The sequence below is a fragment of the Mycobacterium europaeum genome (assembly GCF_002102155.1).
GTDB lineage: Bacteria > Actinomycetota > Actinomycetes > Mycobacteriales > Mycobacteriaceae > Mycobacterium > Mycobacterium europaeum.
Genome location: NZ_LQOU01000048.1, coordinates 1 through 57,671, shown reverse-complemented (window position 1 = coordinate 57,671; position 57,671 = coordinate 1). Strand labels below are relative to the sequence as shown.

Sequence of the window (57,671 nt, the reverse complement as noted above, 5' to 3'; positions counted from 1 at the left end):
ACTTTCCCGGCCGCAAACTGCGGCAATCGCCGAAACGATTTCCCCTCGGCTGAGACCGCGGCGGTCGCACGCCCACTGCCATGTCGTTTTTCCGCCAGTTTTGTCGGTGGGTGGGTGTAAGTCTGGAAGCGTGCACGACGACTTCGAGCGTTGCTACCGCGCCGTCCAGTCCAAGGACCCCCGGTTCGACGGCTGGTTCGTCACGGCGGTCCTGACCACCCGCATCTATTGCCGCCCCAGCTGCCCGGTGCGGCCGCCGTTCGCCCGCAACGTGCGGTTCTACCCAACCGCCGCCGCTGCTCAGCGGGCCGGGTTCCGGGCGTGCAAACGGTGCCGCCCCGACGCGTCGCCGGGATCGCCGGAATGGAATGTGCGCGGCGACGCGGTCGCACGGACGATGCGCCTCATCGCCGACGGCACGGTGGACCGCGAGGGTGTCGGCGGCTTGGCGGCCCACCTCGGCTACACGACTCGCCAGCTGGAGCGGCTGCTGCAGGCAGAAGTGGGCGCCGGGCCACTCGCGCTGGCCCGGGCCCAGCGCGCGCAAACCGCCCGCCTGCTGATCGAGACCACAACCCTGCCGTTCGGCGATGTTGCGTTCGCGTCGGGGTTCTCCAGCATCCGCCAGTTCAACGACACCGTGCGCCTGGTCTTCGAGAACACGCCGACGGAACTGCGCCGGCTGGCGGCGGCCAGGTCCGGGTCGGGCGCCGCGTCGGCGGGAACGGTGTGCCTTCGCCTGCCGGTTCGCACCCCGTTCGCCTACCAAGGGGTCTTCGGCCACTTGGCCGCCAGCACGGTGCCCGGGTGCGAGGAAGTTCGCGATGGCACCTATCGACGCACCCTGCGCCTACCGATCGGCAGCGCCGTCGTCACCCTGACACCGGCCGTCGATCACGTCCGCTGCCTGCTCGCGCTCGACGACTTTCGCGACCTCACGACGGCGATCGCCCGCTGCCGGCGGCTGCTCGATCTCGACGCCGATCCCGAAGCGGTGGACGAGGCGCTCGCCGGTGACCCCGGACTGCGTCCCGCGGTCGTGAAGGCGCCCGGACAACGCGTTCCCCGCACCGTCGACGAGGCCGAGCTGGCCGTGCGCGCGGTTCTGGGCCAACAGGTCTCGACCAAAGCGGCGAGCACGCACGCCGGCCGCCTGGTCGCCGCCTACGGGCAGCCGATCGCGGACCCGGACGGCGGATTGACGCATACCTTCCCGTCGGTGGAGCAGCTCGCCGAGATCGACCCCGTCCACTTGGCGGTCCCCAAAGCCCGCCAACGGACCCTGAGCGCATTGGTCGCCGGCCTCGCCGACGGCCGTATCGTTCTCGACAGCGGAAGCGACTGGGAAGCCGCCCGCAGGCAATTGCTGGATCTGCCCGGGGTAGGCCCCTGGACCGCAGAGGTGATTGCCATGCGCGGCCTCGGCGACCCGGATGCCTTCCCCGCCACCGACCTTGGCCTTCGCTCGGCCGCCAGGCAGCTGGGCTTGCCGACTGGCGAAGGGGCGCTGGCCACCCACGCCGCCCGCTGGCGCCCCTGGCGCTCCTACGCCACCCAATACCTTTGGACCACCCTCGAGCATCCGGTTAACCAATGGCCACCACAGGAGGTCGCATGATCGAGTACCGCACCATCGAAAGCCCGATCGGGCCGCTGACCCTGGCGGGGCAGGACTCGGTCTTGACCATGCTTCGGATGGTCGACCAGACCTATGAACCGAGCCGCACCGGCTGGACACCGAACCCGGCCGCATTCCAAGAGGCCACCGAGCAACTCGACGCATATTTCGCCGGCAAACTGACCGAATTCGATTTCGAGTTCGAACTGCGCGGGTCCGAATTCCAGCGGCGAGTGTGGAAGGCGCTACAAACAATTCCGTACGGCGAAACGCGGTCGTACGGAAGGATTGCCGAACAGATCGGCGCTCCCGGGTCCGCACGGGCGGTGGGATTGGCCAACGGCCACAATCCCATTGCGATCGTCGTCCCCTGCCACCGCGTGATCGGCGCCAACGGCAGCCTCACCGGCTACGGTGGCGGCCTCGACCGGAAACAAACCCTGCTCGCGCTGGAAAGGAAGCGCGCATCGGCGGACGCGACTTTGACACTATTCGATTAGGGAAATTCGACTAGGAATCGCCGGTACCGCAAATGCAAAAACACCCCCGTCGCCGGGGGTGTTTTTGTGTATGTTCGGCGGTGTCCTACTTTTCCACCCGCAGGGGCAGTATCATCGGCGCTGACAGGCTTAGCTTCCGGGTTCGGAATGGGACCGGGCGTTTCCCTGTCGCTGTGGCCGCCGTAACTCTATTTAAATTTGGTTTCGGTGGGGGGTGTGGTGCCCAAGTTTCCCGCGGCTGATGCCGCTGGAAATGGAAAGTGGTTGCGATTGTGTGTTGGTAAGTTTTCGGCCGGTTAGTGCCAGTTCCCTGCACTCATTACTGAGCTTCCAGGTCTGGCCTATCGATCCCGTGGTCTGCGGGGGGCCTTATCCCTCTAAAAGGGTGAGAAACCTGATCTTGGAGAAGGTTTCCCGCTTAGATGCTTTCAGCGGTTATCCTGTCCGAACGTGGCTATCCAGCGGTGCCCCTGGTGGGACAACTGGTATACCAGAGGTTCGTCCGTCCCGGTCCTCTCGTACTAGGGACAGGTTTCCTCAAGTTTCTGACGCGCGCGGCGGATAGAGACCGAACTGTCTCACGACGTTCTAAACCCAGCTCGCGTGCCGCTTTAATGGGCGAACAGCCCAACCCTTGGGACCTGCTCCAGCCCCAGGATGCGACGAGCCGACATCGAGGTGCCAAACCATCCCGTCGATATGGACTCTTGGGGAAGATCAGCCTGTTATCCCCGGGGTACCTTTTATCCGTTGAGCGACACCCCTTCCACTCGGGGGTGCCGGATCACTAGTCCCGACTTTCGTCCCTGCTTGACTTGTAAGTCTCGCAGTCAAGCTCCCTTGTGCACTTACACTCAACACCTGATTGCCGTCCAGGTTGAGGGAACCTTTGGGCGCCTCCGTTACATTTTAGGAGGCAACCGCCCCAGTTAAACTACCCGCCAGGCACTGTCCGTGAACCCGATAAGGGTTCGACGTTAGGTGTCCAATACGATCAGAGTGGTATTTCAACAACGACTCCACCTCAACTGGCGTTGAGGTTTCACAGTCTCCCACCTATCCTACACAAACCGTACCGAACACCAATACCAAGTTGTAGTGAAGGTCCCGGGGTCTTTTCGTCCTGCCGCGCGTAACGAGCATCTTTACTCGTAGTGCAATTTCGCCGAGTCTATGGTTGAGACAGTTGGGAAGTCGTTACGCCATTCGTGCAGGTCGGAACTTACCCGACAAGGAATTTCGCTACCTTAGGATGGTTATAGTTACCACCGCCGTTTACTGGGGCTTAAATTCTCCGCTTCACCTTACGGTTAACGGGTCCTCTTAACCTTCCAGCACCGGGCAGGCGTCAGTCCGTATACATCGTCTTGCGACTTCGCACGGACCTGTGTTTTTAGTAAACAGTCGCTACCCACTGGTTTCTGCGGCCGAATCCCGCTCCCACCGCAAGGGTGTTCACGGTATTCCGGCCCCCCTTCTCCCGAAGTTACGGGGGCATTTTGCCGAGTTCCTTAACCATAGTTATCTCGTACGCCTTGGTATGCTCTACCTGACCACCTGTGTCGGTTTGGGGTACGGGCCGTGTGTGTGCTCGCTAGAGGCTTTTCTTGGCAGCTGAGGATCACCGAATTCGCCTCAATCGGCTATGCATCACCTCTCAGGATTCATGAGCGACGGATTTGCCTATCGCTCTCCCTACGGGCTTGCCCCAGTATTACCACTGACTGGTACGGCTACCTTCCTGCGTCACCCCATTGCTTGACTACTACCAGCGAAGATCCCACGCAGCCGGCGATCCTCGCACCCCGAAGGGATTGATAGACCACCATTTGGGTGGTTAGTACCGCTGATTCATCAGGGACGCCCACACACGGGTACGGGAATATCAACCCGTTGTCCATCGACTACGCCTGTCGGCCTCGCCTTAGGTCCCGACTCACCCTGGGCGGACTGGCCTGGCCCAGGAACCCTTGGTCTTACGGCGGGCAAGGTTCTCACTTGCCTTATCGCTACTCATGCCTGCATTCTCACTCCCCCAAACTCCACCACTCGGTTACCCGGTGGCTTCGTCGCATGGGGGACGCTCCCCTACCCAACCTTGCGGTTGCCGCGGCTTCGGCGGTGTGCTTGAGCCCCGCTACATTATCGGCGCACAATCACTTGACCAGTGAGCTATTACGCACTCTTTCAAGGGTGGCTGCTTCTAAGCCAACCTCCTGGTTGTCTCTGCGACTGCACATCCTTTTCCACTTAGCACACGCTTAGGGGCCTTAGCCGGCGATCTGGGCTGTTTCCCTCTCGACGTACGGAGCTTATCCCCCGCCGTCTCACTGCCACGCTATACACCACGGCATTCGGAGTTTGGCTGACGTCAGTAACCTAGTAGGGCCCATCGGCCATCCAGTAGCTCTACCTCCGTGGTGAAACACGTAACGCTGCACCTAAATGCATTTCGGGGAGAACCAGCTATCACGGAGTTTGATTGGCCTTTCACCCCTACCCACAGCTCATCCCCTCAGTCTTCAACCTAAGTGGGTTCGGGCCTCCACGCGGTCTTACCCGCGCTTCACCCTGGCCATGGGTAGATCACTCCGCTTCGGGTCCAGAACACGCCACTACACCCCAAAGGGGATGCGCCCTATTCAGACTCGCTTTCGCTGCGGCTACCCCGCACGGGTTAACCTCGCGACGTGTCCCTGACTCGCAGGCTCATTCTTCAAAAGGCACGCCATCACCCCACGAGGAGGCTCTGACGGATTGTAGGCACACGGTTTCAGGTACTCTTTCACTCCCCTCCCGGGGTACTTTTCACCATTCCCTCACGGTACTAATCCGCTATCGGTCATCGAGAAGTATTTAGGCTTACCGGGTGGTCCCGGCAGATTCACAGCAGATTCCACGGGCCCGCTGCTACTCGGGTGTTGATACAAGGTAGGTGCCGGGTTTTCGCGTACCGGGCTTTCACCGTCTGCGGCGGGCCGTCCCAGACCACTTCCGCTAACCACGACACTTTCTGACTACCCCTCAGCCAGGTAGAGCTGAGACATATCAATCCCACAACCCCGCACACACAACCCCTACCCGGTTATCCATGCATGCGGTTTAGCCTGTTCCGCGTTCGCTCGCCACTACTGACGGAATCACAATTGTTTTCTTCTCCTACGGGTACTGAGATGTTTCACTTCCCCGCGTTACCTCCCGCACCCTATATATTCAGATGCGGGTAACACGACATCACTCGTGCTGGGTTTCCCCATTCGGAAATCCTCGGATCAATGCTCGGTTGACAGCTCCCCGAGGCATATCGCAGCCTCCCACGTCCTTCATCGGCTCTCGATGCCAAGGCATCCACCATGCGCCCTTAAACACTTACTTACACACAAAAACCAAAGAAGAAATTACACATTTCGACGAACACGCGACCGTTGCCGGCAACGCATCCGTCTAGATGCTCGCAACCACTATCCAATACTCAAACACCACACCCCACCACCAAGATGGAGGGACACCACACGGACTGGCCGAGTGTTGTCTCAGGGCCCAATAGTGTGTCTGGCAATCATTTGCTGTTGCGCACCCAGCCCCCGCCCACTACAGGCGGGAACCCCTCACGGCTCGCACCCCACCAATTGGAGTGCTTTTCGTGGTGCTCCTTAGAAAGGAGGTGATCCAGCCGCACCTTCCGGTACGGCTACCTTGTTACGACTTCGTCCCAATCGCCGATCCCACCTTCGACAGCTCCCTCCCAAGGGTTAGGCCACTGGCTTCGGGTGTTACCGACTTTCATGACGTGACGGGCGGTGTGTACAAGGCCCGGGAACGTATTCACCGCAGCGTTGCTGATCTGCGATTACTAGCGACTCCGACTTCACGGGGTCGAGTTGCAGACCCCGATCCGAACTGAGACCGGCTTTAAAAGGATTCGCTTAACCTTGCGGCATCGCAGCCCTTTGTACCGGCCATTGTAGCATGTGTGAAGCCCTGGACATAAGGGGCATGATGACTTGACGTCATCCCCACCTTCCTCCGAGTTGACCCCGGCAGTCTCTCACGAGTCCCCGGCATTACCCGCTGGCAACATGAGACAAGGGTTGCGCTCGTTGCGGGACTTAACCCAACATCTCACGACACGAGCTGACGACAGCCATGCACCACCTGCACACAGGCCACAAGGGAACGCCTATCTCTAGACGCGTCCTGTGCATGTCAAACCCAGGTAAGGTTCTTCGCGTTGCATCGAATTAATCCACATGCTCCGCCGCTTGTGCGGGCCCCCGTCAATTCCTTTGAGTTTTAGCCTTGCGGCCGTACTCCCCAGGCGGGGTACTTAATGCGTTAGCTACGGCACGGATCCCAAGGAAGGAAACCCACACCTAGTACCCACCGTTTACGGCGTGGACTACCAGGGTATCTAATCCTGTTCGCTCCCCACGCTTTCGCTCCTCAGCGTCAGTTACTGCCCAGAGACCCGCCTTCGCCACCGGTGTTCCTCCTGATATCTGCGCATTCCACCGCTACACCAGGAATTCCAGTCTCCCCTGCAGTACTCTAGTCTGCCCGTATCGCCCGCACGCCGAGGGTTAAGCCCCCGGTTTTCACGAACAACGCGACAAACCACCTACGAGCTCTTTACGCCCAGTAATTCCGGACAACGCTCGCACCCTACGTATTACCGCGGCTGCTGGCACGTAGTTGGCCGGTGCTTCTTCTGCAGGTACCGTCACTTTCGCTTCGTCCCTGCTGAAAGAGGTTTACAACCCGAAGGCCGTCATCCCCCACGCGGCGTCGCTGCATCAGGCTTGCGCCCATTGTGCAATATTCCCCACTGCTGCCTCCCGTAGGAGTCTGGGCCGTATCTCAGTCCCAGTGTGGCCGGACACCCTCTCAGGCCGGCTACCCGTCGTCGCCTTGGTAGGCCATCACCCCACCAACAAGCTGATAGGCCGCGGGCCCATCCCACACCGCAAAAGCTTTCCACCACAAGGCATGCGCCAAGTGGTCCTATCCGGTATTAGACCCAGTTTCCCAGGCTTATCCCGAAGTGCAGGGCAGATTGCCCACGTGTTACTCACCCGTTCGCCACTCGAGTACCCCCGAAGGGGCCTTTCCGTTCGACTTGCATGTGTTAAGCACGCCGCCAGCGTTCGTCCTGAGCCAGGATCAAACTCTCCAAACAAAATCTCCTCGCAGAACGAGGTGAATTTCAAATCAGAGAAAATCTGACCTAACAAAAAGACACCAAATAACTGGCATCAAAAGTTGCCATACCCACACACGGGGAGTGCTAGGTATGGCCAAAAACAACAACAAATAATAAAGACCAAACACACTATTGAGTTCTCAAACAACACTTGTTTCGCCCGTTTTGGGGCAACCCTGCCAGCTTAATACAGATCCGGCAGTGGAGTCAACTCCCAGTTTTGGTCTTTGTGAGACCGTGTCGGGAGCAGCCGTGCCAGGCTAGTACCAATCCAGCGAGGGAGTCAAGGGCCCGGGTTGTCGGCCGCCTGGTGTGGCGACCGCCCCTGTGGGGCACTGACTTTGGTTACTCTACCCGCTCGATCTCCGCTCCCAAAATCGCCAGGTTTTCCACGAACAACGGGTAGCCGCGATCGATGTGGAAAACGTCGTGGACCTCGGTGTCACCGTCGGCGACGAGCCCCGCCAAAACCAGGCCTGCACCGGCCCGAATGTCCGAACACCACACCGGGGCGCTCGACAATTGCGGCAGGCCCCGAACGACCGCATGGTGGCCGTCGGTGCGGGCATCCGCGCCCAACCGGATCATCTCTTCGACGAAGCGGAAGCGGGCCTCGAAAACGTTTTCCGTGATCATCGAGGTGCCATCGGCGATGGAGGCCAGGGCGATCGCCATCGGCTGCAAATCCGTCGGGAACCCGGGGAACGGCAGCGTCGCCACGTTGACGGCCTTCGGGCGCTCGTACTGGGTGATCCGGAAGCTGTTGTCCGTTTGGGTGACCGTCGCGCCGGCGTCGTGCAACTTGTGCAGGACCACCTGGAGGTGGGCCGGGTCGACGCCCGTCACCGAAATGTCTCCCCGGGTCATCGCGGCGGCTATGCCCCAGGTGGCTGCGACGATGCGATCCCCGATCACCCGGTGCTCGGTGGGGTACAGCCGCGGGACCCCGGTGATGGTCATGGTCGACGAACCGGCACCTTCGACCTGCGCGCCCATCTGGTTCAACATGGTGCACAGGTCCACGACATCGGGCTCGCGCGCCGCGTTGTGGATGGTGGTGACGCCCTCGGCCACCACGGCGGCCATCAGGATGTTCTCGGTGGCCCCGACCGAGGGAAATTCCAGCTGGATCTCGGCGCCGCGCAAGGTGTCAGCGTGGGCGACCACGCAGCCGTGCTCGATGTTGCACTGGGCGCCCAGCTGGCGCAGGCCCGCCTGGTGCATGTCCAGCGGACGCGAACCGATCGCGTCCCCACCGGGGAGCGCGACCCGGGCCCGCTTGCATCGGCCGACCAGCGGCCCCAGCACGCAGACCGACGCCCGGAACTGCCGCACCGCGGCGAAGTCGGCATCGTATTTCGGCTCGTCGGGCGAGGTGATCCGGGCGACGTCGCCGTCGAGTTCGACGGTGGCGCCCAAGCCGCGCAAGACTTCTGCCATCAACGGCACATCGAGGATGTCGGGGCAGTTGGTGATGGTGCTGGTGCCCTCGGCCAGCAGCGTCGCGGCCATCAGCTTGAGCACGCTGTTCTTGGCGCCCCCCACTGCGACTTCGCCGGACAACCGGTTGCCGCCGGTCACCACGAATCGCTCAGCCACCCGCGTCAGTCTAGTGAAGCGGTATCGGGTTGTCAGTCAGCCCGCCTGACGACGATGCCTCCGCGGAGCCGGCGTCAGGAGTCAGCCGGGGGTCGGTCCTTCGGCGAGCCGCAGTACCGTTTTGCTCATGGCGATACACCTGACCCGCATCTATACGCGAACCGGTGACGACGGCACGACGGGACTGAGCGACTTTTCGCGGGTCTCCAAGAACGACCCCCGCCTGGTCGCCTACGCGGACTGCGACGAGGCCAACTCGGCGATCGGCGTCGCGATCGCGCTCGGTCAGCCCGACCAGGAAATCGCCGGAGTGCTGCGGCAGATCCAAAACGACCTGTTCGACGCCGGCGCGGACCTGTCGACCCCGGTGGTGGAGAACCCCGAATATCAACCGCTGCGGGTCACCCAGCCGTACGTCGACCGGCTCGAGGGCTGGTGTGACAAATATAACGAGAACCTGCCGGCGCTGAATTCCTTTGTGCTGCCGGGTGGTTCGCCTCTCTCGGCGTTGTTGCACGTCGCCCGCACCATCGTCCGTCGGGCGGAACGCTCGGCCTGGGCGGCGGTCGAGGCGGCGCCGCAGCAGATCAGTGTCCTCCCGGCGAAATACCTGAACCGCCTGTCGGATCTGCTCTTCATCCTGGCGCGCAGGGCCAACCCCGACGGCGACGTGCTCTGGAAACCAGGGGCGCAGCCCGGCGGCGGCGCCCCGGACGCGGGGTAACCTGCGGCGCACGGCCTAGACGCTGCGACGGCGAGCGCGCGGTGACGGGCGGGACTCCAGCCAGGACAAAAACGCCGTCAAAGCGCCCTTGTCGAGCGCGATCTCGTAACCGGTCCTGCGCTCCTGCGTCGTGTCGCGCAACTCCAGCACAACGATCTCGTCGGTCATGATGTCGAACTCGTCGCCGCGGGGCGCACGGCGGGAGACGATCTCCACTCCCCTGCGGCTGAGTCGACGGTCCGGCCACAGACGCAGGCTGGAGAGCCGGTAGAACGCGGCCTCACCGCCGCGGTAACGGATCACGCCGTGCCGCCAGCCGTGACCTCCGACCGCGGGAATGTCTCGCATGATCCCCGCGGTGCCGCCCTGGCGCAGCTTCCACAACCGATAACTGAGCGCGACCACCGCGCCCGCCAGGACGACGACGAGCACGACCATGCCGATCATGGGCGCGCTCATCGGCTGTTAGTCGATCGCGCCGACGGCGCGCAATCTGCCGCGCCCGCGCGCCGCGATGCGGGGGTCGTCGGACTCCGAATCCTCCCTGGCGGCGCTTTCGTCGATCTCGGACTCGAACGCGGCGGACTCGGCCAGCACGGTCACCGTCTCTTCGGTGACCGACAAAAACCCGCCCTCGATGGCGACCCGCAGATCGTCCTCGCCTTCACGTTCGACGCGCACCATGGCGTCGTCGACCAACTGGGCGACGACCGGGATGTGCCGGGGCAAAATTCCGATTTCGCCGACGGTGGTGCGGGTGAACAAAAACGTTGCCTCACCCGACCAGATCTTCCGGTCGACGGCGACTATCTCAACGTTCAATTCGGCCATGCCACAGAGCCTTTCAGAGCCTGCTCGCTCACGCCTCAGGAATCCAGTTTGGCGCCGAAGCCTTCGGCCTTCTTGGCCAAGTCGTCAAGGCCACCGATCAGGAAGAACGCCTGTTCCGGGATGTGGTCGAAGTCGCCCTTGGTGAGTCGGTCGAACGCCTCGATCGTCTCCTTTACCGGCACCGTCGAACCCGGCTGACCGGTGAACTGTTCGGCCGCCATCATGTTCTGCGAGAGGAACCGCTCGATGCGTCGTGCACGCTGGACCAGCTGCTTGTCCTCTTCCGACAACTCGTCGATACCGAGGATCGCGATGATGTCTTGAAGGTCCTTGTAGCGCTGCAGGATTCGGATGACTTCCTGCGCAACCCGGTAGTGCTCGTCACCGACCACGCTCGGGTCGAGGATGGTCGAGCTCGAGGCCAGCGGGTCCACCGCCGGGAAAATACCCTTGGAGAACACCGAACGGGACAGTTCGGTGGTGGCGTCCAGGTGCGCGAACGTGGTCGCCGGCGCCGGGTCGGTGTAGTCGTCGGCGGGCACGTAGACCGCCTGCATCGAGGTGATCGAACGGCCTCGCGTCGAGGTGATGCGCTCCTGCAGCTCACCCATCTCGTCGGCCAGCGTGGGCTGGTATCCCACCGCGGACGGCATACGGCCGAGCAGCGTCGATACCTCGGACCCGGCCTGGGTGAACCGGAAGATGTTGTCGATGAACAGCAGCACGTCCTGGCCGGCTTCGTCGCGGAACCACTCGGCCATCGTCAGCGCCGACAGGGCCACCCGCATACGGGTGCCGGGCGGCTCGTCCATCTGACCGAACACCAGCGCGGTGTCCTTGAGCACGTCAGCCTCTTTGAGCTCCACCCAGAGGTCGTTGCCCTCACGGGTGCGCTCCCCCACCCCAGCGAAAACCGAAGTCCCACCGAAGTTTCGGGCGATACGGTTGATCATCTCCTGGATGAGCACCGTCTTGCCGACGCCGGCACCGCCGAACAGCGCGATCTTGCCGCCACGCACGTACGGCGTGAGCAGGTCGACGACCTTCAGGCCGGTCTCGAGCATCTCGGTGCGGGGCTCGAGCTCTTCGAAGGGGGGCGGCTTGCGGTGAATCGACCAGTGCTCGAAGTCCTCGCCGTAGCCCGGCTTGTCCAGGCAGTCACCCAGCGCGTTGAAGACGTGGCCCTTGACCTCTTGGCCGACCGGCACAGAGATCGGCTTGCCGCTGTCCGTCACCTCGACGCCGCGGACCAGCCCGTCGGTGGGCTGCAGCGAAATGGTGCGCACCAGGTTGTCGCCGAGGTGCTGTGCGACCTCCAGCGTGAGCGTCTTCTTGAGCTCCTCGAACGTGATCTCGGCGTTGAGCGCGTTGAACAGCTCCGGCACGGAGCCGCGCGGGAACTCGACGTCGACCACGGGACCGGTGATTCGCACCACGCGGCCGCTGGTCTCGGAGTTCGTGGCCTTCCCGGCCTTTTCTGTCGTTCCAGTAGTAGCAGCCATATGTTTTCTCTTCCTCGTGTGCTACTGAGCGTCGGCGAGCGCGTTTGCGCCGCCGACGATTTCGCTGATCTCTTGGGTGATCTGGGCCTGGCGCTCGCGGTTCGCCATCAGCGTGAGCTCTTTGATCAGGTCGTCCGCGTTGTCGGTTGCCGACTTCATCGCTCGTTGACGCGAAGCGAGCTCCGATGCCGCCGATTCGAGCAGCGCGGCGTAGACACGGGTGGTCACGTAACGCGGCAGCAGCGACTCGAAAAGCGTCGTCGCGTCCGGCTCGAACGAATACAGGGTGCGCACTTCCGGCTGGTCCTCGACGTACTCGACCACCATGGGTGCGATCCGGTGAGCCGCCGCGGCCTGCGACATCATCGACTTGAACTCCGAGTAGACGATGTGGAGTTCGTCGACGCCCTGGTCCTCCTGCGACTCGTCGCCAGTGCCCTTCATGAAGGCATCGACCAGAGTTGAGGCGATCTCCGCGGCGTTCTCGTATTGAGGTTGCTCGGAAAAGCCCGTCCACGAGTCGGTGATGTCCCAGTTGCGGAACTTGAAGTAGTTCAGCGCCTTCCGACCCACCGTGTACACGACCGGCGTCTTACCTTCCTCCCGCAGCAGGGAGAACAGCTCCTCGGAGCGGCGGAAGATGCTGGAGTTGTACGCGCCGCACAAGCCACGGTCGGAGGACACCACCAGGACACCGGCGCGTTTGGGTTCTTCCCGCTCCACCAGGAGAGGGTGATCGAGGGCGGCTTCGGACGACAGCGTGGTCAACATCGCCGTGATCTGAAACGCGTAGGGCCTGGCCGCTTCCAGCCGGGCCTGCGCCTTTCCGATGCGCGATGTCGCGATCATCTCCTGGGCCTTGGTGATCTTCTTGATCGACCCCGCCGAGCGGATCCGGCCGCGTAATTCGCGAAGTGTGGCAGCCATTGATTGCTACTTCTTCTCTTTCTTCGCCTTCTTCTCCGGCGCAGGCTTCTTCACCTTCACCGACTCCTTCTCGAGGTCTTCTTCGTCCAGAGCCTCGACGTGCTCGTCGGGCACCACCGATCCGCCGCCCGTGGCCGCGAAGCCCTTCTTGAAGTTGTTGATGATCTCGGTCAGCTGGTTCTCGCCCTCTTCAGCGAGCTTTCCGCTGTCGCGGACGCCGGCCAGGAACTTCTCTTCCGAAGCCCGCATGTGGTCCAGCAACTCGGTCTCGAAACGCCTGACGTCCTCGACCGGTACCGAGTCCAGGTGACCCCCGGTGCCCAGGAAGATCGAAACCACCTGCTCCTCAACCGGCATGGGCTGGTACTGCGGTTGCTTGAGCAGTTCGACGAGCCGCTCACCGCGCTCCAGCTGTGCCTTGGAGGTCGCGTCCAGGTCCGAAGCGAAGGCCGCAAACGATTCCAGTTCGCGGTACTGCGACAGGTCCAGACGCAGCGAGCCGGCCACCTCCTTCATGGCCTTGATCTGCGCCGCACCGCCCACGCGGGACACCGACACACCGACGTTGATGGCGGGCCGCACGCCCTGGTTGAACAGGTCGGACTCCAGGAAGCACTGCCCGTCGGTGATCGAGATGACGTTGGTCGGGATGTAGGCCGAGATGTCGTTGGCCTTGGTCTCGATGATCGGCAGGCCGGTCAGCGAACCGCCCCCGAGCTCGTCGGAGAGCTTCGCGCAGCGCTCCAGCAGCCGCGAGTGCAGGTAGAACACGTCACCGGGGTAGGCCTCACGGCCCGGCGGCCGGCGCAGCAGCAGCGAGATCGCGCGGTAGGCCTCGGCCTGCTTGCTCAGGTCGTCGAAGACGATCAGCACGTGCTTGCCGTCGTACATCCAGTGCTGGGCGATCGCCGAACCCGTGTAGGGCGCAAGCCATTTGAAGCCGGCGGAGTCGGACGCCGGGGCGGCGACGATGGTGGTGTAGTCCATCGCACCGCCCTCCTCGAGCGCGCGCCGGACCGACGCGATCGTCGTGCCCTTCTGACCGATGGCCACGTAAACGCAGCGGACCTGCTTCTTCTCGTCGCCGCTCTCCCAGTTCTCCCGCTGATTGAGGATGGTGTCGACGCACACAGCGGTCTTGCCGGTCTTGCGGTCCCCGATGATCAGCTGCCGCTGGCCGCGGCCGATCGGCGTCATCGCGTCGATGGCCTTGATGCCGGTCTGCAGCGGCTCGCTCACGCTTTGCCGCTGCACCACAGACGGCGCCTGGATCTCCAGCGCGCGGCGGATGTCGGTGTCGATGTCGCCGCGCCCGTCGATGGGGTGGCCGAGCGGATTGACCACGCGCCCCAGGAACGCGTCACCGACGGGGACGGACAGCACCTCCCCGGTGCGCTTGACCTGCTGGCCCTCTTCGATCTTCTCGAAGTCACCCAGGATCACCGCGCCGACGCTGTGCTCGTCGAGGTTCAGCGCGACGCCGAGAACCCCGCCCGGAAACTCGAGCAGCTCCTGCGTCATGACGGAGGGCAAGCCTTCGACGTGCGCGATGCCGTCACCGGCCGCGACGACGGTACCGACCTCTTCCCGTGAGGTGTCGGAGGTGAAAGAGCCTACATACTCCTCGATGGCGCTTTGGATGTCATCAGCGGAGATTGTCAACTCGGCCATGGCTTTTCGTCTTCCTACTTGATCGTGCTTCGCGTGTGCTTGTGATGGATGGTTGGTGTCAGTCGGGCAATTGCGCCTCAGCCGCGGCGAGGCGAGAAGCGAGTGTCCCGTCAATCACTTCGTCGGCCACGGAGATGAGCAGCCCGCCCAGTAGTTCGTCAGAAGTCTGCAGCTGCACCGTCACCGGGTGGCCGTAGATGCGGCCGAGCACGTCGGTGAGGCGAGACCGCTGGGTATCGCTGAGTTCGGCCGCCGCACTGACCCGGGCGACGATCTCGCCGCGACGTGCCACGGCGACTTTCGCCAAGAACTGCACGGCCTCCTCGGCCGACTCACCCCTGAGCAGTTGGACGGTCTGGGTCAGCAGCGCCACCACGATCGGATCGACTCTGTCGCTCGCGCTGTCAAGCACCTTGCGCAGCAGGCCGATCCGGCCTTCTACCGGTACGCCGTAGTCGCTCAACAGGATGGCGAGCCGTGGCTGTGCGTCCAGGATTCGGGAGAACCGGAAGAGCTGGTCTTCCACGTCGTCGACCTTGTTCTCACGTTCGGCGACTTCGAGCAGCGCCTGCCGCGAGATGTGCTCGATGGCGGCGGCCAGATCGGAGTTGGCCGACCACCGCTCCGAGACGGCCAGTCGCAAGACGTCGAGCGTAGCGTCGGCGACCTTGCCGGAGACGAGCCGCTCGATCAGCTGGACGCGGGGCGCCGCGTCCTCGGCCGGCACCGTCAGATACCGGGTGACGACGATCTCGCGGTGCAGCATTTCGGCCACCGCGACGAGCTCGCCCGACAGATCGGTAAGGGCTTTGTTGTCAAGGCCTTTGGCAATGTCGCTGAACCGCTTCGACAGCCCGGCCACCGCCTCGCGACTGGCGGAGCGCATCTTCGCCAACAGCGGATACTGGACCTCCGCGGGCGCGGGGGCCATCGCTTCGAGGTCGTCGAGGAACCGGTCGACGGTGGCCGATTGCTGGGCCGGGTCGGCGACGTAGTTCCGCACCAATTCGCCGGCCTGCCGCACCGCCTCGTGGCCGAGCTCGAGGCGGAGCTGGCGGCTCAGCTGCGTGCGCAGCAGGTCGACCTGGCGCCCGCCCTGTGTCGTGATGCGTTGAGACTCGGTCTCGGATTGGGCCCGGAACTGTTCGGCGATCCGGCCCGCGTCCACTTGGGCCTCTTCGACGAGCCGTTCGGCCTCGGACTTGGCGGATTCCACGGCCTTGCTGTGGGCCGTGGTCGACTCGCTCAGCCGATCGGCCGCCGCCGCAGCGTCTTTCAGCTGCTGGCGCACGGCGTCTTGACGAGCGGCCATCAGACGGCGCACCGGGGGCACGACGTACCGCACGACCAGGAAAACGATGGCCGCGAATCCGATCAACTGCCCGATGAAGGTCGACATACGCGGTTACCGTCCAGACTTACCGGTGGCCGCGGTGGCCGGGGCCACCTCGACACCGAGGATCCGGCTGGCCAGCGTCGCCGACATGGTCGCCACGTTGGCGCGCAGATCCAGTTCCACGGCGTCTCTCTCCCGCTTCAATTGCTCGGAGGCCATTTGCATCGTCGACATCACCTGTTGCTCCCCACGGGCGCGCGCGTCTTCGACGAGCTTACGGCCCTCTGCGCGGGCATTGTCGCGCAGCGACGACGCCTGAACCCGCGCCTCCGTGAGGGCTTCTTCGTAGTCGGCCTTGGCGGCGTCGAACTGCTCGCCGGCCTTCTTGTTGTCGGCGACGGTCTTGGCGACCATGGCGTCCCGCTCGCGCAATACCCGCATGACGGGCGGCACGACGAACGTGCCGATAACCGCAAGCACGATCAGGAAGATCGCCAGCACGAAGAAGAAAGTGCCGTTCGGAACGAGGAAGTTGTTGCCTCCCTCTGCCACCACCTGGCTGGATGCCAGAAAGCTCAGGCTCGCGTCACCCATCACAGCGAATTAGGTGCCGACGGGTGTGGCGAAGACGAACAGCGCCATGAACGCCAGGTTGATGAAGTAGGCCGCCTCGACCAGACCGACGGTGATGAAGAACGGCGTGAACAGCCGACCTTGTGCCTCGGGTTGCCGGGCGATGCCGGAGACCAGCGCGTTACCGGCGATACCGTCACCGATACCGGCGCCGATCGCGCCACCGCCCATGATGAGTCCACCGCCGATGAGTGCAGCGGCAGCGACTTGGGGGTCCAGAGCCATTCTTATCCTCCTTGATATCTGGTAGCGGTCTACCAGGCCTCTGTAATGGTGTGTGGGACAAAACAATTCATGGTTGCCTCAGTCATGATGTTCCTCGATCTCCATGGCTTGACTGAAGTAGAGGATGGTCAAGATTGAGAAGATGAACGCCTGGATCGCCCCCACGAACAGGTCGAAGGCCTTCCAGATGGCGTTGGGCGCCCACATGATGTACGGGGGGAAGAGCGCGATCAGCGCGACCAGGATGCCGCCGGCGAAGATGTTGCCGAAAAGTCGGAGCGACAACGAGATCGGCTTGGCGAGCTCTTCGACGAGGTTGATCGGCGCCAGGAACGCCACGTGGCCCTTGAGCACGGCGAGCGGGTGCCCGACGATGCCCCGGCGCCAGATACCGGCCACGTGATAGCAGACGAACACGAAAAGGGCCAGCGCCAGAACGTAATTGATGTCCGCGGCCGCCGACTTCAGTAGCTCGGTGGTGTGCCCGGACTTGTCGGTGTACTGCAGCGGGAGCACCGACAGCCAGTTCGAGATCAGGATGAACACGAAGATGGTGACGGCCAGCGGCAACACGAACGGCGCGATCCGCATCCCGACCGCGCTCTCGATCTGGTCGCGCATCTGAACGGTGATGGCCTCCCAGAACAACTGAACGCCGCTGGGGACGCCGGTGGAGGTGATCTTCGCGCGCAGGAAGAATGCCAGCGCGAGCACGATCACCGCCGCGATCGCGGTGGACAGGATGGTGTCCGTGTTGACGGTCATGCCCAGCCACGTGGCGTGGGTGTGGGCGCCGACCTCGATGGCGGATTCGGCGAGGAACGTCGTCTCAGTCATCGTTGCCGTTCTTTCCTTCCGTTCCATCCGATCCCGCGATCACGCCGCCTCCGTCCGCGGGATGGGCCTCCGCCCAGTCGCCGGCGCGCAGCTTCTTCCACACCGGGAGCGCCGTCGATGCCACCAACAAGATCTGGAAAAGGGCCAATCCGAACACGACGCCAAGGCCGGCGGGCCGGAAGACGTAGGCGATGATCAGCCCGATGACGGTGATGATGGCCAGCCGGGTGGCCGAGTTCAGCGCCATCGTGCTTTTCAGCGGATGGTCCTTCGCGGTGATCGACGCGACCGAACGACGCACCAAGAGGGCGTTGAGCAAACCGAGGAGCATCCCGACGCCGAAGTACACCCCGACCATCGGGTGACCGGTCGCTCCGGCGGCGATGACGGCCACCACAGCAACCGCAATGCTGAGGACCAACAGGCGGACCGGGCGGAACGCAACAGAGGGAAACACCAACGGCGCGTCCTGCGCTGGTGTCGTCACTGCAGCACCTCAATCCCAAGTTGGTGGAGCGGGAGTCCCCCGACCGACTGATCGGTGGCCCGCCGAGCGTATCGCACGTCACAGTGGATTCGCCCAAGGGGTATCTCCCGGCGCGAGTCCTCAGCCGACCCGACCGGATCTGTGTCCGATGGACCGGCAATTTGTGCGGCTTTTTGGGGCTCTACCAGCACCGTACCATATGGCGAGGCGCCACTACTACTAGCTGTCGTAGTCCTCGTCGTCGTAGTCGTCGCGCGGCCGCATGAGCGGGATCGCCGTCGCGATGCCGGCGACCACGATGGCGCCCAACATCACCGCCGCGGTGTGACGGGGGTTGAAGAAGATCGTGCTGGCGGCGCCGAACGCAACGATGCCCACCCAGAGGTAGATCAGCAACACCACCCGGCGGTGGGAGTGACCGATCTGCAGCAACCGGTGGTGCAGGTGCATCTTGTCTGGGCTGAATGCGCTGCGGCCGGCGCGGGTGCGGCGCACGATCGCCAGCAGCAAATCGAGCATCGGCACGAACATGACCGCCACCACCAGCAGGAAGGGCGACAGCAGCGCGAACACGTCGCGCGCGCCGTAGGCGTTTTGCGAGACGGGCCCCGCGGCGGTGGTGGAAGCCGCCGCGAGCATCAAGCCGATCAGCATCGAGCCCGAATCACCCATGAAGATCTTGGCGCGGTGAAAGTTGTGCGGCAGGAAGCCCAGACAGGCCCCCGCGAGCACCACGGAGATCACGGCGGGCGGATAAAAGAGGACGTCGCCGCCGTGATCCCGCAGCAGTCCGACCGAGAACATGCAGATCGCCAGGGCGGTGATCAGCCCGAGCCCGGCCGCCAGTCCGTCGAGCCCGTCGACGAAGTTCATCGCGTTGACGATGGAGACCGTCAGCGCCAGCGTGAGCAGGATCGACGAGGCCTGGTCCAGCACGATCGTGCCGACACCGCCGATCGGGATGTAGAGGACGCTCCAGGCGACGCCCATCGTGACCAGCACACTGGCCGCGGTGATCTGGCCGGCGAACTTCGTCAAGGCGTCGAGCCCCCAACGATCGTCGATGAGACCGATGCCCATGATGACCGCGCCGGCCACCAGCACCGCGGGCATCCCCGTCGAGTAGACGAACCCGCGGGTGAGCGCGGGAAGCTCCGACGCCAGGAATACGGCCGAGATGACGCCGAGAAACATCGCCAACCCACCCATGCGGGGAGTGGGCGTCACGTGCACGTCGCGTTCCCGCGGATAGGCAACAGCACCCAGCCGGGTGGCGAGCACCCGCACCGGGCCGGTCGCGAAGTAGGTGATGATCGCCGCGGTCAGCCCCACGAGTGCCAGCTCGCGCAGGGGGACTCCGGCGCCGCGGTCGGACAGGGCGAGCAAACCACTGGCGAGGTTCGCTAGGCCGCCGGCCGGGTCGCTGGACACGTCGAGACCGTACTGCACCAACCTGGCAACCGGGGAACCACTCTGGCTAGGCCTGGGCGGTCAGGCTTTCGGGATCGACGCCGAGCACTTCCGCGATCCGCTCGGCGCTCACCGGGCCGGGTCGCAGGATCCGCGGGGCCGGCCCGGTCAGGTCGACGATCGTGGAGGCCGCCCCCTGCTCGGCCGTCCCCGCGTCGAGATAGACGTCGACGAGATCACCGAGTTGAGTGCGGGCCTCGGCGGCGTCCACCGCGGGCGGGCGGCCGGAGACATTCGCGCTGGACACCGCCATGGGTCCCACTTGGCGCAGCAACTCGATGGCCACCGGGTGCAGCGGCATGCGCAGCATCACGGTGCCGCGGGCGTCGCCGAGGTCCCATTGCAGCGACGGTGCCTGCGTCACCACCAGGCTCAGCGCGCCCGGCCAGAACGCGCGGATCAGGTCTCGGGCCCCGCCCGGCATGGTGTAGACCAGGCCCTCGATGGTGTGCCAGGAGCCGACCAGCACGCCGACCGGCATGTCGCGGCCCCGCCCCTTCGCCGACAGCAGCGCGGCCACCGCGGCGCTGTTGAAGGCGTCGGCGCCGATGCCGTACACGGTGTCGGTCGGCATGACCACCAATCGGCCGCCCTTGAGCGCCCCGGCCGCCGAGGCGATCCCGCGCGCACGCTGATCGGGATCGGCGCAGTCGAAGACCTCCGTCATACCCGCCCCCGCTTTCTGCGCGCGGTGACGAACCGCGGCCGGCCGACGAGGTCGTGACGAGCACTGACGTCCTCGAAAAGCCCCGTCTCGCAGACCAATTCCACCGTATGCGACGAGGTGGTGTCGTCGTGTTCGACGGCGAAGATGCCACCAGGGCGAAGCCAGCGGCCGGCCAGGGCGACGATGGGGGCGATCACCGCCATCCCGTCCGGTCCGCCGAACACCGCGTGGTGCGGATCGTATTGACCGACTTCGGGTTCCACGATGGCCGCGTCGGGGACATAGGGCGGATTGGCCACCACCACGTTGACCTCACCGTCGAGTTCCGGCAGCAGAGTGGGCTCGGTGACGTCGGCGTGGACGAGTTCGACCGCGGTGCCCGCCGCGTTGCGGCGCGCGTATTCGAGGGCCGCCTCGGAGTCATCGATGCCGATGACTCGGGCGGCGGGGCGCTCATGGGCCAGCGCCAACCCCAGTGCGCCCGAACCGGTGCACAGGTCGACGACGACGGGCCGGGCCGGCAGACGCTGCTCGGTGACCCACGCGAGAAGCGCTTCCGTTTCCGGGCGCGGTATGAAGACGCCGGGGCCGACGTGCAGCGTCAGCGGTCCGAACGCGGCCGTGCCGGTGAGGTGCTGCAACGGCACCCGGCGGGAACGCGCGGCCACGACGTGGCGGTACCGATCGAGGAAGCCCTCACCGGTGGACTCGACCAGGGCCAGCCGACCGCGCTCGGTGCCGGACAAGTGGGCGGCCAGCTCCTCGGCATCCCAACGCGCGGAGTCGATTCCTGCTGCGGCCAGCGTCGCCGCAGCGGAGTCGATCGCGCGCCGCAGGGCACTCATGCCTGTTGCAGCCGAGACTGTTTGTCGGCGGCGCTCAGCGCGTCGAACATCGCGTCGAGGTCGCCGTCGAGTACCTGATCGAGATTGTGTGCCTTGAAACCGATCCGGTGGTCGGTGATCCGGTTCTCCGGGAAGTTGTACGTGCGAATCCGCTCGCTGCGGTCCACGGTCCGGATCTGGCTGGCCCGGTCGGCCGAGGCGTCGGCCAGCGCCTGCTCTTCGGCCAGCGCCTGCAGCCGGGCGGCGAGCACCTGCAACGCACGCGCCTTGTTCTGCAGCTGCGAGCGTTCGTTCTGGCAGGTGACCACGATGCCGGTGGGCAGATGTGTGATCCGCACCGCGGAGTCGGTGGTGTTCACCCCCTGCCCGCCCTTGCCGGACGAGCGGTACACGTCGATGCGCAGGTCCGACTCGTCGATCTGCACCTCCCCCACTTCCTCGGGTTCGGGATAGACCAGAACGCCGGCGGCCGAAGTGTGAACGCGGCCTTGGGATTCCGTCACCGGGACACGCTGCACCCGGTGCACCCCGCCCTCGAATTTCATCCGGGACCACACCCCGTCGGGCGAGTCGCCCTTGCTGGCGATGGACAGCGTCGCGTCCTTGTAGCCACCGAGGTCCGACGTGGTCTCGTCCAGAACCGTCACCGTCCAGCCGTGCCGCTCGGCATAGCGGATGTACATCCTGGCCAGATCCGCGGCGAACAACGCCGATTCCTCGCCGCCCTCACCCGATTTGACTTCGAGGACGATGTCGTCGGGATCGTGCGGATCGCGCGGGGCCAGCATGTCGGTCAGTTGGGTGTCCAGTTCGGCGACCCGTGATTGAAGTTCGGTGACCTCTTCGGCGAACGACTCGTCGTCGGCGGCCAGCTCATGCGCGGCCTCGAGATCGCCGCGCGCCGACTCCAGCTTGCGATAGGTGGCGACGATCGGGGCCAACCGGGCGAACCGGCGGCCGGCCTTGCGCGCCTCGGTGGGATTGCTGTGCAAGTCGGGGTCCGCCAGCCGTCGCTCGAGCTCGGCGTGTTCGGCCAGCAGCACATCAATCGTCTGCACCGGCTGCGTCACGTGTCACCTCCTGCCCCGATCAGCCCCCGCGTTCCCATTGCCGCAAACGCAAACCGACGCCCGGCCTGTGCGCTCTGGCACAGTTCGGGCGTCGGCAACGCAGCTATTTGTCGGTCTTGTCCGTCGCGGCACCTTTGCGCTTGCCGTAACGCTTCTCGAAGCGGGCCACCCGGCCGCCGCTGTCCAGAATCTTCTGCTTGCCGGTGTAGAACGGGTGGCACTGCGAGCACACCTCGACGACGATGTTGCCGCCGGGCTTGGTGCTGCGGGTCTGAAAAGTGTTCCCGCACCCGCAGTGCACGGTGGTCTCCCCGTAGGCGGGGTGAATGTCGGCTTTCATGCTGTCCTTTTCGGTAGTTTGCCCGCGATCCCCGTGCCTGGCGAACCTCGGCCGGTTCGGGGATAGTCGAGCGTCGATTATGCCAGGTCAACCGCTATCCCCCCAAAACACCGGGTTGGGCCGTGGCATTCCCGGGGACCGGGGCCGGCAGCGGCTGGATCGGCGGGCCGCCGATCTGCCGATCCCCCCGAGACATGAACCTTGGCGAGGCCCGCCGGCGCGTCGTGTGCGCGGTTTACGTGTCGCGGCCAGAGCGTCCGGCCCAGGGGTGGCCGGTCAGTCGTTGTCCATGGAGCCCGGCGTGGTCTTGGAGACCTGCACCAGGAACTCGTAGTTGGTCTTCGTCTTGCGCAGCTGCGACATCAGCAGGTCGATGGCCTGGTGTGAATCCAGACCCGACAGCACCCGGCGCAACTTGTGCACGATGCCGAACTCGTCGGACGACAGCAGCAGCTCGTCCTTGCGGGTACCCGAGGGGTTCACGTCGACCGCCGGGAAGACCCGCCGCTCGGAGATCTTGCGGTCCAGCTTGAGCTCGGCGTTACCGGTGCCCTTGAACTCCTCGAAGATGACGGTGTCACCGGTGGATCCGGTCTCGACCATCGCGGTGGCGATGATCGTCAGCGACCCGCCTTCCTCGATGTTGCGCGCCGCGCCGAGGAAGCGCTTGGGCGGATACAGCGCGGTGGAGTCGACACCACCGGAGAGGATCCGGCCCGACGCGGGCGACGCGTTGTTGTAGGCGCGCCCGAGGCGGGTGATCGAGTCCAGCAGCACCACGACGTCCTTGCCCTGCTCGACGAGCCGCTTGGCGCGTTCGATGGCCAGCTCGGCGACCGCCGTGTGGTCCGTCGGCGGCCGGTCGAACGTCGAGGCGATGACCTCGCCCTTGACCGAACGAGTCATGTCGGTGACTTCCTCGGGCCGCTCGTCGACGAGCACGACCATGAGGTGGCATTCCGGGTTGTTCTTGGTGATCGCGTTGGCGATGTCCTGCAGGATGGTCGTCTTGCCCGCCTTGGGCGGCGACACGATCAGCGCACGCTGGCCCTTGCCGATCGGCATGATCAGGTCGATCACCCGCGTGGTCAGCCTGTCGGGCGTGGTCTCCAGGCGAAGCCGCTGATTGGGGTAGAGCGGCGTCAGCTTGGAAAAATCGGGCCGCTTCTTCGCGTCCTCGACCGGACCGCCATTGACACTGTCCAGGCGGACCAGCGGGTTGAACTTCTGCCGCTGGTTGGGCTGCTCGCCGTCCTTCGGCACGCGAACCGCGCCGGTCACCGCGTCACCGCGGCGCAGGCCGTTCTTGCGCACCATGTTCATCGAGACGTAGACGTCGTGCGGACCGGCCAGGTAGCCGGAGGTGCGGACGAACGCGTAATTGTCGAGAACGTCGAGGATGCCGGCGACCGGCTGCACGACGTCGTCCTCACGGAGCTCGGTGTCACCGCCCTCACCGGACCGCTCACCGCGCCGCCTGCGATCGCGGTCACGGAAGCGGCGGCCGCGCCTGCCCTGACGGCCCTCGCCGTCGTCGTCCTGCTGGTTCGAGCCGCCGCGAGACTGCTGGCCGCCCGGGCCCTGCTGGTCACCGCTTTGGTCACCACCGGCGTCTTGCCCGCGCTCGTCGCTTCGGGTTTCCCGCTTGCCGCCGCCCTGGCGGCCCTCGTCGGCTCCGGCGGCCGCGCCCTCACGGGTGCGTGAGCTCTCGCCATCCGCGTCGTCGCCGGTGCGGGCCGAACCCGGCTCGCGCGAGGCGCTGCGCCGTTCACGGCGGGGCGCTTCGGTAGTGGAACCGTTCTGTTGGTCCTGAGCGGCCGGTGCATCAGCGCCGGCGTCGGACTTGCCGCCGTCCTCGGGTGCGGCAGGGGCGGAGGTCCCGTTGGACTGTCCCCTGATTTCCTTGATGGCGGCGATGAGTTCGTTTTTGCGCATGCCCGACGTCCCCTTGACGCCGACCTGGTTAGCCAGCGCGCGCAGTTCGGGAAGCACCATGGTGGACAGAGAGCCAACCGGGGCATTGGTTTTGACGTCGGATGTGTCCGGGGTCACGGCGTTCGGCACGTCATTGCTGTCGGTGCTCGCGTCAGCCGTGAACAGGTCCGTATCGGTCACGGATTTCCTTTCTTCCCCCGTTGATCAGGTCATTCCGGGGGGTTCGTTGCATTCAGCCAAATGTGCCGAGTGCACCCAATCATCGACTCTGCAACGGTGATCGCCTCAGTCGGCGGAGTAAGCGGCGAACCTCGTTCACGAGAAGAATTGGTGTTGTCCTAGTGGCAAGGCAGTATTGATGCAGATGCAGATGCTGCGATTGCTGGACGCGTCCGAGGATAGCCCGCATCCTTGTCGGAAGCAAGCAAACCCTCCGGCCACGCTGTGGATCAACCGGGGACTTTGACTCCCGGGCTCCAGCGAACTCGTTCGCCGGCGGTCATCTCAGTGAGCGCAAATCCGTTCGTGGCCCCGTACTCCACCACTTCCGCGGGCAGCTCCGACTCCGTGCTCAGGGCAATCAGCGCCGGACCCGCCCCCGAAAGTGTCGCTGCCACGTTATTACGCCGCAACAGCCGCAAATATTCCGCGGAGGCCGGCATCGCCGGTGCACGCTGCGGTTGGTGGAGCACATCCTCGGTCGCCGGCATCAGCAGGTCCGGGCGTTCGGTGAGCGCCACCACCAGCAAGGCCGCGCGGCTGACGTTGAACCGGGCGTCGTCGTGACTCACCTGAGCTGGCAGCAGCACCCGGGTCTCGGCGGTGAGGGAGCGCTCTTGGGGTATCGCGGAGTACAGGCGGATGCCGGGGTGGAGCCGCACCGACACCGCCGAGTACCGGGGCCGTTCACCGGAGCGATCGATCCAGGAGACCACCGCGCCGCCCAACACCGCGGCCGCGGCGTTGTCGGGATGCCCCTCGAACTCCGAGGACAGCTGGATCAGCTGCGCGTCGCTCAACGGATCCGAATCACCCTGGGCCACAAGCCCATTCGCCGCCGCAAGGCCACCGACCACGGCCGCCGCGGACGAGCCGAGGCCGCGGGAGTGCGGGATGGCGTTGCGGCAGCGGACCACCAGTCCCGCGGCGCGCACGCCCGCAGCGCGCAGCCCGCATTCCACGGCCCGCACCACCAGGTGTTCCGGGCCGCGCGGCACCTGCTCGGCGCCCTCGCCCTCGACCAGCACCACCAGGCCCGAATCCGTTGTCTCCACGACGATCTCGTCGGTGAGGCTCAGCGCCAGGCCCAGGCTGTCGAAACCGGGACCGAGGTTGGCGCTGGACGCCGACACCACGGCGCTTGCCACCAGCCCGGCGGGCAGCATCTGGCTCACCGACAAACCACCATCTCAGGCCAGGCCCAGCTTTTCGACGACGAGCACCGGATCGACCGGCAGGGGCGACACCGTCGGCATGTCCCTCAGCGCGGTGTCGGGATCCTTGAGGCCATTGCCGGTGACCGTGCACACCACGGTCGAGCCGCGCGCCACCCAACCGTCGTCAACAGCCTTGAGCAGACCCGCGATGCTGGCCGCGGACGCGGGCTCGACGAAGACGCCCTCACTCTCGGCCACCAGGTGGTAGGCGGCGAGGATCTCCTCGTCGGTGGCGGCCAGGAAGCGCCCGTTGGACTGCTGCTGCGCGTTGACCGCGGCGGCCCACGATGCCGGAGCACCGATACGGATGGCGGTCGCGATCGTCTCGGGGTGCCGGACCGGCGCGCCGTGCACCAGTGGCGCCGCGCCGGCCGCCTGGGTGCCGAGCATGCGGGGCAGCTTGTCGATGACGCCGTCGTGGTGGTATTCGGTGTAGCCCTTCCAGTACGCGGTGATGTTGCCCGCGTTGCCCACCGGCAGGGCGTGCACGTCCGGCGCGGCACCGAGCGCGTCGACGATCTCGAAGGCCGCCGTTTTCTGGCCCTCGATGCGCACCGGGTTGACCGAGTTGACCAACGCGATCGTCGGGAAGTCGGCGGCCATCTTGCGCGCGAGTTCCAAACAATCGTCGAAGTTGCCGTCGATCTGAATGATCTTGGCGCCGTGCATGACCGCCTGCGCCAGCTTGCCCATCGCGATCTTGCCCTGCGGAATGAGCACCGCGCAGGTGATGCCGGCGCGGGCGGCGTATGCGGCCGCCGACGCCGACGTGTTACCGGTCGACGCGCACAGCACGGCCTGCTGGCCGCGCGCCAGCGCGTCGGTGACCGCCATGGTCATGCCCCGGTCCTTGAACGAGCCGGTCGGGTTGAGGCCCTCGACCTTGAGGTGCACCGTGCAGCCGGTCCGCTCGGAAAGGCGCGTGGCCGCGATCAGCGGGGTGCCGCCCTCGAGGAGGGTGACCGGGGTCCAGTCGTCGCCCACCGGCAGCCGATCGCGGTAGGCCGCGATCAATCCCGGCCACGGTTGGTGCACGGCGGTACGCGGAACGCTCATCGGCCGGTCTCTTCCAGCCGCAGCACACTGGTGACGCCCTGCACGACATCGAGGTCCGCCAGCGCGTCGACGGTTTCCGACAGTGCGGCATCGGTGGCGCTGTGGGTGACCACCACGACGCGGGCCCCCACCCGTTGCCCGCCTTCGTCGACCACACCCTCCTGGCGGACCTCGGCGATGCTCACCTCGCGCTTGGCGAATTCGGCCGCCACCGTGGACAACACGCCGGGCTTGTCGGCGACGTTCATGCTGACGTAGTAGCGGGTCGTGATGAAACCCATTGGGGCGATGGGAAGCTGGGCGTACTTCGATTCCTTCGGCCCGCGGCTGCCCAGTACCCGGTTGCGGGCGGCCATGACCAAGTCACCGGTGACCGCCGACGCGGTGGGCGCGCCGCCGGCGCCCTGACCGTAGAACATGAGCCGGCCGGCGGCCTTGGCCTCCACCACGACCGCGTTGAAGGCCCCATTGACCGTGGCCAACGGGTGCGACAACGGCACCAGCGCCGGGTAGACGCGGGCCGACACCCGCTCCTGCCCGTCGTCACCGGTGATGCGCTCGCAGATGGACAGCAGTTTGATGGTGCAACCCAGGGACCGCGCGGAGGCGAAGTCGGCCGGCGTGATCTTGGAGATGCCCTCGCGGTACACGTCGTCGGCGGTCACCCGGGTGTGAAAGGCGATCGATGCCAGGATCGCGGCCTTGGCCGCGGCGTCGTAGCCCTCGACGTCGGCCGTGGGATCGGCCTCGGCGTAACCCAGCGCGCTCGCCTCGGCCAGGGCGGTCTGGTAGTCGGCGCCGGTGCTGTCCATCGCGGACAGGATGTAATTGGTGGTGCCGTTGACGATGCCGGCGACCCGCAGCACCGTGTCACCCGCCAGCGACTGCGTGAGCGGACGGATGACCGGGATGGCGCCCGCGACCGCGGCCTCGAAATACAGGTCGACGTGGGCGTTTTCGGCGGCCTGCGCCAATTCCCCGGTGGAGGTGGCCAACAGCGCCTTGTTCGCGGTGACGACGGACTTGCCGTGCTCGAGCGCGCGCAGGATCGCCTTGCGGGCCGGTTCCACCGGACCCATCAATTCCAGGACGATGTCGACGTCTTCGCGGGAGACGAGTTCTTCGATGTTGTCGGTGAGCAACTCGATCGGGACGCCGCGGTCGGCGGCCACCCGCCGCACTCCGATGCCGCGCAACACCAAGGGGGCACCGATACGCGCCGCGAGGTCCTCGGCGCTGTCCTCGATGATGCGGACAACTTCGCTTCCGACGTTGCCGAACCCGAGTACCGCTACGCCGACAGGCTTTTCGTCACCGGGCACAGTTCACCTCACTTCCAGACTCAGTAGGTCGTCCACCGTCTCGCGGCGCAGGATCAGGCGCGAGCGCCCCGCACGCACCGCCACCACGGCCGGCCGGCCGACCATGTTGTAGCGGCTGGACAGCGAATAGCAGTACGCGCCGGTCGCGGCGACCCCGAGCAGGTCACCGGGGCGCAGGTCGTCGGGCACCCACGCGTCGCGCACCACGATGTCCCCGCTCTCGCAGTGCTTTCCGACGACCCGGGCCAGGGTCGCCGGCGCGTCGCTGGCCCGCGAGAGCAGCCGGGCGTCGTACTGGGCGTCGTAGAGCGCGGTGCGGATGTTGTCGCTCATGCCGCCGTCGACGCTGACATAGCGGCGCTGGGCCGTGCTGCTCACGTCCACGTCCTTGACGGTGCCCACCTCGTACAGCGTGATGGTGCCCGGCCCGGCGATGGCACGCCCCGGCTCCACCACCAGTCTCGGGGTGGGCAGGCCCACTGCCGCGGACTCGTTGGCGACGATCGCCGTCAGCTTGGCCGCCAACTCGGCCACCGGCGGCGGGTCGTCCGTGCCCAGGTACGAAATGCCCAGTCCACCGCCGAGATCCACGGTCGAAATCTGACCGGTCTTGTCCACGCCGAACTCGTCGACGATGTGGTGCAGCAACCCGATGACGCGGTGCGCGGCGACCTCGAAGCCGTCGACATCGAAGATCTGCGAGCCGATGTGGCTGTGCAGCCCCACCAGTCGCAGGTGATCGCTGGCGAACACCCGGCGCACCGCGGCCATCGCCGCGCCGCTGGCCACCGACAGTCCGAACTTCTGGTCCTCGTGTGCGGTGGAGATGAACTCGTGCGTGTGTGCCTCGACCCCGACCGTGAGGCGGACGTAGACGTCCTGGACGACGCCCGCCTCCCCCGCGATCGCATCGAGGCGCTCGATCTCGGTCATCGAGTCCAACACGACATGCCCGACGCCGGCTTTGACCGCCGTGGTCAGCTCTGCGACCGATTTGTTGTTGCCGTGGAAGGTGATTCGCTCCGGCGGAAAGTCGGCGTGCAGCGCGACGGCGAGTTCGCCCCCGGTGGACACGTCGAGCGAGAGGCCTTCTTCTTCGACCCAGCGGGCGATCTCGCTGCACAGGAATGCCTTGGCCGCGTAGCACACGTTGCGTCCGCCGCCGAACGCCGTGGCGAGTTCGCGGCAGCGGGAACGGAAATCGTCCTCGTCGACGACGAACAGTGGGGTGCCGTACTCCTGGGCGAGCTGGGTAACCGGTATCCCGGCCAGGCTCACCACGCCGGTATCGTCACGAACGATGTTGCGCGGCCACACATTCGGGGCAAGCCGCAGCAACTCGTCAGGGGATTGCGGTCGCGGCGCGCTATCGGGATGCCGGGTCTCTTCGGCGTGCCGGGGACCGGCGGGGTGTACGTTCACATTCGCTCCGGAGCGGTGACACCGAGTATCGCCAGTCCGTTGGCGATGACCTGCCGGGTGGCCTGGCACAGCGCCAAGCGCGCGGCGTGCAGGTCGGTGGGCTGCTCGTCGCCCTGGGGCAGTACCCGGCACGAATCGTAGAACCGGTGGTAGTCGCCGGCGAGGTCTTCCAGGTAGCGGCATACCCGGTGCGGTTCCCGCAGTGAGGCAGCCGTTTCGAGGACGCGGGGGAATTCCCCGATGCTGCGCAGCAGCGTCCCCTCCTTGTCGTGGCTGAGCAGCTCGAGGTGCCCGGTGTCGGGGATCAGCCCGAGCTCGGCGGCGTTGCGGGCCAGTGCCGACAGCCGGGCGTGCGCGTATTGCACGTAGTAGACCGGATTCTCATTGGACGCCGAGGACCACAGCGCGAGGTCGATGTCGATCGGGGTGTCGACCGACGACCGGATCAGGCTGTAGCGCGCCGCGTCGACGCCGATCGCCTCGACCAGGTCGTCGAGCGTGATCACGGTTCCGGCCCGCTTGCTCATCCGGACGGGTGCGCCGTCGCGGACCAGGTTGACCATCTGGCCGATGAGCACCTCGACGGTCGCCGGGTCGTCGCCGAAGGCGGCGGCCACGGCCTTGAGCCGCGCGATGTATCCGTGGTGGTCGGCGCCGAGCATGTAGATGCACAGGTCGAAACCGCGCTGCCGCTTGTCCAGGTAGTACGCGATGTCACCGGCGATGTAGGCGGGCTTGCCGTCGCTCTTGATCACGACGCGGTCCTTGTCGTCGCCAAAAGCACTGGTGCGCAACCAGCTTGCGCCGTCCTTCTCATAGATGTTGCCGGACTCGCGCAGCCGGGCGATGGCCTGGTCGACCAGGCCGCCGGTGTGCATCGAGTCTTCGTGGGTGTAGACGTCGAAGTCGGTGCCGAAATCGTGCAACGACTCCTTGATGTGGGCGAACATCAGGTCGACACCGATTTCGCGGAACGTCTCGCGCATCTCGGGGTTGGGCAGGCCGAGCGCGTCGGGCGCCTTCTGCAGCACCTGCATGGCGATGTCGTTGATGTAGGCGCCGGCGTAGCCGTCGGCGGGCGCCGGCTCACCCTTGGCGGCGGCGATCAGGGAGCTGGTGAAGCGGTCGATCTGGGCGCCGTGGTCGTTGAAGTAGTACTCGCGCACCACGTCGGCGCCCTGGGTGGTCAGCAGCCGGCCGAGCGCGTCACCGACGGCGGCCCAGCGGGTGCCGCCGATGTGGATGGGCCCGGTGGGGTTGGCCGAGACGAACTCGAGGTTGATCTTCTGGCCGGCCAGCACATCGGAGTGGCCGAAGGCGTCGCCGGCGCCGATGACCGCGTTGACGATCTTGGCCTGCGCGGAGGCCTCGAGGCGCAGGTTGATGAAGCCGGGACCGGCCACCTCCGCCGACGCGACGCCGTCGGCCCGCGACAGCGCCTCGGCCAGCCAACCCGCCAACTCCCGGGGATTGGCGCCGACCTTCTTGCCCAGCTGCAGCGCCAGATTGCTGGCGTAGTCGCCATGCTCGGGATTGCGAGGGCGCTCCACGGTGACGGTCGCGGGCAACGCGGCAGCGTCCAGCCCGCGCTCGGCCAGCACCGCGGACGCGGTGGTCTTGAGCAGCTCGGCGAGGTCAGCGGGCGTCACGAGCGTCCATCCTATTGGCTGAGGTGCCCGCACCCCGAATCCGTTGCGGTGGTCGAGCGGTCACCGCGATGCGTTAGTCTGTCTGGGCCCACTGGCGCATCATGATCTCCATGCGCCCCCGTAGCTCAGGGGATAGAGCGTCTGCCTCCGGAGCAGAAGGCCGCAGGTTCGAATCCTGCCGGGGGCACAAACATTCTTCCAGGTCAGACGGTGTTTCCGTTAGTCAGCTCGACTAATGGAAACGCCGTTCGGGCCTCAGTGTCACCAGGATGTCACGACTGTTCCCAAAGTCTTTCCGGCCAGCAAAAGCGCGTCGTCCTGGCTATGGGCGCAGATCCGCGCCGTGGTCGCGGCGTCGGCATGGCCCAGCCAATTGGCGATGACGGCCAGCGGCACGCCGCGCAGGTTCAGCGGTCCCGCACGAGTGACCGGCGTCGTGCAGCCGGATCGGTCGCACATCGGCCGCCTTGGCTGGCGTCGCCATCAGGCACGCTGAAACGTTCACCGCGCATTAACCGGACTCAGATGGTGCATTTCAGCCCGACGTGGGCGGCGTGGTACCCGAGCCGGCCATAGAACGCCCGAGCCCTTTCGCGAGCCTCGTCTGTGGTCACCTGCGCCAGCCGTGCCCCGTGTGCTCGGCCGTAGTTGTGTGCCCACTCGACGAGTGCAGTACCAAGGCCCTGTGCGCGTTCGGCTTTGGCGACCCGTAATCCCTCGATCTGCAGCCGGGTGGCGCCGCCGCGGGAAAGGCCGGGAATGATCGTCAATTGCACGGTCGCGACGACCATATCGGAACCGTTCAGGACGACGCCCAGATAGTTGGATCGGTTGCGAACGACGATGTCGTAGGCCGCCTCGTAGCGTTCGAGTTCGGCGTCTTCGCGATCCCGACCGAATTCGTCGTCGGAGAGCAGCTGGGCGATCACCCCCACGTGTTCGCGCGTCGCGCGCTGCACGCGATATGTGCGGCCCGCCACCCGCAGCAGCCCTCGAACCGAGGACTGCGCCAGTGCCTGTAGGCGCGCCACCAACAGGTCCAGCCACGCCCCCACGTTGGTTCGTGCCTCCGCGGTATCCGGGTAGCGGCATCGCAGATGTAGCCCGGACTCGTCCTGGATGAACCAGAGCATGACGCCGTCGGTGTCAACGCTCGCGCTCACATACTGGGCGTCGAGTCCGACCGAGTCGATGCGCACCGGAAGCCTGCTTTGGTCCAGCCAGGAAATCGCGAACATGCCGGGCGCGATGGGCATTCCACCCCACGGAGCCAGTACGTCGGCCAGTGGCCACGAACCAAGCTGCACGGCTTCTTTGACGGCGGCGGCCGCGGCGTGCGGCTCGGCAACCGCCGACTCCAGGACCGAATTGGTGATGAACCAGCCGACCGAGTCGTGCCATCTGTCTTCAAATCGGCTGTGCACGGGGAAGACCGCGCGCAGCGGCGCCCCGGCCAACTCGCGGGTCACCGCAGTCATGGCGACCACAGCGAGTGCCAGCGTCGAGACACCGTCGTCGCGTGCCTGCGCGGCGAACGCGGCGCCGTCATCGACATCGAACACGTCACGCACTTCAACGCGTTCCGGATGCGGCCCGGAATCACCCAACGGCAGCGGAAACCGTGGCATCACCCCACCGCTGTCGCTCAGGATTTGTGCCCATCGCGCACGCACGCGTTCCGGTGCCGCTGGACGGTCCAACAGTGCTTGCGTGTGCACGACAAATGCCGGCGGCGGCTGCAGCGACGACGTACGTCCGATCCGCGCGTCGGCGAGCATCGACAACAGGTCCCGGGCAATCACCAGCATTGACCACATGTCCACGTGGGCGTGGTCGGCAGCGATCACCACCGTCAATCCGGCGGCAGTCTCCAGCACACACAATCGATGTGAGGGCCGCTGATAGGGCGAGCACGTCGCATTGAGAACTACTCGCAGTGCGTCGTTGACCGCCTGGCCCGGAGTGATCTCATGCTCTACCCACTTGCCTGGGTGAATATCGATCTCATGCAGCTGCGGATCGCCGTCTGCCCCGAGTGTGAATGCCGTTCGTAGGGTGCCGTGGCGGGCGATCACCGCCAGCCACGCATCGGCCAACGATTGGCGGCTGACCCCCGCCGGCAACCGAATGGACAGAGCCATCCAGGAGCCGGGTCGTGCGCCCGCACCAACGTGTATGCGCTGGTCGAAAGACACCGGGAGCTGCCGGCCGAGGTCAGACACCGACACGTCGTAGCCCCAGAGTCGTCCAAAGGGTAGCCGCAGGTGCGCCACGTTGGTCAGCCGCATGGCGGTACCCTAACGCGCCAGTTAGCCTGAATGCTCGGTCTGCGCGGTCGGCTCCGGGGCGAGCCGTCCGGTCGTGAGAAGAGTTGCGTGATGTCCACTTTCGTGGTTCCTGGAGCAGAGCTTGCCGTCGAACTGAGCGACGAAGGTGGTCATCCGGTAGTTCAACTGCACGGACTTACCTCCAGCCGCGCGCGTGACCGGGTGCTCAATCTCGACCTCGGCAGGGGCCTCAGCGGGACCCGACTGCTGCGGTACGACGCACGCGGCCATGGCAAGTCGACTGGGCGCAAGGTCCCGGAGGATTACCGATGGGAAAGCCTTGCCGAGGATCTTCTGCAGCTGCTCGACAAATGGTTTCCCGGCGAACGGGTGCACGGAGTCGGCCCGTCCATGGGTGCCGGCACGCTGCTGCACGCGGCTGCCCGCGAGCCGAACCGCTTCGCCGGCCTCACGCTCATGGTGCCGGCCACCGCGTGGGAAACCCGGCCCGCGCAGGCGGCGATCTACCGGGCTGCGGCCGAACTTATCGAAACCGAGGGAGTCGGGGCATTCATCGCGTCGGCGCGTGGGGCGACTCCGCCGCCAGCCACGGTCGGCGCGCCCGAAACAGTTCCCGATGTGGCCGACGCACTGCTGCCGTCACTGTTTCGAGGCGCGGCTCTCAGCGACCTGCCCGCTCGCGAAGCGGTCGCACGAATCGATGTGCCGACGACGATTCTGGCCTGGGTCGGCGACCCGGCGCATCCGATGTCGACAGCGGAATCGCTTGCCGCACTGATGCCGCGGTCAACGCTCACCGTGGCGCACATCCCGGCCGATGTCGAGACCTGGCCCCAGATCCTGAGCCAAGACGTCGCCCGCAGAGGCTGACTTGTACGCGGTTGTCGCACAACGGATTTCATTTCGGCCGAGCTGAGGCATCCGACAACGATCCGACACGCACACCCGCATTATGCCTCTGAACTGCGAATATGTGGCTCAATTCCGCAGTTAGTGTTCCTGCCTGGGGCACAAACCTTCTCGCAGGTAGGTCGGCTTCACGACCGCCGTCCGGGGCGGGTTAGATCGTCGGCATGGGCGAACGTGTGACGTTCCAAGGTTCCACGGGCGCGACTCTGGCCGGCGTCATCGAGATGCCCGACGGAGCCGTGCGGGGCTGGGGCGTGTTCGCGCACGGCTTCACGCTCGGCAAGGACTCGCCCGCCGCCGCGAGGATCTGCAAGCAACTGGCCGCCGACGGCATCGGCATGCTGCGCTTCGATGCGCTGGGTCTGGGCGGATCCGAGGGCGACTGGGGCGACGGGTCGTTCACCGTCAAGGTCCACGACATCGCCAGGGCATGCGAATTCATGACAAGCCGCGGAACCCCGGCCGACATCCTGGTCGGGCACTCGTGGGGCGGAGCAGCGGTGCTCGCCGCCGCTCGGCAGTCGCCGGGAGTGCGGTCGGTGGTGACGGTCGCCGCGCCGGTCGACCCGAGCCACGTCGAAAAGCATTACGACGCAGTCGTCGACCGCTGCCTGACCGAGGGCAGCGCCGAATGGATGGTCGGCGGGCGCACGCTGACGCTCAAGCGGGCATTCGTCGAGGATGTGCGCCGGGCCCACCTGCGCGACAAGATCAAGGGTCTGCGCCTGCCGCTGCTCATCCTGCACTCACCGACCGACAACACGGTCGGCATCGAGAACGCCAGCGAGATCTTCCGCTTGGCCCGCCACCCGCGCAGCTTCGTCTCGCTGGAGGGCTCGGATCACTTTCTCACCGCCCGCGGGCAAGCGCACCGGGCGGGGCGAATCATCGGCGCCTGGGCCGACGCATACGTGGGCGACAACAGCTAGGCCGAGCAGGCCCACCAGCCGACGCGACGCTCAGCCGCCGACGCCCGGGGCGCATTCACCCAGCTGCCCGCGGTCGCTGATGTCCAAAACTTCGACCTCGTACCGGCCCGACAACTCCTGGCCGAACGCCATGGCCCTCCGCGCCTCCGTCGGCCGGTCGCGGGTAAGCCGCGTCACTCTCGTTCCAGCACGAACGCCTCGATGTGGCGCTTTCCGGCCCGCACTTCGTACTTCCGCCAGCCCGGATACAGCTCGAGGCCTTTCGCCCAGATCTCGTCGCGCTCGCCGGGCGTGGCGAGCCGCGCGGTGGCGTGCCAGGTATCGCGGCCGATGGTTACCGTCGCTTCGGGGTGGGCCTTCAGGTTGTGGTACCAGGATGGGTGCTTGGCGCCGCCGAAGTTGGACGCGATGAGGGCCAGGCCGTCGGGGTGCGGGATCCCGTACACGGCGACGGTGCGCGGCTCACCGGATTTCGCGCCGGTGGTGGTGAGCATGACCACCGGGATGCCGGTCGCCAGCCCGGCGAAGCTGCTCCTGCCCCCGCTGACCCGGGTGATGAGCCGGTCAAGGTGGTGCGCCGTGGGGCGAAGAAGCGCGGCACCCACCGGTGTCGACGCGAAACGACGCATCATCCGGTGAAACGCGTTGGCATCCTCGAAGGACTGGCCGGGCATGGTGCCATTGTGGACCGAGCCGGGGTGGCTCAGGGTCAATTCGCCGAGCTGAATTATCCACCTGAAAACGCGCCACAGGCGCCCCACCCGACACTAAGCTGCTGGTCGTGGGCAAGAACGTGTTGGCCGACGGGCGCGGCCGCTGGCTGGCGATCGTGGCCTCGTTCGCGCTTGCGGCCGGCATGGTCTACGCCCAAGACACCAAGCCGCGATGCTGCGCTCCGAACGCGGCGGCAGTGGCTGCCGCGGCTGCCGCGCCCGCACCCACCACCCCGGCTGCCGCCCCGACAAGCGCGCCGCACACCGCCACCCCCGCGGAAGTCGAGATGCTGGCTGCGAACGCACCCGCCGCCGCCCAGCAGTTCCAGGTCGCCCTGCCCCGCGGCCTGGCGTCGGAGGACAGGCTGCAGGTCAAGACGATCTGGGCCGAGCGAGCCATCAGCGTGCTGTTTCCGCAGATCAAAACCATCTATGGGTATCGTCAAGATCCCCTGCCGTGGCATCCCAACGGGCTGGCGATCGACGTGATGATCCCGAACCACGGCAGCCCCGAGGGCATCGAACTCGGCAACCAGATCGCCGGCTACGCCCTGGCGAACGCGAAACGATGGGGAATCAACCACGTGATCTGGCGCCAGAAGATCTATCCGGGCGTCGGAGGGGGCAGCTGGACCGCCGACCTCGGGTCGGAAACCCTCAACCACTACGACCACGTCCACATCGCCACCAACGGCGGCGGCTACCCGACCGGGCGCGAGGTCTATTACATCGCCTCGATGACGCCCGCGCCCAACTAGTGAGACGCGCGACCCTGCGGATCCCCGCATTGCTTCATGGCCGCCGCAGCAGGAACAAGCCGTAGGCGGCGACGGACTGCGCGTCGGCGATCACGCCGGAGCGGATCATCTGCTCGACATCCTCGCGGTCGAACCAGGCGCTGCGCAGGTCCTGTTCCTCGTGCTCGAGATCCGGCTCGCCCTCGGCGATTCCGGTGGCCAGGAACACCCACCCGCGCTGGCTCGTCATGCCGGGCGCGACGTCGAGCTGGCCGAGGACCTCGAATGACGTCGCACTCAATCCCGTTTCCTCGCGCAACTCGCGGGCGGCCAGTTCAGAGGGGTCGGTGTGCGCCAGACCGGGCGCGGTTCCCTGCGGGAATTCCCAGCGTCGCGCCCCGAGCGGGTACCGGAACTGCTCGACGAGCCGGAAGCGGTGCCCGTCGAACGGCATCACCAGCGCATAGTCGGGTTTGTCCACCACGCCGTAAATGCCGGGGCTGCCGTCCGGGCGACGGATGTCGTCTTCGCGGAGCACCATCCATTGGCTCCGGTAGACCTCGCGGGACGCGACGCGTTCGATGAAGGGCACCCGCCCAGTATCACTGCCGGCCCCCGGCACGTCCCGTTACCGGGGGGCGGTGAACCGGTCGTACGTGCGGCGCAGGGTCCCGCGGTCGACGGCATGCAACACGCTGGTGAGGGCCTCGAAGACGTCGACGTGTCCGACGGTGGGATCCGCCGTTTCGCCACGGGTGTATTCCCACGGCACGGATCGTCCGCGGCGCAGCACCTCGCCCAGGTACCACACCGCGCCGTCGATGAACGGCGCATTGCGTTCCTCGTCCAAGAGCTGCTCGGGCGTCGGGGCCTTTTGAACGAGAAGCTCTTCCAGTGCGTCGAGGGACTCCGGGGAGAAGTCCCAGACCTTATCGCCACCGTAATGGCTTGCCCAGACCGGGAATTGGGCACCGCGCTCGGCGAGCCAGCACCGCAGGTATTCGCCGTTCGAAAAGTGCCGCGTCGCTTGGCTCCTGGCGCGTAGGCGGCGCTTGGTGGATTCCTCGACCCGGCCGCGCATCTCGGCCACCCAGCGGTAGTCCTCGGCGCGCCCCCGCCACTTCGCCAGTTCCTCTTGGGCGGCCACCGTGACGGGACTGTCGTCACCGAAGACCCGGGCTTCGTCGTCGACCAGGGCTTGCCAGGTGGCCACCTTGTCCCGGTAGTCCTCGGGTTCGGACTCCCACAGCGCGATGGTGTGCCGCGCGATCAGCGTGTGCCGGTGGTCGTGTCCCAGCTTCTCGCGCATCACCTCGACCAGCGACTCGAGCTGAGCCATGGCGCCGGCAGCGTCCACCGACTCGCCCTGCCATTGCGTCAGCGACAGCCACATACCAAGGGTGTCCTCGTGGTGCTCGCCGAGCACCCGGCGCCGCGCGGCGAGGACGCGCTCACCCAAGGCGATGGCGCCCGGGTAGTCGCCGAGCTCCTTGCGCTGGTGCGCGACCCGGTCCCTGGACGTCAACACGGTCGGGTGCTCGGCGCCCAGGACACCTTCTTCGTCAGCCAGCAGCTTCGACCATTCGGCCAGCGCGGCCCGCCCCTCGGGCTGCGGCCGGTCCGCGAACATGTGCCGCGCCGTCAACGTGGTGATGTGGTTGCGACCCAGCACCTCCTCGAGCTCGGGTACCAGCTGCTCCAGAGCGGCGTAGGCCCCGGCCTGGTCCCCCATTTGGAGCTGCAGGTGCACCAGCGCCAGCTCCATGTCCAACACGTTCGGATGGCGCTCCCCCAAGATCGGCCGGCAGACCGCGACCAGCTCGCTCATCAGGGGCAACGCCCCGGCGAAATCCGCCGCGGCGATGCGCTCCGAGATGAGCCGGGTCAAGGCGGCGAGCGGCCCCGGAAGTTCCGGCTGCGTCATACCGCTATCGAATCTCGCCCGCGGCGCCGTGGCAATTCACCTCGGCTCCCGCGCCGGTGTCGCACTGGCATGAATCGGCACGGTGCCCGATAGTCATAGGAACAAACGCCAACGTCAGCAGAGGTGGGGGTTATGCCGGACGCCCGGGAGGGTGGGTGAGCGTGCGCGGCCACATCATCGTCAGCGGTGATGACGCGCTGGCGACCACGATCGTCGAGGAGCTCAACACCGCCGGTGTGCACATCGTCAAGGTCCGCACCGCCGGCGAGCTGGAAACCGTCGGGGTCACCCGTGCTCGCGCCGTGATCTGCGTCGGGGACGACGACGCGACCAACCTCGAAATCGCGCTGCTGGCGAGGAAGGCCAATCCGCGGGTGCGGGTGGTGGCGCGGCTGGCCAATGACGTGCTGCGCACGGCCATGGCCGCCGACAAGCGCCCCGGAGCCATCCTGGACGTCGCCGACCTCGCGGCGCCCTCGGTCGTCGAGGCATGCCTGGCGCACACCGTGCACCCGTTCGAGGCGGCCGGCATCGAGTTCGTGGTCTCCGGCGCGGAGGCGCCGCGGGACGCGACGCTGCGCGAGATCTACGGCGATCTGGCGCCGGTGGCGGTGATTCACGGCGAGGACTGCGCCAGCCCGGGAGAGGTGGTGTCGTGCCCGGGCCGCGACCTGCCGATACACGCGGGCGACTGGACCGCGATGATCGGCACCGCCGAGGAGTTGGCCGCGCGCGGCATCAAGGTGCCCCGGCCGACGGTGACGCACTATCGCCTGCTCCGGCTGCGGCGGGCGCTCGACGGGGTGCGCGCCTTGCGCGACGACGTCAACCCCATGTTCGCGCGGGCCGCACTGGCCGCGGCCTGTCTGCTGATCGGCTCGACGGTGGTCCTGCGCTTCTCTTACCAGCCTCGTCCCAAGATGACGTGGCTCGACGCGCTGTACTTCAGCACCGAGACGATCGCGACGGTGGGTTACGGCGATTTCAGCTTCCTCCACCAGCCCACCTGGCTGCGGCTGTTCAGCATCATGTTGATGTTCGCCGGCGTCACCACCACGGCGCTCCTCGTCGCCTTCATCGCCGACCTGCTGTTGTCGCGGCGGTTCGCCCACTCGGTGGGACGCCGCCGGGCGCGCCACCTGCGCAATCACGTCATCGTCGTCGGTCTCGGCTCGTTCGGCAGCCGCGTCGTCGCCGACCTGAGGTCGGCCGGATACGACGTCGCGGTGATCGAGCGCGACGAGAACAACCGCTACCTGTCCACTGCCGCCGACCTGGACGTACCGGTGATCTTCGGCGACGCGACGCTGCGCCAGACGCTCGAGGCCGCCCGCGTCGACCACGCGCGCGCGGTGGCGGTGCTGACGCAGGACGACATGGTCAACATCGAGACCGGGATCGTGCTGCGCGAGATGCTGGGCCCGCGGGTCAAGCCCGAAGTCGTCCGGCCCGACGTTCCGCTGGTGCTGCGGGTCTACGACCGTGCGCTGGGGGCCGCGGTGGCGCAGCGGTTCGGGTTTGAAAACGTCCGGTCCACGGTCGAACTGGCCGCGCCGTGGTTCATCGGCGCTGCGATGGGGCTGCAGGTGCTGGGCACGTTTTCCGTCGGGCAGCGTTCGTTCATGATCGGCGGCATGCACGTGGCGCCGGGCAGCGAACTCGACGGGCTGAAGATGTTCGAGCTGTCCACCCAGACCCGTGTCATCGCGATCACCCGCCAGGACGCGCCCGTCGAGCTCCACCCGCGGCGTGACGCCTGGCTGCGTGGCGGCGACACCGTCTACCTCGTCGGCCCGTACCGCGAGCTGCTGGCGACGCTGCGCAAGGGTCAGCCTCCCCAGCAGCCGGCGGCGGGCGACGACCAGCGCGCGTCGGCCTGACTCCACCCCTAGATCTGGGCCGCCACGTCGGCCGCGCGGCGCAGCTGGTCGATGTCCGAGCTGGTCGGGATGAGCTGCACCTCGTCGGCGCCGATGGCCTCGAACTTGCGCAGCACCGCCAGCAGTTCGTCCTCGGTGCCGGCCCAGCCGGTCGTCGGCGCCATCGCGTCGACGTACTCCCCCGGTATCCAGTTCATGTAGCGCCGCAGATGACGATGCACCTGGGCGCGGGCCTGCTCGGGCGAGCCGAACGCGAACCAGAACGACGTCACCAGGTGGGGTTTGCCCCTGCCCGCCCGCGTCCACGCGTCGCGCGCGACGTCGAACAGCTCGTTCTGCTTGGCGACATCCAGGTCCAGGGTGGTCCCGGCCAGCCCGGCGGCCCAGGAAGCGGCGCTGCGGATGGTCTTCGGGCCGATGCTGCCGACAAACAGCGGCGGACCACCGGGCTGCACCGGCGCCGGCCCGACCGGCAAGACCGAGTCGGTGAGCTTCTCCCCGGCCCACACCCGTTTCATCACGGCCACGCGTTCGGCCATGTCGCGCATCGTCTGCGTGGCCGGGTCGGCGCCGACGGCGTGGTAGTCCTCATGCCGGCCGCCCACGCCGATGCCCACGCTCAGCCGCCCGCCACAGAGCATGTCGCCGGTCGCCAGCGCCTTGGCCAGCATGACCGGGTCGTGCAGCTGCGGCACGATCACGGTCGTCAGCAGTCGCACCCGGCTCGTCCAGGCGGCCAGCGCTCCGAGCAGGGTGAGGTTGTCCGGGTTGTCGAACGCGATCCGCTCGCCCCAGCACAGCGATGAGAACGGGCCGTCGTCGATCGCGCGCGCCCAGTTCTCCAAAATTTCCGCATTCAAGTCCGGTTCCATCACCGGCAGCGTCATCGCAATCCGCACGACGGCGATTCTGGCATGGGAGTCAACTTCCGGGTGCGCAAGTGGCAGCATGGAGCAGATGGGTTTCACCAGCAGTTCCATCGCGCACGTCCGCCTCACCGTCACCGATATCGAGCGGTCCCGCCAGTTCTACGAGAGCGTGTTCGGTTGGCCGGTGCTGCTGGAGGTGCCCGACAACGCCGACGAGGCCACCCGCCACCAGTTGAGCTTCCTGTTCGGTGGGGTCATCTACGACCTCGGCGGCACGCTGCTCGGACTGCGGCCCGTTGCCAGCGACCGCTTCGACGAAGATCGCACCGGGCTCGACCACATCGCGTTCCGGATCGCCACCAAGGGCGAATTAGATTCCGCGGCAGCGCATCTCGATGAACTGGGTGTCGCCCACGAGCCGGTGAAAGACATCGGTCCGTCCTACATCCTGCAGTTCCGCGACCCCGACAACATCGCCCTGGAGCTCACGGCACCGAAATAGGGAGAAGCATGGCCATCAGTTTCAACCACACGATCGTCGCCTCCCGCGACAAGCGCGAGGCCGCGGAGTTTCTCACCGAGTTGTTCGGCCTGCCCAGTCCAAAGCCGTTCGGCCACTTCATGGTTGTCCAGCTCGAGCACGGCGCGAACCTGGATTATGCGGACGCCCCCGACGGGGCGGAGATTCCGCGGCAGCACTACGCCTTCCTGGTGTCCGAGGAGGACTTCGACGCCATCTACGGCAAGATCTCCTCACGCGGACTGCCGCACTGGGCGGACCCGGGCGCCAGCCGGCCCGGCGAGATCAACCGCAACGACGGCGGGCGCGGGGTGTACTTCCTCGATCCCTCGGGGCATGCCATGGAGATCCTGACCCGCCCGTACGGGTCGGGAGGCTGAGCCGGGCGGCCGGCGGGGCCTATTCGCCGGCGCGCGGGGTGCCGTGCCGCACGCTCTCCTGCCTTCGGTAGTCCTCGGCGAACTGAACGACGTGTCCGGGCAGGGCGTTGGCAGCGACGTCGGCCAGGGTCGTCTCCTCCAGCACCGATCGCATGCTGGCCCGCAACGCCCGCCAGACGTCGGTGAGCGCCGCGGTCGGGCCGGAGTAGGGCAGGTCACCCAGACCGATGTCGCGCACGCTGGCCAGTGGGCCGTCGATGCAGCGCAGCACGTCGGCGATGCTGATCTCGTCGCCGGGCCGGGCCAGTTCGTAACCACCTTCGCGGCCCCGGTGACTTCTCACCAGGCGGTCGGTGCGCAGGTTGGTCAGGATGTCGACGAGAAACTGCGGCGGTATGCCCTGCGCCTGGGCCAAGTCGTCGGTTTTCACCAACGTCCCGAGGGGGACCGTGGCGAGCTGGACCATGGCCCGCACCGCGTACTCCGCCTTTGCTGACATGCGCACTCTCAGGATTGTGCCACCCGGTGCGGGTATTCCGATGCAGCCGGGCTGGCCCGGCGTGCTATCCGCGCGATTCGAGCAGATCGACGATGCTCTGCGCCTGTTCCTCGACGCTATGGTCCGGCGTGAGCCGCAGCTCGGGGTTGACCGGCGGTTGATACGGGCTGTCGATGCCGGTGAAGTGGGCGATCTCCCCCGCGCGGGCCTTCGCGTACAGCCCCTTGGGATCGCGCTGCTCGCATTCCTCGATGGGGGTGTCGCAGAACACCTCGACGAAGTCGAACCCCGCGGCGGCGTGCACATTACGAGCCATCTCGCGCTGCTCGATCAGCGGGCTGATGGCCGGTACCAGCACCACGTTGCCGGCGTCGGCGAGCAGCGCCGCCACATGCGCCAGCCGGCGCAGGTTCTCGTCACGGTCGGCCATGGAAAAGCCCAAGTCCGCGTTCAGGCCGTGGCGCAGGTTGTCACCGTCGAGAACGTAAGCGGAGATGCTTTTTTCGAGCAGCATCTGCTCGACCAGCATCGCCACCGAGGACTTACCCGACCCGGACAGGCCGGTGAACCATACGGTCTTGCCGCGCGGCCTCGCCTCGGCGATGGCCGACGACTTGTGCCGAACCGTGTTCGAGCTTGCCGTCTGCGCCGACACGTCACGCAGCACCATGCCGGCCGCGACGGTGCCGTTGGTGTGCGGATCGATCAGGATGAACGATCCGGTGCTGGCGTTGCGGGTGTATTCGTCGAGCAGCAGCGGCACCTGAGTGCGCAGCGAGATGCGGCCAAGTTCGTTGAGCTGCAACGCGGTTGCGGCCTTGTCGCGGTGCAGGGTGTTCACGTCCAGCCGGTAGTCCAGCCCGGTCACCCTCGCACGCGTCGTGCGGGTGGTGTGCTTGATGACGTATTCCCGGCCGGGCTCCAGCGTTGCGTCGTCGGCCATCCAGCACACGGTCGCGTCGAATTCCTGGGCGATCCGGGGCTGGTTGTGGGTGCGGGCGATGAGATCACCGCGGGAGATGTCGATGTCGTCGGCGAGGCTGATCGACACGGCCATCGGCGGAAATGCTTCTTCCACTGGACCATTCGGCCCGTCGATCGCGGTGATCCGGGTGGTCTTGCCGATCGGCAAGACGACGACTTCGTCCCCGGGACGCATGACGCCGCTGGCCACGGTGCCGGCATAGCTGCGGTGGTCCTGGTGCTCGCGGGTGTGCGGGCGGATGACGTACTGCACCGGGAATCGCACGTCGACCAGGTTGCGGTCGCCGGCGATGTAGACCTCCTCGAGGTGGGAGAGCAGCGCCGGGCCCTCGTACCAGGGCGTCCGGTCCGACTTGGTCACCACGTTGTCGCCATGCAACGCCGAAAGCGGGATCGTGGCCACGTCGTGCACGTCCAGGCGCGCGGCGAAGGCGTGGAATTCGTCGCGGATGGCCTCGAACTCGTCTCTGTCCCAGCCGATCAGGTCCATCTTGTTGACGGCGAGCACGATGTGCTGGATGCCCAGCAGCGAGGCCAGGAAGGCGTGCCGGCGGGATTGCTCCAGCAGGCCGTGGCGGGCGTCGACGAGCACGATCACCAGTTGGGCGGTCGACGCGCCGGTCACCATGTTGCGGGTGTACTGGATGTGGCCCGGGGTGTCGGCGATGATGAATTTCCGCTTGGGAGTGGCGAAGTAGCGGTAGGCGACGTCGATGGTGATGCCCTGCTCGCGTTCGGCGCGCAGGCCGTCGGTCACCAGCGCCAGGTCGGTGTAGTCGTGGCCGCGCTCCTTGGACGTCTGCTCCACCGCGGCCCACTGGTCCTCCATGACGGCCTTGGAGTCGTAGAGCAGGCGCCCGATCAGCGTGGACTTGCCGTCGTCGACGGAACCGGCCGTCGCCAGGCGAAGCAGCGTGGTGGGTGTGGCCATCAGAAGTACCCCTGTCGTTTGCGGTCTTCCATGCCGGCTTCCGAGATGCGGTCGTCGGCCCTGGTGGCGCCCCGTTCGGTCAACCGGGACACCGCGGTCTCGGCGATGACCTCCTGCACCGTGCCGGCCGCCGATTCCACGCATCCGGTGCAGGTGACGTCGCCGACCGTACGGAAACGCACCGTCGCTTCGAACACCGGCTCGTCGTCGCGCGGCTGCATGTGCCGGTCGACGGCCAGCAGCATGCCGTCACGGCGAAACACCTTGCGCCGGTGGGCATAATAGATCGAGGGCAGCGCGATGTTCTCGGCGCCGATGTAGGACCAGATGTCGAACTCGGTCCAGTTGGACAGCGGGAAGGCCCGGATGTGCTCGCCCTTGTGGTGCCGGCCGTTGTAGATGTTCCACAGCTCGGGCCGTTGCGCCTTCGGGTCCCACTGGCCGAACTCGTCGCGGAAGCTGAACACCCGCTCCTTGGCGCGTGCCTTCTCCTCGTCGCGGCGCGCCCCGCCGAACGCCGCGTCGAACTTGTTCTCCCGGATGGCGCGAAGCAGCGTCACCGTCTGGATCGAGTTGCGCCCCTGCCTCGGCTCGACAACGCGGCCGGCGTCGATGTCCTCCTGGACCGAGGCGACCACCAGGCGCAGCCCGTGCTCGGCGACCAACTCATCGCGGGTGGCGATCACCTCGTCGAAGTTGTGGCCGGTGTCGACGTGCATCACCGGGAACGGCAACCGCCCGGGCCGGAACGCCCGCAACGCCAGGTGCAGCATGACGATGGAGTCCTTGCCGCCGGAGAACAACAGCACCGGCCGCTCGAACTCGGCCGCCACCTCGCGGATGATGTGGATCGCTTCGGCCTCCAGCGAGCGCAGATGGCTCAACTCGTACTGGCCGGCGGCGGGAGCCGCCTTCAGATCACTGGTCATGGCTTCCTCGGGTAAACCTGGCAGAATCGGTCATCTTTGGCAACTTTGCTAGCCATAGCACCAGCTAACGCCGGCTGTGTCAAGTCGGACCGCTTTGTGGTCAACCCGGAGGCCCCGATAGCGGTGCGCCGAGCGGGCCGGTCGCGAGGCGGGGACGAAGTACCACAGACGAATGACCGCGGACGAACTACCGCGGCCGAACTGCCAGGTGGCTCAGAGCTTGATTTCCTCGAGCTTCCCCGTCGCGACATCGAAGACGAATCCCCGCAAGGACACGTGCTTGGTGACGAACGGGCTGGCCTCGATGCGGCGCAGCGACTGCCGGACGTCCTCGGCCACGTCGGGGAAGGCCTCGGCCGCCCAGGGCGGCTTGACGCCGGTCTCCTCCTGGATGGCGCGCTTGAAGTCGTCGTCGGTGAAGGTCAGCATGCCGCAGTCGGTGTGGTGAATCAGGATGATCTCCCGGGTCCCCAGCAACCGCTGGCTGATGGCCAGCGAGCGAATGACGTCGTCGGTGGCCACCCCACCGGCGTTGCGGATGACGTGCGCCTCGCCCTCGTTGAGGCCGAGCGCGCGGTACACGTCGAGCCGGGCATCCATGCAGGCGACGACCGCCACATGTTTTCCCGGCGGCATCGGCAGCGGGCCGTGGAAGCTGCTCGCATAGTGGGCGTTGTTGGCCAGGAAATCCTCGGTAACCGTCACGCAAGCCTCCTCGAACGGTCGCAGCACTGATTTGCCACCTGCATCGGTACCGCGGCGATGTTAACAACGGACCGTCGTTCATTGACGCATGAAAATCAGCGAGATCTCAAGGATTGGGGGCCGCCGAACCGGGCCGGTGCCGGCCGGGATCGTTAACCTGTCCCAATGCGGTTCGGGCGGTGCGGTCGGGCATGATTCGTTTCCTGGCGCGCCGGTTGCTCAACTACGTCGTGCTGCTGGCGCTCGCATCGTTTCTCACGTTTTGTCTGACGTCGGTGGCCTTCCGCCCACTGGACAGCCTGATGCAGCGCAGTCCGCGGCCGCCGCAGTCGGTGATCGACGCCAAGGCTCACGCGCTGAATCTGGACAAGCCGATACCCATCCGCTACGCGCGGTGGGCCTCCCACGCCGTCCGCGGCGACTTCGGCAAGACCGTCACCGGGCAGCCCGTGGGCGCCACGCTCTGGCGGCGCGTCGGAGTCACCCTGCGGCTCCTGGTCGTCGGGTCGTTGGCGGGCACCATCCTGGGCATCGTCGCCGGGGCGTGGGGGGCCATCCGCCAGTACCGACTCAGCGACCGCCTCGTCACGATGGTGGCTTTGCTGGTGCTGAGCACCCCCACGTTCGTCATCGCCAGCCTCTTGATCCTCGGCGCGCTGCGGGTGAACTGGGCCCTGGGCGTGCACCTTTTCGACTACACCGGAGAAACCTCGCCGGGCGTGGACGGCGGGACCTGGCACCAGTTGGTGGACCGGCTGCGGCATCTCATCCTGCCCACCCTGACCCTGACCCTGGCCGCGGCCGCCGGGTACAGCCGTTACCAGCGCAACGCGATGCTCGACGTCCTGGGCCAGGATTTCATCCGCACCGCGCGCGCCAAGGGGCTCACCCGCCGGCGCGCGCTGGTGAAGCACGGGCTGCGCACGGCGCTGATACCGTTGGCCACCCTGTTCGCCTACGGGGTTGCGGGCCTGGTGACCGGCGCGGTGTTCGTCGAGAAGATCTTCGGCTGGCACGGCATGGGCGAATGGCTGGTGCAGGGCATCGCGACGCAGGACACCTACATCATCGCCGCCATCACGCTGTTTTCCGGCACGGTCGTGCTCTTGGCCGGCCTGCTCTCCGACGTCTTCTACGCGGCCCTCGATCCCCGGGTGCGGGTGTCATGACGGCCGAGCCCAAAGTGGACGGCGCTCAGGGAATCTCGTCCACGAAAGCGTCGGAGTTCACCTCGCGCCGGACCCTGGTGCTGCGCAGGTTCGCCCGTAACCGGTTGGCCGTCGCGTCGCTGACGCTGCTGGTGCTGCTGTTCGTCGGCTGCTACGCGTTGCCGGGGGTGCTGCCGTATTCCTACGACGACCTCGACTTCGATGCGTTGTTGCAGCCGCCGAACAGCCGGCACTGGTTGGGCACCAACGCGCTGGGGCAGGACCTGCTGGCCCAGATCCTGCGGGGCATGCAGAAGTCGATGCTGATCGGTGTGTGCGTCGCCGTCATCTCGACCGGCATCGCCGCCACGGTCGGCTCGATCGCGGGCTATTTCGGCGGCTGGCGGGACCGGGCGCTGATGTGGCTGGTCGACCTGCTGTTGGTGGTGCCCAGTTTCATCCTCATCGCCATCGTCACTCCGCGAACCAAGAGCTCCGCCAACATCCTGATGCTCGTCTTGCTGCTCGCCGGCTTCGGCTGGATGATCAGTTCGCGCATGGTGCGTGGCATGACCATGAGTCTGCGTGAACGCGAATTCATCAGGGCGGCAAGGTACATGGGGGTGTCGAGCCGCCGGATCATCCTCGGCCATGTGGTGCCCAACGTGGCCTCGATCCTGATCATCGACGCCGCCCTCAACGTCGCCTCGGCCATCCTGGCCGAGACCGGGCTGAGCTTTCTCGGCTTCGGCATCCAGCCGCCCGACGTGTCGCTGGGCACGTTGATCGCCAACGGCACCCAGTCCGCGACCACGTTCCCGTGGGTCTTCTTGTTTCCGGCGGGGGTGCTGGTGTTGATCCTGGTGTGCGCCAACGTGACCGGCGACGGCCTGCGCGACGCGCTGGACCCCGGCAGCGGAATGTTGCGGGGCGGCGCCCGATGACCGCGCTGCTCGAGGTGACCGACCTGGCCGTCAGTTTCCCGACCGACGGCGAGCCGGTGACCGCGGTGCGCGGCGTCAGCTACAGCGTCGCCCCGGGCGAAGTCGTGGCCATGGTCGGCGAATCCGGCTCGGGCAAGTCGGTTTCGGCGATGGCGGTGGTCGGCCTGCTGCCCGAATACGCGCGGGTGCGGGGCTCGGTGCGGTTGCACGACACCGAGTTGCTGGGCCTGGGCGACGACGCGATGTCGCGGTTCCGCGGCAAGGCGGTCGGCATGGTGTTCCAGGACCCGATGTCGGCGCTGACGCCCGTCTACACCGTCGGTGACCAGATCGCCGAGGCGATCGAGATCCACCAGCCGCGCGTGGGCAAGAAGGCCGCCCGCCACCGCGCGGTGGAGCTGCTCGAGCTGGTCGGCATCGCTCAGCCCGAACGGCGTGCCCGCGCGTTCCCGCACGAGCTGTCCGGCGGCGAACGCCAGCGGGTGGTCATCGCGATCGCGATCGCCAACGACCCCGACCTGCTGATCTGCGACGAACCCACCACCGCCCTGGACGTCACCGTGCAGGCGCAGATCCTCGAGGTGCTCAAGACGGCGCGCGACATCACCGGCGCCGGCGTGCTGATCATCACCCACGACCTGGGCGTGGTCGCGGAGTTCGCCGACCGGGCGCTGGTGATGTACGCCGGCCGGGTCGTCGAATCCGCCGGGGTCTACGACCTGTATCGCGATCGCCAGATGCCCTACACCGTCGGCCTGTTGGGCTCCGTTCCGCGGCTCAACGCCGCGCAGGGCACCCGGCTGGTGCCCATCCCGGGCGCGCCCCCCTCGTTGGTCGGACTGCCACCGGGCTGCCCCTTCGCGCCGCGCTGCCCGCTCGTCGTCGACGAATGCCGCGCGGCCGAACCGGACCTGCTGCCCGTCGGCGCCGATCACGGGGCGGCCTGCATCCGCACCGACCAGGTCGACGGACGCACCGCGGAGGAAATCTACGGGGTCAACACCGAGGCGCATGCGACCGCATCGGGCGACTCGCCGGTCGTGGTCCGGGTGCGCGATCTGGTCAAGACCTTTTCCCTGACCAAGGGTGTGGTGTTGCGCCGCAGCGTCGGTGAGGTCCGCGCGGTCGACGGCGTCAGTTTCGAGTTGCGGCAGGGCCGCACCCTGGGCATCGTCGGCGAGTCCGGCTCGGGCAAGTCGACCACTCTGCACGAGATCCTGGAACTCGTTGCGCCGCAGGCGGGCTCGATCGAAGTGCTCGGCACGGACGTCGCAACCCTGACCGCGTCGCAACGGCGGGTGCTGCGCCGCGACATCCAGGTGGTGTTCCAGGACCCGGTGGCCTCACTGGACCCCCGGCTGCCGGTATCCGACCTCCTCGCCGAGCCGTTGCTGGCCAACGGCTTCGGCAAGAGCGAGACCAACGCGCGCGTCGCCGAGTTGCTCGACACCGTCGGGTTGCGCCGGGCGGACGCGGCCCGATACCCGGCCGAGTTCTCCGGCGGGCAGAAGCAGCGCATCGGCATCGCGCGGGCGCTGGCGCTGCAGCCGAAGATCCTGGCTCTCGACGAGCCGGTCTCCGCCCTGGACGTCTCGATTCAGGCCGGCATCATCAACCTGCTGCTCGACCTGCAAGAGCGGTTCGGCCTGTCGTATCTGTTCGTCTCCCATGACCTTTCGGTGGTCAGACACCTCGCACACCAGGTGGTGGTCATGTATGCCGGCACGATCGTCGAGCGCGGTGACAGCCAGCAGGTGTTCGACAACCCGCAGCACGAGTACACCCGGCGCCTGCTGGGCGCCGTGCCACAACCGGATCCGGGCAGACGTGTCTAGGCGGGTCGCGACGGCGATCGTCGTCATGGCGCTGGTGGTGTCCGGTTGCTCGCCGGCCATCAACCTGGCGCCGGAAAGCGGCCATCACGCCGAGATCGGCACCACCAGCGATATCAACCCGCAGGACCCCGCCACCCTGCGAGACGGCGGCAGCCTGCGGCTGGCACTCAGCGACTTCCCGCCCAACTTCAACATCCTGCACATCGACGGCAACTCGGCCGAGGTCGCCGCGATGATGAAGGCCACCCTGCCGCGGGCGTTCATCATCGGCGCGGACGGCTCGACCACGGTGGACACCGACTACTTCACCAGCGTCGAGCTCACCGGGACCGCACCGCAGGTGGTGACCTACACGATCAACCCACGCGCGACGTGGTCCGACGGCACACCGATCACGTGGGAAGACATCGCCAGCCAGGTCCACGCGTTGAGCGGCGCCGACAAGACGTTCGAGATCGCCGGGCCCAGCGGCGCCGACCGTGTCGCGTCGGTCACCCGGGGTGTCGACGACCGGCAAGCCGTCATGACCTTCGCCAAGCCGTACGCCGAGTGGCGCGGCATGTTCGCCGGGAACGGCATGCTGCTGCCCCGGAGCATGACGGCCACGCCGGAGGCGTTCAACAAGGGCCAACTCGACGGGCCCGGACCGTCGGCGGGTCCCTTCATCATCACGTCGCTGGACCGGACGACACAGCGGATCGTGTTGTCCCGCAACCCGAAATGGTGGGGCGCCCGACCGCGGTTGGACAACATCACCTATCTGGTACTCGATGACGCCGCGCGGCTGCCGGCCCTGCAGAACAACACCATCGACGCGTCCGGCGTCGGTAGCGTCGACCAGCTGACCATCGCGCAGCGCACGAAGGGGATCTCGATCCGGCGCGCGCCGGCCCCGGCATGGTCTCACTTCACGTTCAACGGTGCCCCGGGGTCGATCCTGGCCGACAAGGCGCTGCGGCTGGCGGTGGCCAAGGGCATCGACCGCCGCACCATCGCCAAGGTCGTCCAATACGGCCTGACGAGTGATCCGGTGGCGTTGGGCAACCACATCTATGTCGCCGGGCAGACGGGCTACCAGGACAACAGCGCGGTCGTCCCGTATGACCCGGAGGAGGCCAAGCGGGAGCTCGACGCGCTGGGCTGGAAGGTGAACGGTCAATTCCGCGAGAAGGACGGTCGCCGGCTGGTCATCCGCGATCTGTTCTATGACGCCCAGGGCAGCCGGCAGTTCGCCCAGATCGCGCAGCACAGTCTGGCGCAGATCGGCGTCAAGCTGGAATTGGTGGCCAGGGCCGGCAGCGGGTTCTTCACCAACTACATCAACGTCGGGGATTTCGACATCGCCCAATTCGGTTGGCTCGGCGACGCTTTCCCACTGTCGGCGCTGACCCAGATCTACCTGTCGGGCGGGGAGAGCAACTTCGGGAAGATCGGCGGACCGCAGATCGACGCGGCGATCGAGCGGACCCTGCAGGAACTCGATCCCGGCAAGGCGCAGGCGCTGGCCAACGATCTGGACAAGCTGATCTGGGCCGAAGGGTTCAGCCTGCCGCTGACGCAATCACCCGGCGACGTCGCGGTCCGCAGCACGCTGGCCAATTTCGGCGCGGCCGGTCTGGGCGACCTGCGCTACACCGCCATCGGGTTCATGCGCTGATGATCCGGCGCAGCCGCGCCGGGATCGGCAGGGCGCCCTCGACGCGGGCGGCCACCGCGATCGCTTTCCACAGCAGGCGTAGCTCCGGGCGCGGCGGAAGCGCGTCCAGCGCCGGCGCTTTCGCGGCCAGCCCGCCGAGCTGGCCCCGGCATACCGCCCGCGCGATCTCGATCGCGGCAGGCTCGCGAAAGTCCAGTGCGCTGTGCGCCATGCTGGGCAGCTTCAACAGCACCGCGTTCGGCAGCAGCGCGGCGACGCGCTCGGCGACCGCCGGCGGGGTGATGAGGTCGCGGCCGCCGGAAACCACGGCGGTAGGCCAGCCGAAATTCGGCATCTCGGCGACCAGGTCGTAAGGCTCGTCCTCGAAAGTCGCCGTCTGGGTGCGCGCTTCGCGTTCCGCCACGGCGGGGTCGAGCGGTAGGCCGTCGGGTTCGGCCGCGTAGTTCAGCTCGCGGAACGCGATACGGCTCACCAAGTCTTCCTCGTAGCGATACGGCAGGTTGCTCAGGGTGGCGAAGCGGGAAATCACCCACCACAACAGCTTTCGGCCATCCAGCAGCAGGTCGAGTTGCCGCTCGAGCAGGTCGGCGCCGCCGTAGCCGTAGATGGTCGCCACCACCTGGGTGGTCGCCGCGGTCATCACCCCCGCGTCGACGAGTTTGCGCATTTTGGGTGCCAGCGCCGCGGTTTCGCGGCTGTCCCCCCGGAGCAGGAGCCGACGGATCGCGCGACGAACGATCACGATGTCATGCCGCGACAGCAGCGGCGAATCGAGGACCATCGCCCACACCCGGCCCGGATGGCGCACGCCGAACCCGGACGCGATGTACGTGCCGTACGAGGCGCCGTAGATGACGGCCGAGTCGACATGGGCGTCGTCGAGCACGGCGGCGATGTCGTCGACGACCTGGTTCACGGTGATCGCCTCGGGCGGCAGATCCTCCCCGGCGTCGTCGTGGCGGGACATGCCCACTCCGCGGTGCTCGATCATGATGACGTCCAGGCCGGCCGCGGCCGCGCGGCGCCGCAGCCCCCGGTACAACTGCACCGAGCCCACCCCGGGGCCTCCCGGGATGATGACCAGCGGGTGCGCCGACTTCCGGCCGGTGCGCACGTAGTACAGGTCGAACTCTTCGCGGCTATCCGGGGAGATCGGCCGGCGCACGGGCCGCACACCGGGTAATGCCGCGAGCTTCTCCTGCACGCGGCGCCGTTTCGCATTCATCGTCATCGGTGTCGGCCCGCCATGGTCCCATTCTGCCGGGACCGTCGGCGGCCACCACCGCAGCGCCCCACACCGGGGCGTCGACGTTACTCAGCGGGGGTTTAGGCGCTGAGGTCGATGCGGTGCGCGCCCTTGACGCCGTCATACCGGTCGGGGCTGCAGGTGAGCACGATCACCTGGCCGTGCGTGCCGACCGTGTCGAAGACCTCCCCCATCTTGGCCAGCCGGTCGGGATCGGTGAAGCCGAGCGCGTCGTCGACCACTACCGGCACGGCGTCCTCCTTGGCGACCAGGGCGGCGCCCGCGAGCCGCGCCAGGATGGCCAGCTGCTCCTTGGCCCCGCCCGACAGGGATTCGTAGGGCACCGTGACGCCGTCGAGCGTGCGACTGCGAATGCACAGGTCGCTGTCGATGTCGACCTCGAAGGTGGGCCCGAACACCGGGCGGCCCAGCCGTTGCAGCTCCGCGCGATAGGGCTCGACGTACCGCTGTCGGGTGGTGTCGCGGTGCCGGGTCATGACCGAGCGCAGCAGCCTCGCGGCGCGGGCCCGGCCGCCGACCCGGATGTGCTCGCCGGCGGCGTGCTCGCGTTCGGACTCCGCGGCGTCGAGCTTGCCTTGCCGGCCCTCACTGCCGAACACCGAGAGTTCGATGGTGACCTCGCGCAACGCGCGGGCGGCCTCCTCGTAGCGCTCGCGCAGTTCCTCTGATTCCTGTGTGGCAGCGGTCAATTCGGCCCGCACCGCATCCGGGTTGGCAGCCGCCAGGCCGTCGGCGAGCTCCGTGTGACGAAGTTCAGCGGCCCGCGCCCCTTGCAGCGCGGCGTCGGCCGCCGACGCGAGATCGTCGTCGGCGGCCGAGGCCCGCTCCCGGGCCAGCCTGTCGGCGGCCGCGGCAAGCTCGCCGCGTTGAGTCTCCAGCGTGTTCTGGAGAACGGTTGCGCGGGTGGCCAACTCGGTGAGCCGGGTGGCGGCGGCGGTGGCGTTCCGGCGGTGGTCGTCGCAATCGGCCACCGCGGCCACGCGAGTGGCCTCGAGCGCATCGAGTTCTGCGCGGGCGGCGTCGATGTCCGCGGCCGCCGGTTCCGCCCCGGCCGATTGGCCGGCGCGCAGCTGTGCGAGCCGCGAGCGCAATTGGTCGATCTCGTCGTCACCGCAGAGGCCTGCCAGGGTGGCGCTCAGCTGGTCGCGGCTACCCTGCAGTTCGCGCCGACGCTGATCGGCCGAGCGGGCGGCGGCGAGGTCGGCTACCCGGCCCTCTGCCAGCGCCGCAGCCAGCTCTTCTTGCGCGGCAGCGTGTTTGGTTTGGACATCGAGCGTCGTCGCGCCGGGGGTGATCCGGGCGGTCAGAACGCCGGGGACCTGGACCGCGGTGGGTCCGGTGGTCGTGACGGACCAGGTCTGCCCCTCGGCCAACGAAACCCGTTGGCCGCCCACGGAGAGCTCCACGTCCGCGGAAGCGGTGAACTCGACCACCGCGGACGTCGACGCCAGCTGGTCGCCGGTGCGATCAACCGCGACGGCGGCGTCCTCGATTCGCCGCAACAGCTGTTCCGTGACGGCGATATCGGCGAGTGCGGCGCACACCTGGTCGCGGTCCCGCTGGATGGCCTCGATCTTGGCCAATCGGGCGCTCAACCGGTCGGCTTCCTCGCGGTCGGCCAGCTCAGCGACGGTGCGGCGGGCGGATTCCGCGCGGCGATGCAGGTCCTCGAGCGCCTCGGTGGCGCCGCGGGCCGCGACGTCTGCGGCCTCGGCTTCGACGTGCGCGGCCGCGTGCTCGTCGGCCGCTTGTTGCGCCTGGGTCTCGGCGGCAGCGACACCCGCCGTGCGGAAGTCGATTTCGGCGAGCAGTTGCAGTCGTGTGTGGTGGGCGGCTGCGGCCGCGGCGCTCGTCGCGGCCGCGGCGGCCGCAATCAACTCGGCCTCGCGCGCCTGGCCGGTGAGTTCGTCGATCCGTTCCGCGGCCTCGCGAGCGGCGGCCAGACGCGGACGAGCGGCGATGCGCCGCTGCGACAACTCGGCCACCTGTTCTGTCAATACGGCATGCCGGCACACCCGCTCGTCGACCTCGGCCACCGCCGCCGCGCACTCCGCGACCGCGGCCTCGGCGTCCGCGAGCCGGGTGATCGCCGCGGCCCACTCACCCGTGGGGCGCCCGGTAGGGGTGAAGTAGCGGCCATATTCGGCGTCGATTCGCTCGATGAGCAGCGGCTCGGCGCCGGACAACGCCCCGGTGTCGCCGGCCGCCACGTCGAGCGCGCGGGACAGCGCGTCACAGCCCGACAGGTCCACCGCGGCGGTCGACGCGGACTGCAGCACCCGTTGGGCGTGCCACAGATCGCTGTCCACCGTCTCGGCCAGCATGGCGCGGACGCGTTCGTGCGCCTCGTCGCCGGTGAGCTGTTCGCGGTGCGGCGCTTTAATCGTCAGCTCGGTTTCACACTTCTTGTGGAAGCGTTTGCGGTAGACGAATCGATAAGGGCCGCAGCTTAATTCGGCGCTGACCTCCGAGCCGACGTCGCTGTGGGTGGGTTTGACCTGCTTGACTTCCTTCTTGGTCGAACGATCCCTGGACTCAAGCAGCAGGTCGAGGGCTTCGATCATGGACGACTTGCCGATCTCGTTGGCCCCGCACACCACCACGACGCCGTGGTCGGGGAACTCGATCTCCCGGTGCGCAATGCCGCGGTAATTCGTCAGGACCAAGCGGTGCAACTTCACGCGGCGCCCCGATCGGTAAGGCGGAGCAACAGCGCCAGGGCCGCCTGCGCGTCGACGGCCGTCTCGGAATCCCCCTCGCGTGCGGTCGCCACCAGCTCGTCGACCGCCGCGGCGGCGAATCCACCGATACCGAGATCGCTGAATTCGCCGTCGGCCGGGATGACCGCCAGATCGGTGTGGCGTTCCCACAGGCCGAGCCAGGCGTACAACCGCGCGTACTTGTCCAGGCAGGCATCGAGCGCGGCGCGGTCGGTGACCGTCAGTGACCCGGTGAGCGCCAGGCGCACCACCGTGCGGTCCTTCTCGGTCATCAGGTCCAGGTTCATGTCGAGATCGGCGATGTCGCGACGGGTGTCGACCTGTCGGTGCAAGGTGACGAACCGCCAGCGGCCCACGTGCCGCGATTCCACCGTGACGGCGCGGTGGGGGTCCGTTTCGTCGATGTCGACGATGAGGACGTGGCCGGGGTCGGATTCCACGTCGTCGAAGTTGGTGACTTCCGGTGCCCCGGAGTACCAGACCCGGCCGGTGTCGCCGACGCGGGTGCGGGAATGCTTGTCTCCCAGTGCGACGTAGTGCACGGTTCCGGTCGCCAGCGCGTCATCGAGGGCGGCGAGCCGGATCAGGGAGGGTTTGTCACGATCGGGGTCCAGTACGTCGACCCCGCCGTGCGCGACGAGGATCCGGGTGACCGGTTCCGGGATCAGCTGTTCGACGACTTGGGCGACCAGGTCGGTGGTGGGGGCCTTGGATCGCCATGGGGCGGCGACGATCTCCAGCCCGGGCCGCACCTGATGAGCGCCGGCCTGGTCGAGCACGATCACGTTGTCGGGACGTTCGGTGGTGAACAGCGCGCTGGTGTACACGGACGAGGCGTCGAGCGGATCGTGGTTGCCGGGCAGTAGGTAGACCGGAATCCCGATGGCGCGCATGGCTTCCAGGGACTGCCCGACGACGTGCGGGGGAAGCTGATTGTGTTCGAAGACATCGCCGGACACCACGACGAACTCGGCGCCCACCTCCGCGGCCAGCGCTCCCAGACCGGCCACCGCGTCGCGCCGGGCCGCTGAGTAGCGCGGCTGGGCGTCCCCGGCGAGGAAGTGCCGCGTCATGCCGAGCTGCCAGTCGGCAGTGTGCAGGAATCGCATGTCGGCGGCCCCCTTTCGGACTGCGTGGTTACCAGGGCATCGCGAGCTTATGTCCGCGCACCGACAAGACGCGGGACCTCGATCGGCAGGTCTCCGAGCGGCTATTTTGCGGCAATTTTTTGAGTGTGCATCTATGGCGGTCTGGGGCCGGGTTTTGTCGGTGGGGCTGGCTAGCTTGGGGGCATGAGTTCAGGTGGTGCTGACGAGGCGGTCGCGGTGTTCGACGCGCTGGATGCCGACTTGGACCGGGCGTGTGCGTTGTCGTTCGACGCGTCGAACCCCCGGCAATGCCTGGAGTGGTTGCAGCGTTGCGAGCGGGTGCGCCGCCGCATCGCCGCCATCGAGCATCCGCTGATCAATTCCCTGGCCCGCCAGGCCACGCCAGAAGAGCTCGGCGGCACGCTGTCCCACGCGGTCGCCGAGGCCACGCTGATCAGCCGCGCCGAAGCCTCGCGGCGGGTCACAGAAGCCAGTGATCTGGGCCCGCGGCAG

General features: G+C 66.9%; 50 protein-coding genes, 1 tRNA gene and 3 rRNA genes. 15 read left to right on the top strand and 39 right to left on the bottom strand.

Features of this window, described 5'->3' with window-relative positions; translation table 11 throughout:
* Positions 1–130: 130 nt before the first annotated feature.
* Both AWC03_RS21760 and AWC03_RS21755 read left to right on the top strand, forming a co-directional pair.
* On the top strand, positions 131–1,618 hold the full coding sequence (locus tag AWC03_RS21760) for a DNA-3-methyladenine glycosylase 2 family protein (protein WP_085242776.1): 1,488 nt from the start codon (positions 131–133) through the stop codon (positions 1,616–1,618).
* Positions 1,615–2,118: a methylated-DNA--[protein]-cysteine S-methyltransferase gene (locus tag AWC03_RS21755; protein ID WP_085242775.1), complete on the top strand. Its 504-nt coding sequence runs from the start codon at positions 1,615–1,617 to the stop codon at positions 2,116–2,118. The genes AWC03_RS21760 and AWC03_RS21755 overlap by 4 nt, the downstream gene beginning before the upstream one ends.
* Before the next feature lie 72 nt (positions 2,119–2,190).
* Here AWC03_RS21755 and rrf read toward each other — a convergent pair.
* From rrf to murA, 4 genes are all read right to left on the bottom strand, one after another.
* Positions 2,191–2,303 (bottom strand): 5S ribosomal RNA (gene rrf, locus AWC03_RS21750).
* Between the two features lie 91 nt (positions 2,304–2,394).
* Positions 2,395–5,493, bottom strand: a 23S ribosomal RNA gene (locus AWC03_RS21745).
* Between the two features lie 282 nt (positions 5,494–5,775).
* Positions 5,776–7,294, bottom strand: a 16S ribosomal RNA gene (locus AWC03_RS21740).
* Together the 16S, 23S and 5S rRNA genes form the textbook arrangement of a ribosomal RNA operon.
* A gap of 369 nt (positions 7,295–7,663) precedes the next feature.
* Positions 7,664–8,917, bottom strand: coding sequence for a UDP-N-acetylglucosamine 1-carboxyvinyltransferase (gene murA, locus AWC03_RS21735; protein ID WP_085242774.1), 1,254 nt, complete (start codon positions 8,915–8,917; stop codon positions 7,664–7,666).
* Positions 8,918–9,044: 127 nt separating this feature from the next.
* Between murA and AWC03_RS21730 the strand changes: the two genes are divergently transcribed.
* Positions 9,045–9,641, top strand: coding sequence for a cob(I)yrinic acid a,c-diamide adenosyltransferase (locus AWC03_RS21730; protein WP_085242773.1), 597 nt, complete (start codon positions 9,045–9,047; stop codon positions 9,639–9,641).
* Between the two features lie 15 nt (positions 9,642–9,656).
* Here the strand turns inward: AWC03_RS21730 and AWC03_RS21725 are convergent, their stop codons facing one another.
* The 21 genes from AWC03_RS21725 to argS all read right to left on the bottom strand — a co-directional run bounded on the left by AWC03_RS21725 (position 9,657) and on the right by argS (position 31,302).
* The gene (locus AWC03_RS21725) at positions 9,657–10,100 is read right to left on the bottom strand and encodes a DUF2550 domain-containing protein (RefSeq protein WP_085242772.1); all 444 of its coding nucleotides are present in this window, start codon (positions 10,098–10,100) and stop codon (positions 9,657–9,659) included.
* 6 nt (positions 10,101–10,106) lie between these two features.
* Positions 10,107–10,472, bottom strand: coding sequence for a F0F1 ATP synthase subunit epsilon (locus AWC03_RS21720; protein ID WP_067747732.1), 366 nt, complete (start codon positions 10,470–10,472; stop codon positions 10,107–10,109).
* Positions 10,473–10,507: 35 nt separating this feature from the next.
* A complete protein-coding gene (gene atpD / locus AWC03_RS21715) occupies positions 10,508–11,974 on the bottom strand; it encodes a F0F1 ATP synthase subunit beta (protein ID WP_085242771.1) in 1,467 nt (488 codons plus the stop codon).
* Positions 11,975–11,995: 21 nt separating this feature from the next.
* Complete coding sequence (locus AWC03_RS21710) at positions 11,996–12,901, bottom strand: F0F1 ATP synthase subunit gamma (RefSeq protein ID WP_085242770.1); 906 nt, start codon at positions 12,899–12,901, stop codon at positions 11,996–11,998.
* 6 nt (positions 12,902–12,907) lie between these two features.
* Positions 12,908–14,572 (bottom strand): F0F1 ATP synthase subunit alpha, encoded by a 1,665-nt coding sequence (gene atpA, locus AWC03_RS21705; RefSeq protein WP_085242769.1) that lies wholly within the window; start codon positions 14,570–14,572, stop codon positions 12,908–12,910.
* Positions 14,573–14,630: 58 nt separating this feature from the next.
* Complete coding sequence (locus AWC03_RS21700) at positions 14,631–15,971, bottom strand: F0F1 ATP synthase subunit B/delta (RefSeq protein WP_085242768.1); 1,341 nt, start codon at positions 15,969–15,971, stop codon at positions 14,631–14,633.
* Positions 15,972–15,977: 6 nt separating this feature from the next.
* A complete protein-coding gene (locus AWC03_RS21695) occupies positions 15,978–16,502 on the bottom strand; it encodes a F0F1 ATP synthase subunit B (protein ID WP_085242767.1) in 525 nt (174 codons plus the stop codon).
* A gap of 9 nt (positions 16,503–16,511) precedes the next feature.
* Entirely contained in the window at positions 16,512–16,760 is a 249-nt protein-coding gene (locus AWC03_RS21690) for a F0F1 ATP synthase subunit C (protein ID WP_024636915.1), read from the bottom strand.
* An 84-nt stretch (positions 16,761–16,844) separates the two neighbouring features.
* On the bottom strand, positions 16,845–17,603 hold the full coding sequence (atpB, locus tag AWC03_RS21685) for a F0F1 ATP synthase subunit A (protein WP_085242766.1): 759 nt from the start codon (positions 17,601–17,603) through the stop codon (positions 16,845–16,847).
* Positions 17,596–18,090: an ATP synthase subunit I gene (locus tag AWC03_RS21680; RefSeq protein ID WP_085242765.1), complete on the bottom strand. Its 495-nt coding sequence runs from the start codon at positions 18,088–18,090 to the stop codon at positions 17,596–17,598. Before AWC03_RS21680 ends, atpB begins: the two co-directional genes overlap by 8 nt.
* A 219-nt stretch (positions 18,091–18,309) precedes the next feature.
* Positions 18,310–19,539 carry a glycosyltransferase family 4 protein gene (locus AWC03_RS21675; RefSeq protein WP_142278470.1) on the bottom strand — a complete coding sequence of 410 codons (1,230 nt, stop codon included), beginning with the start codon at positions 19,537–19,539 and terminating at the stop codon, positions 18,310–18,312.
* A 28-nt stretch (positions 19,540–19,567) separates the two neighbouring features.
* A complete protein-coding gene (locus AWC03_RS21670; RefSeq protein ID WP_085242764.1) occupies positions 19,568–20,227 on the bottom strand; it encodes an L-threonylcarbamoyladenylate synthase in 660 nt (219 codons plus the stop codon).
* Positions 20,224–21,072: a peptide chain release factor N(5)-glutamine methyltransferase gene (gene prmC / locus AWC03_RS21665; protein WP_085242763.1), complete on the bottom strand. Its 849-nt coding sequence runs from the start codon at positions 21,070–21,072 to the stop codon at positions 20,224–20,226. The genes AWC03_RS21670 and prmC overlap by 4 nt, the downstream gene beginning before the upstream one ends.
* The gene (gene prfA, locus AWC03_RS21660; RefSeq protein ID WP_085242762.1) at positions 21,069–22,142 is read right to left on the bottom strand and encodes a peptide chain release factor 1; all 1,074 of its coding nucleotides are present in this window, start codon (positions 22,140–22,142) and stop codon (positions 21,069–21,071) included. The genes prmC and prfA overlap by 4 nt, the downstream gene beginning before the upstream one ends.
* Positions 22,143–22,245: 103 nt before the next feature.
* Positions 22,246–22,482: a 50S ribosomal protein L31 gene (rpmE, locus tag AWC03_RS21655; RefSeq protein WP_085242761.1), complete on the bottom strand. Its 237-nt coding sequence runs from the start codon at positions 22,480–22,482 to the stop codon at positions 22,246–22,248.
* 276 nt (positions 22,483–22,758) lie between these two features.
* The gene (rho, locus tag AWC03_RS21650) at positions 22,759–24,597 is read right to left on the bottom strand and encodes a transcription termination factor Rho (RefSeq protein ID WP_085242760.1); all 1,839 of its coding nucleotides are present in this window, start codon (positions 24,595–24,597) and stop codon (positions 22,759–22,761) included.
* A gap of 269 nt (positions 24,598–24,866) precedes the next feature.
* Positions 24,867–25,802, bottom strand: a complete 936-nt coding sequence (thrB, locus tag AWC03_RS21640; RefSeq protein ID WP_085242784.1) for a homoserine kinase — start codon at positions 25,800–25,802, stop codon at positions 24,867–24,869.
* Between the two features lie 24 nt (positions 25,803–25,826).
* Positions 25,827–26,909, bottom strand: coding sequence for a threonine synthase (gene thrC / locus AWC03_RS21635; RefSeq protein ID WP_085242759.1), 1,083 nt, complete (start codon positions 26,907–26,909; stop codon positions 25,827–25,829).
* The gene (locus AWC03_RS21630) at positions 26,906–28,231 is read right to left on the bottom strand and encodes a homoserine dehydrogenase (protein WP_085242758.1); all 1,326 of its coding nucleotides are present in this window, start codon (positions 28,229–28,231) and stop codon (positions 26,906–26,908) included. Before AWC03_RS21630 ends, thrC begins: the two co-directional genes overlap by 4 nt.
* 3 nt (positions 28,232–28,234) lie before the next feature.
* Positions 28,235–29,653 carry a diaminopimelate decarboxylase gene (lysA, locus tag AWC03_RS21625; RefSeq protein ID WP_085242757.1) on the bottom strand — a complete coding sequence of 473 codons (1,419 nt, stop codon included), beginning with the start codon at positions 29,651–29,653 and terminating at the stop codon, positions 28,235–28,237.
* Positions 29,650–31,302, bottom strand: coding sequence for an arginine--tRNA ligase (gene argS / locus AWC03_RS21620; protein WP_085242756.1), 1,653 nt, complete (start codon positions 31,300–31,302; stop codon positions 29,650–29,652). Before argS ends, lysA begins: the two co-directional genes overlap by 4 nt.
* A 114-nt stretch (positions 31,303–31,416) precedes the next feature.
* Between argS and AWC03_RS21615 the strand changes: the two genes are divergently transcribed.
* Positions 31,417–31,489, top strand: a tRNA-Arg gene (locus tag AWC03_RS21615).
* Positions 31,490–31,563: 74 nt separating this feature from the next.
* On the opposite strand, the gene AWC03_RS21610 is transcribed toward AWC03_RS21615, so the two are convergent.
* Positions 31,564–31,761 (bottom strand): hypothetical protein, encoded by a 198-nt coding sequence (locus AWC03_RS21610; protein ID WP_249025934.1) that lies wholly within the window; start codon positions 31,759–31,761, stop codon positions 31,564–31,566.
* 62 nt (positions 31,762–31,823) lie between these two features.
* Positions 31,824–33,590, bottom strand: a complete 1,767-nt coding sequence (locus AWC03_RS21605) for a GNAT family N-acetyltransferase (RefSeq protein WP_085242755.1) — start codon at positions 33,588–33,590, stop codon at positions 31,824–31,826.
* Positions 33,591–33,680: 90 nt separating this feature from the next.
* Here AWC03_RS21605 and AWC03_RS21600 point away from each other — a divergent pair, with 90 nt between their 5' ends.
* Together AWC03_RS21600 and AWC03_RS21595 are read left to right on the top strand one after the other, a co-directional pair.
* On the top strand, positions 33,681–34,460 hold the full coding sequence (locus AWC03_RS21600) for an alpha/beta fold hydrolase (RefSeq protein ID WP_085242754.1): 780 nt from the start codon (positions 33,681–33,683) through the stop codon (positions 34,458–34,460).
* Between the two features lie 203 nt (positions 34,461–34,663).
* Positions 34,664–35,428 (top strand): alpha/beta hydrolase family protein, encoded by a 765-nt coding sequence (locus tag AWC03_RS21595; protein WP_085242753.1) that lies wholly within the window; start codon positions 34,664–34,666, stop codon positions 35,426–35,428.
* A gap of 30 nt (positions 35,429–35,458) precedes the next feature.
* Here AWC03_RS21595 and AWC03_RS27320 read toward each other — a convergent pair whose 3' ends face one another.
* The gene (locus AWC03_RS27320; RefSeq protein ID WP_158089993.1) at positions 35,459–35,605 is read right to left on the bottom strand and encodes a hypothetical protein; all 147 of its coding nucleotides are present in this window, start codon (positions 35,603–35,605) and stop codon (positions 35,459–35,461) included.
* The gene (locus AWC03_RS21590; RefSeq protein ID WP_085242752.1) at positions 35,602–36,102 is read right to left on the bottom strand and encodes a nitroreductase family deazaflavin-dependent oxidoreductase; all 501 of its coding nucleotides are present in this window, start codon (positions 36,100–36,102) and stop codon (positions 35,602–35,604) included. The genes AWC03_RS27320 and AWC03_RS21590 overlap by 4 nt, the downstream gene beginning before the upstream one ends.
* 107 nt (positions 36,103–36,209) lie before the next feature.
* On the opposite strand from AWC03_RS21590, the gene AWC03_RS21585 reads away from it, so the two are divergent.
* Complete coding sequence (locus AWC03_RS21585; protein WP_085242751.1) at positions 36,210–36,899, top strand: VldE C-terminal domain-containing protein; 690 nt, start codon at positions 36,210–36,212, stop codon at positions 36,897–36,899.
* A 34-nt stretch (positions 36,900–36,933) separates the two neighbouring features.
* On the opposite strand, the gene AWC03_RS21580 is transcribed toward AWC03_RS21585, so the two are convergent.
* Together AWC03_RS21580 and AWC03_RS21575 are read right to left on the bottom strand one after the other, a co-directional pair.
* On the bottom strand, positions 36,934–37,419 hold the full coding sequence (locus AWC03_RS21580) for an NUDIX domain-containing protein (protein WP_244275264.1): 486 nt from the start codon (positions 37,417–37,419) through the stop codon (positions 36,934–36,936).
* Positions 37,420–37,506: 87 nt separating this feature from the next.
* The gene (locus AWC03_RS21575; protein WP_085242749.1) at positions 37,507–38,802 is read right to left on the bottom strand and encodes a tetratricopeptide repeat protein; all 1,296 of its coding nucleotides are present in this window, start codon (positions 38,800–38,802) and stop codon (positions 37,507–37,509) included.
* Between the two features lie 155 nt (positions 38,803–38,957).
* Here AWC03_RS21575 and AWC03_RS21570 point away from each other — a divergent pair, with 155 nt between their 5' ends.
* Positions 38,958–40,682: an NAD-binding protein gene (locus AWC03_RS21570; protein WP_208859351.1), complete on the top strand. Its 1,725-nt coding sequence runs from the start codon at positions 38,958–38,960 to the stop codon at positions 40,680–40,682.
* A gap of 8 nt (positions 40,683–40,690) precedes the next feature.
* Here AWC03_RS21570 and AWC03_RS21565 read toward each other — a convergent pair whose 3' ends face one another.
* Positions 40,691–41,569 (bottom strand): LLM class flavin-dependent oxidoreductase, encoded by an 879-nt coding sequence (locus tag AWC03_RS21565; protein WP_085242748.1) that lies wholly within the window; start codon positions 41,567–41,569, stop codon positions 40,691–40,693.
* A gap of 70 nt (positions 41,570–41,639) precedes the next feature.
* Here AWC03_RS21565 and AWC03_RS21560 point away from each other — a divergent pair, with 70 nt between their 5' ends.
* Together AWC03_RS21560 and AWC03_RS21555 are read left to right on the top strand one after the other, a co-directional pair.
* Positions 41,640–42,053: a VOC family protein gene (locus tag AWC03_RS21560; protein ID WP_085242781.1), complete on the top strand. Its 414-nt coding sequence runs from the start codon at positions 41,640–41,642 to the stop codon at positions 42,051–42,053.
* 8 nt (positions 42,054–42,061) lie between these two features.
* Entirely contained in the window at positions 42,062–42,451 is a 390-nt protein-coding gene (locus AWC03_RS21555) for a VOC family protein (RefSeq protein WP_085242747.1), read from the top strand.
* Between the two features lie 19 nt (positions 42,452–42,470).
* Here the strand turns inward: AWC03_RS21555 and AWC03_RS21550 are convergent, their stop codons facing one another.
* The 4 genes from AWC03_RS21550 to AWC03_RS21535 form a co-directional block, all read right to left on the bottom strand.
* A complete protein-coding gene (locus AWC03_RS21550; protein ID WP_085242746.1) occupies positions 42,471–42,956 on the bottom strand; it encodes an Rrf2 family transcriptional regulator in 486 nt (161 codons plus the stop codon).
* Between the two features lie 58 nt (positions 42,957–43,014).
* Positions 43,015–44,865 carry an adenylyl-sulfate kinase gene (gene cysC, locus AWC03_RS21545; RefSeq protein ID WP_085242745.1) on the bottom strand — a complete coding sequence of 617 codons (1,851 nt, stop codon included), beginning with the start codon at positions 44,863–44,865 and terminating at the stop codon, positions 43,015–43,017.
* The gene (gene cysD, locus AWC03_RS21540; RefSeq protein WP_085242744.1) at positions 44,865–45,794 is read right to left on the bottom strand and encodes a sulfate adenylyltransferase subunit CysD; all 930 of its coding nucleotides are present in this window, start codon (positions 45,792–45,794) and stop codon (positions 44,865–44,867) included. Before cysD ends, cysC begins: the two co-directional genes overlap by 1 nt.
* Before the next feature lie 213 nt (positions 45,795–46,007).
* Positions 46,008–46,499 (bottom strand): beta-class carbonic anhydrase, encoded by a 492-nt coding sequence (locus tag AWC03_RS21535; protein ID WP_085242780.1) that lies wholly within the window; start codon positions 46,497–46,499, stop codon positions 46,008–46,010.
* Positions 46,500–46,690: 191 nt separating this feature from the next.
* Here AWC03_RS21535 and AWC03_RS21530 point away from each other — a divergent pair, with 191 nt between their 5' ends.
* The 4 genes from AWC03_RS21530 to AWC03_RS21515 are packed head-to-tail and all read left to right on the top strand — an operon-like array spanning position 46,691 to position 52,083.
* Positions 46,691–47,668, top strand: a complete 978-nt coding sequence (locus AWC03_RS21530) for an ABC transporter permease (protein WP_085242779.1) — start codon at positions 46,691–46,693, stop codon at positions 47,666–47,668.
* Complete coding sequence (locus AWC03_RS21525) at positions 47,665–48,591, top strand: ABC transporter permease (RefSeq protein ID WP_085242743.1); 927 nt, start codon at positions 47,665–47,667, stop codon at positions 48,589–48,591. Before AWC03_RS21530 ends, AWC03_RS21525 begins: the two co-directional genes overlap by 4 nt.
* Positions 48,588–50,426 carry an ABC transporter ATP-binding protein gene (locus AWC03_RS21520; protein WP_085242742.1) on the top strand — a complete coding sequence of 613 codons (1,839 nt, stop codon included), beginning with the start codon at positions 48,588–48,590 and terminating at the stop codon, positions 50,424–50,426. Before AWC03_RS21525 ends, AWC03_RS21520 begins: the two co-directional genes overlap by 4 nt.
* A gap of 25 nt (positions 50,427–50,451) precedes the next feature.
* Positions 50,452–52,083: an ABC transporter family substrate-binding protein gene (locus AWC03_RS21515; protein WP_085242741.1), complete on the top strand. Its 1,632-nt coding sequence runs from the start codon at positions 50,452–50,454 to the stop codon at positions 52,081–52,083.
* Here the strand turns inward: AWC03_RS21515 and AWC03_RS21510 are convergent.
* The 3 genes from AWC03_RS21510 to AWC03_RS21500 all read right to left on the bottom strand — a co-directional run bounded on the left by AWC03_RS21510 (position 52,073) and on the right by AWC03_RS21500 (position 57,179).
* Positions 52,073–53,314 (bottom strand): alpha/beta hydrolase, encoded by a 1,242-nt coding sequence (locus AWC03_RS21510; RefSeq protein WP_085242740.1) that lies wholly within the window; start codon positions 53,312–53,314, stop codon positions 52,073–52,075. The genes AWC03_RS21515 and AWC03_RS21510 overlap by 11 nt on opposite strands.
* Before the next feature lie 95 nt (positions 53,315–53,409).
* Positions 53,410–56,031 carry an AAA family ATPase gene (locus AWC03_RS21505; RefSeq protein ID WP_085242739.1) on the bottom strand — a complete coding sequence of 874 codons (2,622 nt, stop codon included), beginning with the start codon at positions 56,029–56,031 and terminating at the stop codon, positions 53,410–53,412.
* Positions 56,028–57,179: a metallophosphoesterase family protein gene (locus AWC03_RS21500; RefSeq protein WP_085242738.1), complete on the bottom strand. Its 1,152-nt coding sequence runs from the start codon at positions 57,177–57,179 to the stop codon at positions 56,028–56,030. The genes AWC03_RS21505 and AWC03_RS21500 overlap by 4 nt, the downstream gene beginning before the upstream one ends.
* 183 nt (positions 57,180–57,362) lie before the next feature.
* On the opposite strand from AWC03_RS21500, the gene AWC03_RS21495 reads away from it, so the two are divergent.
* Positions 57,363–57,671, top strand: a 309-nt coding sequence (locus tag AWC03_RS21495) for a DUF222 domain-containing protein (RefSeq protein WP_142278468.1), incomplete at its 3' end; no start/stop codon positions are given.

Excerpts from the sequence above, each read along its gene's own strand:
- AWC03_RS21590 (WP_085242752.1), bottom strand. The coding sequence starts at position 36,102 with ATGCCCGGCCAGTCCTTCGAGGATGCCAACGCGTTTCACCGGATGATG.
- cysD (WP_085242744.1), bottom strand. The coding sequence starts at position 45,794 with ATGACCAGTGATCTGAAGGCGGCTCCCGCCGCCGGCCAGTACGAGTTG.
- AWC03_RS21725 (WP_085242772.1), bottom strand. The coding sequence starts at position 10,100 with ATGAGCGCGCCCATGATCGGCATGGTCGTGCTCGTCGTCGTCCTGGCG.
- atpA (WP_085242769.1), bottom strand. The coding sequence starts at position 14,572 with ATGGCCGAGTTGACAATCTCCGCTGATGACATCCAAAGCGCCATCGAG.
- AWC03_RS21710 (WP_085242770.1), bottom strand. The coding sequence starts at position 12,901 with ATGGCTGCCACACTTCGCGAATTACGCGGCCGGATCCGCTCGGCGGGG.
- AWC03_RS21575 (WP_085242749.1), bottom strand. The coding sequence starts at position 38,802 with ATGACGCAGCCGGAACTTCCGGGGCCGCTCGCCGCCTTGACCCGGCTC.
- AWC03_RS21500 (WP_085242738.1), bottom strand. The coding sequence starts at position 57,179 with ATGCGATTCCTGCACACTGCCGACTGGCAGCTCGGCATGACGCGGCAC.
- AWC03_RS21670 (WP_085242764.1), bottom strand. The coding sequence starts at position 20,227 with ATGACGGAGGTCTTCGACTGCGCCGATCCCGATCAGCGTGCGCGCGGG.
- AWC03_RS21600 (WP_085242754.1), top strand. The coding sequence starts at position 33,681 with ATGTCCACTTTCGTGGTTCCTGGAGCAGAGCTTGCCGTCGAACTGAGC.
- AWC03_RS21730 (WP_085242773.1), top strand. The coding sequence starts at position 9,045 with ATGGCGATACACCTGACCCGCATCTATACGCGAACCGGTGACGACGGC.
- AWC03_RS21510 (WP_085242740.1), bottom strand. The coding sequence starts at position 53,314 with ATGACGATGAATGCGAAACGGCGCCGCGTGCAGGAGAAGCTCGCGGCA.
- AWC03_RS21565 (WP_085242748.1), bottom strand. The coding sequence starts at position 41,569 with ATGACGCTGCCGGTGATGGAACCGGACTTGAATGCGGAAATTTTGGAG.
- AWC03_RS21520 (WP_085242742.1), top strand. The coding sequence starts at position 48,588 with ATGACCGCGCTGCTCGAGGTGACCGACCTGGCCGTCAGTTTCCCGACC.
- rpmE (WP_085242761.1), bottom strand. The coding sequence starts at position 22,482 with ATGAAAGCCGACATTCACCCCGCCTACGGGGAGACCACCGTGCACTGC.
- cysC (WP_085242745.1), bottom strand. The coding sequence starts at position 44,865 with ATGGCCACACCCACCACGCTGCTTCGCCTGGCGACGGCCGGTTCCGTC.
- AWC03_RS21610 (WP_249025934.1), bottom strand. The coding sequence starts at position 31,761 with ATGTGCGACCGATCCGGCTGCACGACGCCGGTCACTCGTGCGGGACCG.
- thrC (WP_085242759.1), bottom strand. The coding sequence starts at position 26,909 with ATGAGCGTTCCGCGTACCGCCGTGCACCAACCGTGGCCGGGATTGATC.
- AWC03_RS21515 (WP_085242741.1), top strand. The coding sequence starts at position 50,452 with ATGGCGCTGGTGGTGTCCGGTTGCTCGCCGGCCATCAACCTGGCGCCG.
- AWC03_RS21555 (WP_085242747.1), top strand. The coding sequence starts at position 42,062 with ATGGCCATCAGTTTCAACCACACGATCGTCGCCTCCCGCGACAAGCGC.
- AWC03_RS21720 (WP_067747732.1), bottom strand. The coding sequence starts at position 10,472 with ATGGCCGAATTGAACGTTGAGATAGTCGCCGTCGACCGGAAGATCTGG.
- AWC03_RS21695 (WP_085242767.1), bottom strand. The coding sequence starts at position 16,502 with ATGGGTGACGCGAGCCTGAGCTTTCTGGCATCCAGCCAGGTGGTGGCA.
- AWC03_RS21700 (WP_085242768.1), bottom strand. The coding sequence starts at position 15,971 with ATGTCGACCTTCATCGGGCAGTTGATCGGATTCGCGGCCATCGTTTTC.
- prmC (WP_085242763.1), bottom strand. The coding sequence starts at position 21,072 with ATGAGTGCCCTGCGGCGCGCGATCGACTCCGCTGCGGCGACGCTGGCC.
- AWC03_RS21755 (WP_085242775.1), top strand. The coding sequence starts at position 1,615 with ATGATCGAGTACCGCACCATCGAAAGCCCGATCGGGCCGCTGACCCTG.
- AWC03_RS21560 (WP_085242781.1), top strand. The coding sequence starts at position 41,640 with ATGGGTTTCACCAGCAGTTCCATCGCGCACGTCCGCCTCACCGTCACC.
- AWC03_RS21595 (WP_085242753.1), top strand. The coding sequence starts at position 34,664 with ATGGGCGAACGTGTGACGTTCCAAGGTTCCACGGGCGCGACTCTGGCC.
- AWC03_RS21580 (WP_244275264.1), bottom strand. The coding sequence starts at position 37,419 with ATGGTGCTCCGCGAAGACGACATCCGTCGCCCGGACGGCAGCCCCGGC.
- AWC03_RS21605 (WP_085242755.1), bottom strand. The coding sequence starts at position 33,590 with ATGCGGCTGACCAACGTGGCGCACCTGCGGCTACCCTTTGGACGACTC.
- AWC03_RS21525 (WP_085242743.1), top strand. The coding sequence starts at position 47,665 with ATGACGGCCGAGCCCAAAGTGGACGGCGCTCAGGGAATCTCGTCCACG.
- thrB (WP_085242784.1), bottom strand. The coding sequence starts at position 25,802 with ATGCTGCCCGCCGGGCTGGTGGCAAGCGCCGTGGTGTCGGCGTCCAGC.
- atpB (WP_085242766.1), bottom strand. The coding sequence starts at position 17,603 with ATGACTGAGACGACGTTCCTCGCCGAATCCGCCATCGAGGTCGGCGCC.
- AWC03_RS21530 (WP_085242779.1), top strand. The coding sequence starts at position 46,691 with ATGATTCGTTTCCTGGCGCGCCGGTTGCTCAACTACGTCGTGCTGCTG.
- atpD (WP_085242771.1), bottom strand. The coding sequence starts at position 11,974 with ATGGCTGCTACTACTGGAACGACAGAAAAGGCCGGGAAGGCCACGAAC.